This is a genomic window from Pseudomonas sp. 1D4, from assembly GCF_001728925.1.
In the GTDB taxonomy this organism is placed as follows: domain Bacteria; phylum Pseudomonadota; class Gammaproteobacteria; order Pseudomonadales; family Pseudomonadaceae; genus Metapseudomonas; species Metapseudomonas otitidis.
The window spans coordinates 1-42889 of record NZ_LXJQ01000052.1; the positions used below are offsets into that span (position 1 = coordinate 1).

The 42889-nt window shown below is 67.0% G+C and carries 48 protein-coding genes, 3 tRNA genes and 1 pseudogene; 27 read left to right on the plus strand and 25 right to left on the minus strand.

What is annotated here, in order from left to right:
* The coding region (locus tag A7D27_RS21835; RefSeq protein ID WP_139134159.1) for an STAS domain-containing protein at window positions 1-460 on the plus strand (460 nt) is incomplete at its 5' end.
* A 1-nt stretch (window position 461) separates the two neighbouring features.
* Here A7D27_RS21835 and A7D27_RS21840 read toward each other — a convergent pair.
* Entirely contained in the window at window positions 462-932 is a 471-nt protein-coding gene (locus A7D27_RS21840) for a WbuC family cupin fold metalloprotein (protein WP_069566072.1), read from the minus strand.
* Window positions 933-936: 4 nt separating this feature from the next.
* The gene (locus A7D27_RS21845; RefSeq protein WP_069562246.1) at window positions 937-1494 is read right to left on the minus strand and encodes a hypoxanthine-guanine phosphoribosyltransferase; all 558 of its coding nucleotides are present in this window, start codon (window positions 1492-1494) and stop codon (window positions 937-939) included.
* A 256-nt stretch (window positions 1495-1750) separates the two neighbouring features.
* Here A7D27_RS21845 and upp point away from each other — a divergent pair, with 256 nt between their 5' ends.
* Together upp and A7D27_RS21855 are read left to right on the plus strand one after the other, a co-directional pair.
* Window positions 1751-2389: a uracil phosphoribosyltransferase gene (upp, locus tag A7D27_RS21850; protein ID WP_044407439.1), complete on the plus strand. Its 639-nt coding sequence runs from the start codon at window positions 1751-1753 to the stop codon at window positions 2387-2389.
* A gap of 3 nt (window positions 2390-2392) precedes the next feature.
* Complete coding sequence (locus A7D27_RS21855) at window positions 2393-3670, plus strand: uracil-xanthine permease family protein (RefSeq protein ID WP_069566073.1); 1278 nt, start codon at window positions 2393-2395, stop codon at window positions 3668-3670.
* 115 nt (window positions 3671-3785) lie between these two features.
* Here A7D27_RS21855 and A7D27_RS21860 read toward each other — a convergent pair whose 3' ends face one another.
* The 3 genes from A7D27_RS21860 to A7D27_RS21870 form a co-directional block, all read right to left on the minus strand.
* The gene (locus tag A7D27_RS21860) at window positions 3786-5144 is read right to left on the minus strand and encodes an MFS transporter (RefSeq protein WP_069566074.1); all 1359 of its coding nucleotides are present in this window, start codon (window positions 5142-5144) and stop codon (window positions 3786-3788) included.
* Between the two features lie 126 nt (window positions 5145-5270).
* The gene (gene hemH / locus A7D27_RS21865; protein ID WP_069562641.1) at window positions 5271-6296 is read right to left on the minus strand and encodes a ferrochelatase; all 1026 of its coding nucleotides are present in this window, start codon (window positions 6294-6296) and stop codon (window positions 5271-5273) included.
* Window positions 6293-7207: a TIGR01777 family oxidoreductase gene (locus tag A7D27_RS21870; protein WP_069562640.1), complete on the minus strand. Its 915-nt coding sequence runs from the start codon at window positions 7205-7207 to the stop codon at window positions 6293-6295. Before A7D27_RS21870 ends, hemH begins: the two co-directional genes overlap by 4 nt.
* 193 nt (window positions 7208-7400) lie before the next feature.
* Between A7D27_RS21870 and A7D27_RS21875 the strand changes: the two genes are divergently transcribed.
* The 10 genes from A7D27_RS21875 to A7D27_RS21920 all read left to right on the plus strand — a co-directional run bounded on the left by A7D27_RS21875 (window position 7401) and on the right by A7D27_RS21920 (window position 16855).
* On the plus strand, window positions 7401-8384 hold the full coding sequence (locus A7D27_RS21875) for an NAD(P)/FAD-dependent oxidoreductase (protein ID WP_069562639.1): 984 nt from the start codon (window positions 7401-7403) through the stop codon (window positions 8382-8384).
* Between the two features lie 142 nt (window positions 8385-8526).
* A complete protein-coding gene (locus A7D27_RS21880; RefSeq protein ID WP_069562638.1) occupies window positions 8527-9489 on the plus strand; it encodes a 2-thiouracil desulfurase family protein in 963 nt (320 codons plus the stop codon).
* A 2-nt stretch (window positions 9490-9491) separates the two neighbouring features.
* Complete coding sequence (locus A7D27_RS21885; RefSeq protein WP_069566075.1) at window positions 9492-10427, plus strand: MerR family transcriptional regulator; 936 nt, start codon at window positions 9492-9494, stop codon at window positions 10425-10427.
* Between the two features lie 7 nt (window positions 10428-10434).
* Window positions 10435-11865: a deoxyribodipyrimidine photo-lyase gene (gene phrB, locus A7D27_RS21890; RefSeq protein WP_069566076.1), complete on the plus strand. Its 1431-nt coding sequence runs from the start codon at window positions 10435-10437 to the stop codon at window positions 11863-11865.
* Window positions 11865-12290 carry a nuclear transport factor 2 family protein gene (locus tag A7D27_RS21895; protein ID WP_069562636.1) on the plus strand — a complete coding sequence of 142 codons (426 nt, stop codon included), beginning with the start codon at window positions 11865-11867 and terminating at the stop codon, window positions 12288-12290. The genes phrB and A7D27_RS21895 overlap by 1 nt, the downstream gene beginning before the upstream one ends.
* Window positions 12287-13048: an SDR family oxidoreductase gene (locus A7D27_RS21900; RefSeq protein WP_069562635.1), complete on the plus strand. Its 762-nt coding sequence runs from the start codon at window positions 12287-12289 to the stop codon at window positions 13046-13048. The genes A7D27_RS21895 and A7D27_RS21900 overlap by 4 nt, the downstream gene beginning before the upstream one ends.
* Window positions 13045-14292 (plus strand): NAD(P)/FAD-dependent oxidoreductase, encoded by a 1248-nt coding sequence (locus A7D27_RS21905; RefSeq protein WP_069562634.1) that lies wholly within the window; start codon window positions 13045-13047, stop codon window positions 14290-14292. Before A7D27_RS21900 ends, A7D27_RS21905 begins: the two co-directional genes overlap by 4 nt.
* Complete coding sequence (locus A7D27_RS21910; protein WP_069562633.1) at window positions 14289-15089, plus strand: DUF1365 domain-containing protein; 801 nt, start codon at window positions 14289-14291, stop codon at window positions 15087-15089. Before A7D27_RS21905 ends, A7D27_RS21910 begins: the two co-directional genes overlap by 4 nt.
* A complete protein-coding gene (locus A7D27_RS21915) occupies window positions 15076-16344 on the plus strand; it encodes a cyclopropane-fatty-acyl-phospholipid synthase family protein (protein ID WP_069566077.1) in 1269 nt (422 codons plus the stop codon). Before A7D27_RS21910 ends, A7D27_RS21915 begins: the two co-directional genes overlap by 14 nt.
* Window positions 16337-16855 (plus strand): DUF2878 family protein, encoded by a 519-nt coding sequence (locus A7D27_RS21920; protein ID WP_069566078.1) that lies wholly within the window; start codon window positions 16337-16339, stop codon window positions 16853-16855. The genes A7D27_RS21915 and A7D27_RS21920 overlap by 8 nt, the downstream gene beginning before the upstream one ends.
* A gap of 144 nt (window positions 16856-16999) precedes the next feature.
* Here the strand turns inward: A7D27_RS21920 and A7D27_RS21925 are convergent, their stop codons facing one another.
* From A7D27_RS21925 to hemA, 6 genes are all read right to left on the minus strand, one after another.
* The gene (locus A7D27_RS21925; protein WP_069566079.1) at window positions 17000-17515 is read right to left on the minus strand and encodes an acyloxyacyl hydrolase; all 516 of its coding nucleotides are present in this window, start codon (window positions 17513-17515) and stop codon (window positions 17000-17002) included.
* A 113-nt stretch (window positions 17516-17628) separates the two neighbouring features.
* Window positions 17629-18426 (minus strand): glutamate racemase, encoded by a 798-nt coding sequence (gene murI / locus A7D27_RS21930; RefSeq protein ID WP_069566080.1) that lies wholly within the window; start codon window positions 18424-18426, stop codon window positions 17629-17631.
* Entirely contained in the window at window positions 18419-19174 is a 756-nt protein-coding gene (locus tag A7D27_RS21935; protein ID WP_069566081.1) for a molybdopterin-synthase adenylyltransferase MoeB, read from the minus strand. The genes murI and A7D27_RS21935 overlap by 8 nt, the downstream gene beginning before the upstream one ends.
* The gene (gene prmC, locus A7D27_RS21940) at window positions 19168-19998 is read right to left on the minus strand and encodes a peptide chain release factor N(5)-glutamine methyltransferase (RefSeq protein ID WP_069566082.1); all 831 of its coding nucleotides are present in this window, start codon (window positions 19996-19998) and stop codon (window positions 19168-19170) included. Before prmC ends, A7D27_RS21935 begins: the two co-directional genes overlap by 7 nt.
* A gap of 2 nt (window positions 19999-20000) precedes the next feature.
* Entirely contained in the window at window positions 20001-21083 is a 1083-nt protein-coding gene (gene prfA, locus A7D27_RS21945; RefSeq protein ID WP_044404472.1) for a peptide chain release factor 1, read from the minus strand.
* Window positions 21080-22354, minus strand: coding sequence for a glutamyl-tRNA reductase (gene hemA / locus A7D27_RS21950; protein WP_069562627.1), 1275 nt, complete (start codon window positions 22352-22354; stop codon window positions 21080-21082). Before hemA ends, prfA begins: the two co-directional genes overlap by 4 nt.
* Before the next feature lie 186 nt (window positions 22355-22540).
* Between hemA and A7D27_RS21955 the strand changes: the two genes are divergently transcribed.
* From A7D27_RS21955 to ychF, 9 genes are all read left to right on the plus strand, one after another.
* On the plus strand, window positions 22541-24268 hold the full coding sequence (locus A7D27_RS21955) for a tetratricopeptide repeat protein (RefSeq protein ID WP_069566083.1): 1728 nt from the start codon (window positions 22541-22543) through the stop codon (window positions 24266-24268).
* A gap of 3 nt (window positions 24269-24271) precedes the next feature.
* Entirely contained in the window at window positions 24272-24889 is a 618-nt protein-coding gene (gene lolB, locus A7D27_RS21960) for a lipoprotein insertase outer membrane protein LolB (protein ID WP_069566084.1), read from the plus strand.
* Between the two features lie 8 nt (window positions 24890-24897).
* Window positions 24898-25749, plus strand: a complete 852-nt coding sequence (gene ispE, locus A7D27_RS21965) for a 4-(cytidine 5'-diphospho)-2-C-methyl-D-erythritol kinase (RefSeq protein ID WP_069566085.1) — start codon at window positions 24898-24900, stop codon at window positions 25747-25749.
* Window positions 25750-25783: 34 nt separating this feature from the next.
* Window positions 25784-25858, plus strand: a tRNA-Gln gene (locus A7D27_RS21970).
* Window positions 25859-25914: 56 nt separating this feature from the next.
* Window positions 25915-25989 (plus strand) — tRNA-Gln (locus A7D27_RS21975).
* Between the two features lie 85 nt (window positions 25990-26074).
* Window positions 26075-27016, plus strand: coding sequence for a ribose-phosphate pyrophosphokinase (locus A7D27_RS21980; RefSeq protein WP_044404458.1), 942 nt, complete (start codon window positions 26075-26077; stop codon window positions 27014-27016).
* A gap of 108 nt (window positions 27017-27124) precedes the next feature.
* On the plus strand, window positions 27125-27727 hold the full coding sequence (locus A7D27_RS21985) for a 50S ribosomal protein L25/general stress protein Ctc (RefSeq protein WP_069562623.1): 603 nt from the start codon (window positions 27125-27127) through the stop codon (window positions 27725-27727).
* Between the two features lie 30 nt (window positions 27728-27757).
* Complete coding sequence (gene pth, locus A7D27_RS21990) at window positions 27758-28342, plus strand: aminoacyl-tRNA hydrolase (RefSeq protein WP_069566086.1); 585 nt, start codon at window positions 27758-27760, stop codon at window positions 28340-28342.
* Window positions 28343-28383: 41 nt separating this feature from the next.
* Window positions 28384-29484, plus strand: coding sequence for a redox-regulated ATPase YchF (ychF, locus tag A7D27_RS21995; RefSeq protein WP_069562622.1), 1101 nt, complete (start codon window positions 28384-28386; stop codon window positions 29482-29484).
* A 151-nt stretch (window positions 29485-29635) separates the two neighbouring features.
* On the opposite strand, the gene A7D27_RS22000 is transcribed toward ychF, so the two are convergent.
* From A7D27_RS22000 to A7D27_RS22025, 6 genes are read right to left on the minus strand one after another with little or no spacing between them, the layout of a single operon-like run.
* On the minus strand, window positions 29636-30976 hold the full coding sequence (locus A7D27_RS22000; RefSeq protein WP_069566087.1) for a dihydroorotase: 1341 nt from the start codon (window positions 30974-30976) through the stop codon (window positions 29636-29638).
* 2 nt (window positions 30977-30978) lie between these two features.
* The gene (locus A7D27_RS22005; protein WP_069566088.1) at window positions 30979-31539 is read right to left on the minus strand and encodes a carbonate dehydratase; all 561 of its coding nucleotides are present in this window, start codon (window positions 31537-31539) and stop codon (window positions 30979-30981) included.
* Window positions 31536-31967, minus strand: a complete 432-nt coding sequence (gene hisI / locus A7D27_RS22010) for a phosphoribosyl-AMP cyclohydrolase (RefSeq protein WP_069562620.1) — start codon at window positions 31965-31967, stop codon at window positions 31536-31538. The genes A7D27_RS22005 and hisI overlap by 4 nt, the downstream gene beginning before the upstream one ends.
* Entirely contained in the window at window positions 31964-32839 is an 876-nt protein-coding gene (locus A7D27_RS22015) for a metal ABC transporter solute-binding protein, Zn/Mn family (RefSeq protein WP_069562645.1), read from the minus strand. Before A7D27_RS22015 ends, hisI begins: the two co-directional genes overlap by 4 nt.
* A 17-nt stretch (window positions 32840-32856) precedes the next feature.
* Complete coding sequence (locus A7D27_RS22020) at window positions 32857-33717, minus strand: metal ABC transporter permease (protein ID WP_069566089.1); 861 nt, start codon at window positions 33715-33717, stop codon at window positions 32857-32859.
* Complete coding sequence (locus A7D27_RS22025; RefSeq protein ID WP_069566090.1) at window positions 33717-34385, minus strand: metal ABC transporter ATP-binding protein; 669 nt, start codon at window positions 34383-34385, stop codon at window positions 33717-33719. Before A7D27_RS22025 ends, A7D27_RS22020 begins: the two co-directional genes overlap by 1 nt.
* A 219-nt stretch (window positions 34386-34604) precedes the next feature.
* Here A7D27_RS22025 and A7D27_RS22030 point away from each other — a divergent pair.
* Window positions 34605-34681 (plus strand) — tRNA-Met (locus tag A7D27_RS22030).
* Between the two features lie 123 nt (window positions 34682-34804).
* Here A7D27_RS22030 and A7D27_RS22035 read toward each other — a convergent pair.
* Complete coding sequence (locus tag A7D27_RS22035; protein WP_069566091.1) at window positions 34805-35173, minus strand: hypothetical protein; 369 nt, start codon at window positions 35171-35173, stop codon at window positions 34805-34807.
* Between the two features lie 239 nt (window positions 35174-35412).
* Here A7D27_RS22035 and A7D27_RS22040 point away from each other — a divergent pair, with 239 nt between their 5' ends.
* Window positions 35413-35592 carry a hypothetical protein gene (locus A7D27_RS22040; protein WP_256557197.1) on the plus strand — a complete coding sequence of 60 codons (180 nt, stop codon included), beginning with the start codon at window positions 35413-35415 and terminating at the stop codon, window positions 35590-35592.
* Window positions 35593-35617: 25 nt separating this feature from the next.
* Window positions 35618-35737 (plus strand): annotated as a pseudogene (locus tag A7D27_RS28815) (IS3 family transposase); the annotation flags it as partial.
* Window positions 35738-35777: 40 nt separating this feature from the next.
* Here A7D27_RS28815 and A7D27_RS22045 read toward each other — a convergent pair.
* From A7D27_RS22045 to A7D27_RS22065, 5 genes are all read right to left on the minus strand, one after another.
* Window positions 35778-36818 (minus strand): DUF4034 domain-containing protein, encoded by a 1041-nt coding sequence (locus A7D27_RS22045; protein ID WP_069566093.1) that lies wholly within the window; start codon window positions 36816-36818, stop codon window positions 35778-35780.
* Window positions 36819-36997: 179 nt separating this feature from the next.
* On the minus strand, window positions 36998-37594 hold the full coding sequence (locus A7D27_RS22050) for a putative adenosine monophosphate-protein transferase Fic (RefSeq protein ID WP_069566094.1): 597 nt from the start codon (window positions 37592-37594) through the stop codon (window positions 36998-37000).
* Window positions 37594-37764, minus strand: a complete 171-nt coding sequence (locus A7D27_RS28105) for a YhfG family protein (RefSeq protein ID WP_139131194.1) — start codon at window positions 37762-37764, stop codon at window positions 37594-37596. Before A7D27_RS28105 ends, A7D27_RS22050 begins: the two co-directional genes overlap by 1 nt.
* A 363-nt stretch (window positions 37765-38127) precedes the next feature.
* The gene (locus A7D27_RS22060; RefSeq protein ID WP_069562615.1) at window positions 38128-38343 is read right to left on the minus strand and encodes a hypothetical protein; all 216 of its coding nucleotides are present in this window, start codon (window positions 38341-38343) and stop codon (window positions 38128-38130) included.
* The gene (locus tag A7D27_RS22065) at window positions 38340-38609 is read right to left on the minus strand and encodes a hypothetical protein (protein WP_044403789.1); all 270 of its coding nucleotides are present in this window, start codon (window positions 38607-38609) and stop codon (window positions 38340-38342) included. Before A7D27_RS22065 ends, A7D27_RS22060 begins: the two co-directional genes overlap by 4 nt.
* Window positions 38610-38775: 166 nt before the next feature.
* On the opposite strand from A7D27_RS22065, the gene A7D27_RS22070 reads away from it, so the two are divergent.
* Window positions 38776-38961, plus strand: coding sequence for a DNA-binding protein (locus tag A7D27_RS22070; protein WP_240915819.1), 186 nt, complete (start codon window positions 38776-38778; stop codon window positions 38959-38961).
* A 160-nt stretch (window positions 38962-39121) separates the two neighbouring features.
* Here the strand turns inward: A7D27_RS22070 and A7D27_RS22075 are convergent, their stop codons facing one another.
* A complete protein-coding gene (locus A7D27_RS22075) occupies window positions 39122-39583 on the minus strand; it encodes a hypothetical protein (protein ID WP_069566096.1) in 462 nt (153 codons plus the stop codon).
* Between the two features lie 200 nt (window positions 39584-39783).
* Between A7D27_RS22075 and A7D27_RS22080 the strand changes: the two genes are divergently transcribed.
* A complete protein-coding gene (locus A7D27_RS22080; protein ID WP_069566097.1) occupies window positions 39784-41562 on the plus strand; it encodes an acyl-CoA dehydrogenase C-terminal domain-containing protein in 1779 nt (592 codons plus the stop codon).
* A gap of 747 nt (window positions 41563-42309) precedes the next feature.
* Here A7D27_RS22080 and A7D27_RS22085 read toward each other — a convergent pair.
* A complete protein-coding gene (locus A7D27_RS22085; RefSeq protein ID WP_083265736.1) occupies window positions 42310-42666 on the minus strand; it encodes a hypothetical protein in 357 nt (118 codons plus the stop codon).
* Window positions 42667-42889 lie beyond the last annotated feature (223 nt).

Consider the following 42889-nt stretch of genomic DNA (forward strand, 5'->3'; position numbering starts at 1 on the left):
GCTGGCGGTGGGTGTCGGCCTGCTGCTGGCGGCGGGCCTGTTCATCAAGCGCATGAGCGAGCTGACCGACACCCAGCCCATGCCCGGCCATGCCCAGCGCGCGCTGGGGGAACTGCCGGCCAGCGTGGTGCCCTACGTGATCAGCGGTCCGCTGTTCTTCGGCGCGGCCGACAAGGCGCTGAGCGTGCTGCGCATGCTCAACCCGCAGGTGCGTGTGGTGGTGGTGGAGATCAGCGCGGTGCCGCTACTGGACATGACGGCCCTGGCGGCCCTCGAAAGCCTGCTAGAGGACTACCGCCGGCAGGGCATCGGCCTGGTGCTGGTGGGCACCACGCCGCGTGTGCGCCTCAAGCTGCGCCGCGCCGGCATCCGCCGCGAGGACGGCCGCCTGGCCTATGTGCAGACCCTGGAACAGGCGCGGGCCAAGGCGCTGCGCTGGCTCGGCGAGCCAGCGGGGTGAATCAGGCGAACTGCGCGCGCATCCAGGCCAGGTAGTCCGCGACACCCGGCTCCCCTTCCCGGGGCGCCCAGGGGGCGAACTCGCCTTCCGCCAGCGCGCGGTAGGGGCCGGCCTTGCATTCGAACAGCAGGCTGTCCGGCTCCAGCACCACCAGCGCGTGGAACTGCCCGGGCGGCAGGTCGACACCGACGCATTCACCACCGGCCTCCAGCAGGCGGGTCTCCTGCAGCGCGCCGTCGTCGGCGAACAGCATCAGCCCCAGGCGACCGCGCAGCACGAGCAAGGTCTCGGCCTTGTCGGCACAGAGGTGGCGATGGGGGGCGATGTAGGTGCCGGGCTGGAGGCCCACCGCCAGGCGGTGGCAAGGCTCCTCCATGGCGTGCAGGTTGTGGTGCTGGCGCAGGCGCGGGCTGGCCGCGGCGCCTGCGGCCAGGCCATCGAACAGCGCCTGGTCGAGGAAGCGCGCGGCCATGGGCTCACAGGCCCTTGACGGCGAAGATGCCGGCGGCGTTGCGCCAGTAGCCCTTGTAGTCCATGCCGTAGCCGAAGATGTAGCGGTCTTCGCAGTCCAGGCCCTTGTAATCGGCCTTCAGATCCGGGCGGGCCTTGCGGTCGTGGGTCTTGTCCATCAGCACGGCGGTGTGTACGCGCGCAGCACCGGCGTGTTTGCAGAAGTCGATGATGGCGGCGAGGGTGTGCCCCTCGTCGAGGATGTCGTCGATGATCAGCACGTCGCGGTCGATGAAGGAGATCTCCGGCTTGGCCTTCCAGAACAGTTCGCCGCCGCTGGTTTCGTTGCGGTAGCGGGAGGCGTGCAGGTAGGACAGCTCCAGGGGGAAGGCGAGCTTGGGCAGCAGCTTGCCGGCGAAGATCAGGCCGCCGTTCATCACGCAGAACACCACCGGGTTGCGTTCGGCCAGGTCGACGTTGATCGCGGCGGCGACCTGGTCGATGGCGGCCTCGACTTGGGCATCGGTGAACAGGCAATCGGCTTCGGCCATTACCTGGCGGATGTGGGCGAGATCGACGGGCATGGCGAGGGTTCCTCAGGTCGGCTGGTCGGGCCCCGCTTCCGACGGAAGCTGTCCGGGGCGTCAATAAAAAAAGGGCGCAACGTTACTCATCCGCCCTCCTCCCGGCAAGCCCTGCCGGACGAGTGAGCGATGTTGCGCCAAGCGCGCCCACAGGGGAAGCCCGCGGCCCTGTGACCCATGAGTCATCTCACGACATGGCACGGGCAATGCTTTAATCTATCGCGATTTTTTTGCCAGCCCGCCGGAGTGATTCCACATGCCCATTCGAGAGATCCGCCACCCGCTGATCCGCCACAAGATCGGCCTCATGCGCCGCGCCGACATCAGCACCAAGAACTTCCGCGAACTGGCCCAGGAAATCGGCGCCCTGCTCACCTACGAAGCCACCAACGACCTGCCGCTGGAGAACTACGAGATCCAGGGCTGGGCCGGCCCGGTGCAGGTGGAGAAGATCGCCGGCAAGAAGATCACCGTGGTGCCCATCCTGCGCGCCGGCATCGGCATGCTGGACGGCGTGCTCAGCCTGGTACCGGGGGCCAAGGTCAGCGCCGTGGGCGTGGCGCGCAACGAGGAAACCCTCGAAGCCCACACCTACCTGGAGAAGCTGGCGCCGGAGATCAACGAACGCCTGGCACTGATCATCGACCCGATGCTGGCCACCGGCGGCTCCATGGTCGCCACCATCGACCTGCTCAAGCGTGCCGGCTGCAAGGAAATCCGCGCGATGGTGCTGGTGGCCGCACCGGAAGGCATCAAGGTGGTCAACGATGCCCACCCGGACGTGATGATCTACACCGCCTCCATCGACCAGAAGCTCAACGAGCACGGCTACATCATCCCGGGCCTGGGCGATGCCGGTGACAAGATCTTCGGCACCAAGCAGAAGGACACCTGATCCATGAGCGATGAGTACAACGATCCGCTCTGGCGCCAGGTGCTGTCCGGTGCGCAGATGCTCTTCGTGGCCTTCGGCGCCCTGGTGCTGATGCCGCTGATCACCGGCCTGGACCCGAACGTCGCGCTGTTCACCGCCGGCATGGGCACCCTGCTGTTCCAACTGGTGACCGGGCGCCAGGTGCCGGTGTTCCTGGCATCGAGCTTCGCCTTCATCACCCCCATCATCCTCGCCAAGGGCCAGTTCGGCCTGGCCGCGACCATGGGCGGCGTGGTGGCGGCGGGCTTCGTCTACACCTTCCTCGGCCTGGCGGTGAAGATCAAAGGCACCGGCTTCATCGACCGCCTGCTGCCGCCAGTGGTGATCGGTCCGGTGATCATCTCCATCGGCCTGGCCATGGCCCCCATCGCCGCCAACATGGCCATGGGCAAGGCCGGTGACGGCACCGAACTGATCCCCTACGCGACCGCCATGTGGATCTCCATGCCGGCCCTGCTCACCACCCTGATCGTCGCGGTCTTCGGCAAGGGCATCTTCCGCCTGGTGCCGATCATCGCCGGCGTGCTGGTGGGCTTCGTTCTGTCCTTCTGGTTCGGCGTGGTGGACACCGCCAAGATCGCCGCGGCGCCCTGGCTGGAGCTGCCCAACTTCGTCGCCCCCGAGTTCAACTGGCAGGCCATCCTGTTCATCGTCCCGGTGGCCCTGGCCCCGGCGATCGAGCACATCGGCGGCGTCATCGCCGTGGGCAGCGTGACCGGCAAGAACTACCTGAAGACCCCGGGCCTGCACCGCACCCTGCTGGGCGACGGCCTGGCCACCTCGGCTGCCGGCCTGTTCGGCGGCCCACCGAACACCACCTACGCGGAAGTGACCGGCGCGGTGATGCTGACCAAGAACTACAACCCGAAGATCATGACCTGGGCGGCGGTGTTCGCCATCGGCCTGGCCTTCATCGGCAAGTTCGGCGCCATCCTGCAGAGCATCCCGGTGCCGGTCATGGGCGGCATCCTCTGCCTGCTGTTCGGCTCCATCGCCGCCGTGGGCCTGAACACCATGATCCGCCACCAGGTGGACCTGGCCGAGGCGCGCAACCTGGTGATCGTCTCCGTCACCCTGGTGTTCGGCATCGGCGGCATGCTGGTGGGCACCGGTACCGGCCAGGACGACTTCGGCCTCAAGGGCATCGCCCTGTGCGCCATCGTCGCCATCGCCCTGAACCTGATCCTGCCCGGTCACCAGACCTGGAAGCACAAGGCCGCAGACGACGCGCCGGACATCTAGTCCCGCCCCAATAAAGAGCCCCGCGATCGCGGGGCTCTTTATTGGTGGCTCGTGCAACGCCACACGGGTCAACCGACACCGCGTAGGGTGGGCTTCAGCCCACCATTCCCCCGGATCAGGCATCCGCCAGCTTCGCCGCCGGCACCACGCTCGGCGCCACCCACTGCTTCAGGCGCTCGACGCTCTCGCGATACGGCTTGAGGCCCATCCACAACAGCACCACCGAGCTTGCCACCGCCAGCGAAGTGACGATCAGCAGCGAATAGCGCAAGGCTTGGTCGTCGGCAAAGACGAAGTCCGTGACCAGCGCCACTGCCGTGGGGCCAAGGCCCAGGCCGATCAGGGTGATGACGAACAGGTAGATGGCCGAGGCCTGGCCGCGCATGGCGTTGGGCATGATCTCCTGGATCGCTGCCGGCGCCACGCCGAAGGGCATGCTGAGGAAGAACACGGTCGGCGCCATCAGCGCGGTCACCCAGTTGGCGTTGTCCAGCAGCGGGAACAGCAGCACCAGCGGCAGCGCGCCGAGCGCGGCGAAAAGCCCCACGCGCATGTTGGCATCGCAGCAACCGCGCCTGGCCATGCGGTCCGCCAGGCGGCCGCCGAAGACGATGCCCAGGCAGCCGAACACCGCGACGATGCTGCCGTAGACCACCCCTACGTGGCCGGCATCCCAGCCGTAGGTGCGGATGAAGAAGGTGGGAATCCAGGCCGCACTGCCATAGCCGGCGAACGCCAGGCCGGCGAAGCCGAAGTTGTGGCAGAGCACGGTGCGGCGGTTGGCACGGATGTAGCGCCCCACTTCCGCGAAGGGCACCGCGACACCGGCCCCCACGCCACGCCGGGCCGGCTCGCACACCGCCAGCATCAGCAGGGTGAAGAGCACGCCGGCACCGCCGAGGATGAGAAAGATCAGTTGCCAGGGGCGCACGTCACCGAGCAGCGGCAGGTGCATGTCGCCCTGCGCCGAGGCGAACTTGATCACCAGCCCGCCAAGCAGGAAGGCCAGGCCGGAACCCAGGTAGACCCCCATGGAATAGACGCTGATGGCAGTGGCGCGGCGCTCCTGGGGGAAGCTGTCGGCGATCAGCGAATAGGCCGCTGGCGACAGGGCTGCCTCGCCGACACCCACGCCAATGCGGCAGACCAGGAACTGCCAGTAGAGCCTGGCCAGCCCGCAGGCGGCGGTGGCGACGCTCCAGAACAGCACGCCGATGGCGATCAGCCCGCGGCGGCTGCGGGTATCGGCCAGGCGCCCGAGGGGGATGCCGCAGACGGTGTAGAACAGCGCGAAGGACAGCCCCATCAGCAGGCTCATCTGCGTGTCGCTGATGACCAGATCGCGGCGGATGGGGCCCACCAGCAGGTTGAGGATCTGCCGGTCGATGAACGACAGCACGTACGCCACCATCAGGATGGCGACGGTGCTCCAGGCTCGCAGGCCCGAGGGATAGCCGTTGTTGTTGTTCTGCATGGGCTCTCCTCGGCGCCGCCGGTGCGGCGCACGACGGGTTGAAGGAGCGCCCAGCTTAGGTGCAGGCGGGGTGGGGCAGCGGCCTTATAGGCCAGGCGAATGCCCGGGCTGCCCCCGGGCTGATGCTCAGAGCAGGCGCTGGGCCTTGTCGGAAAGGCTGGCCAGGGCCTGTGCCCATTGCGGGTGGTCGTTCATGCAGGGCACCAGCACCAGGTCTTCGCCGCCGGCGGCGATGAACTGCTCGCGCCCGCGGTCGCCGATCTCTTCCAGGGTCTCGATGCAGTCGGCGACGAAGGCCGGGCACATCACCAGCAATTTCTTCACCCCCTGGGCCGCCAGTTCGTCGAGGCGGCTTTCGGTGTAGGGCTCGATCCACTTGGCGCGCCCCAGGCGCGACTGGAAGGACACCGACCACTGCCCCGGCTGCAGCCCCATGCGTGCGGCGAAGCCTTCGCTGGTGCGGTAGCACTGGGCGCGGTAGCAGCGGGCGAGTACCTGGCCCTCGGCGCGCTGGCAGCAGTCCGCGCCCTTCAGGCAGTGGCTGCCGCTGGTATCGGCCTTGTGCAGGTGACGCTCGGGCAGCCCGTGGTAGCTCATCAGCAGGTGGTCGAAGCCCTGCTCCAGGTGCGGGCGGGCGCTGGCCACCAGGGCGTCGAGGTACTCGGGCTGATCGTAGAAGGGGTCGAGCACCTGCACCTGGAGCTTGAGCCCGTAGGCCGCGATGACCCGGCGCGTCTCCTGTTCGACGGTGGTGGTGGTGCTGTCGGCGAACTGCGGGTACAGCGGCGCCAGCGTCACGCGCTTGACACCCTGGCGCACCAGTTCCTGCAGGGTGTTCTCGATGGAGGGCTCGCCGTAGCGCATCGCCAGGGCCACCGGCCCGTGGGGCCAGAACGGCCGGGTGGCCTCTTGCAGACGGCGGCTGAGGGTCACCAGCGGCGAGCCCTCGGGCCACCAGATGGAGGCGTAGGCATGGGCCGACTGCGCCGGCCGCTTGATCAGGATCAGCGACACCAGCAGGCGGCGCAGCGGCCAGGGCAGGTCGATGACGTAGGGGTCCATGAGGAACTGGTTGAGGTAGCGGCGCACGTCCTCCACCGAGGTGGAGGACGGCGAACCCAGGTTCACCAGCAGCAGCGCGTGATCGGTCATGGAACATCCTTCTTGGTCCCGACCAGGTCAGCCAGCGCCTGGTCGAGGTCGTTGAAACGAAAGGTGAAGCCGGCCTCCAGCAGTCGGCTGGGCAGGGCCCGCTGGCCGCCGATCATCAGGATCGACATCTCCCCCAGCAGAAGCCGCAGCACCGCGGCCGGCGTCGGCAGCCAGACCGGCCGCCCGAGGGCACGGCCCAGGCTGCGGGCGAAGTCGGCGTTGCGGGCCGGCTGCGGCGCGCACGCATTATAGGGACCGCTCGCGCCGTCCAGCCGCAAAAGAAAATCCATCGCGGCGATTTGATCTTCCAAATGAATCCACGGCCACCACTGGCGTCCGCTGCCCATGGTGCCGCCGAGGCCGAAGCGGAATTGCGGCAGCAGGCGCGACAAAAAGCCGCCACGGGGCGACATCACCAGGCCGATGCGCAGCAGCACCACGCGGATGCCCAGAGCCTCGGCGTCACGGGCGGCATCTTCCCAGGCCTGGCACAGCTCGCTGGCGAAATCGCCTTGTCCGGGTGGCGCGTCCTCACGCAGCTCGCGCTCGCCGCCGTCGCCGTACCAGCCCACCGCCGAGCCGTTGAGCAGCAGCGCCGGGCGCTGGCTGCGGGTACCCAGCCAGGCCACCAGGCGCTCGGTCAGCGCCACGCGGCTGGCCAGCAGGCTGGCCTTGCGGGCACGGGTCCAGGGGCGGTCGGCAACGGGTTGGCCGGCGAGGTTCACCACCGCGTCCAGCGGGCCGTCTCCATAGTCTTCCAGCCGGGCGATACCACGCACCGAAGCGGTGCACAGGCGCGGTACATCCTGGGGCCGGCGGCTCAGCACCGTCAGTTGGTGGCCTTCGGCAACCCAGCGCCGGCACAGGGCGCTTCCGATCAACCCAGTACCGCCGGTCAGCAATATGTGCATGGCATCCTCCTCGCATGGCACCAACTGGAAATATCGCCCTAGTCTGAATCATGACGGGGCACAGGTTGGCTCCATCACGGTCACACCCCTTGAAGGCATCGCGATTGGAACCGATCATCCCTGTACAATTCAAGCAATCTGTACAGGTTTGTCAGCCCGACCTGCAGTCACGCATAAGGTATCGAGGTAGACCATGAACACACCCATCGCAATCATCGGGACCGGCCTCGCAGGCCTCTCCGCCGCCCAGGCGCTGAGCGCCGCCGGGCATGCCGTACAGCTCTTCGACAAGAGCCGCGGCAGTGGCGGACGCATGGCCAGCAAGCGCAGCGACGCCGGCTCCCTGGACCTGGGCGCGCAGTACTTCACCGCCCGCGACCGCCGCTTCAACGAAGTCGTCCAGCAATGGCGCGAACGCGGCTGGGTCGCCGAGTGGACGCCCACCCTCTACAACTTCCGCAACGGCACCCTCTCGCCCTCCCCGGACGAGCAGGTGCGCTGGGTCGGCACCCCGCGCATGAGCGCCATCACCCGGGCCCTGATGGGCGCGCTGCCGGTGAACTTCAGTTGCCGCATCACCGAGGTGTTCCGCGGCGAGCAGCACTGGAGCCTGCTGGATGCCGAGGGCCAGAGCCACGGCCCCTTCAGCCACGTCATCATCGCCACCCCCGCGCCCCAGGCCACTACCCTGCTGGCCGCCGCCCCCAAGCTCGCCGGGGTCGCCGCCAGCGTGGCCATGGAGCCCACCTGGGCCGTGGCCCTGGCCTTCGAAAAGCCCCTGGAGACGCCCGTCGAAGGCTGCTTCGTGCAAGGCAGCGGGCTCGACTGGGTGGCGCGCAACCGCACCAAGCCCGGCCGCGACAACAGCCAGGACACCTGGGTGCTGCATGCCACCAGCGCCTGGAGCCGCCAGCACCTGGACCTGCCCAAGGAAGCGGTGATCGAGCAGCTCTACGGCGCCTTCGCCGAGCTGATCGGCTGTGCCGTGCCGCCGCCAGCCTTCACCCTGGCCCACCGCTGGCTCTACGCACGCCCGACCCAGGCCCACGAATGGGGCGCCCTGGCCGATGCCGACCTGGGGCTCTACGCCTGCGGCGACTGGTGCAGCTCCGGCCGCGTGGAAGGTGCCTGGCTGAGCGGACAGGACGCCGCCCGCCGCCTGCTCGAACACCTCTGACGGTCGCGCACCGTCCCACCGGCGACCCCGGACAGGTCGCCGGAAAAGTTGTACAAGGCTATTGATTTGTACAACGGCACGCCTATGATGAACACAGGTTGTACAAACCCTAGAACCTGTACAAGTTCATCCGAGGCACCGCATGTCCAGCGCCCCCACTGCCCAGCCCCCCAAGATCGGCATCAGCGCCTGCCTGATGGGCGAGGAAGTCCGCTTCAATGGCGGGCACAAGGAATCCCGCCTGTGCAGCCAGTTCCTCGCCCGCCACCTGGAATTCGTCCGCGTCTGCCCGGAGGTCGGCATCGGCCTCGGCACGCCGCGCCCGACCCTGCGCCTGGTGGGCGACCCCGCCGCCCCGCGCGCCGTCGGCAGCCGCGACGAGCGTGACGTCAGCGACGCCCTGCGCGACTACGGCCGGCAGACCGCCGAGCGCCTGGACGACCTGGACGGCTTCATCTTCATGCAGAAGTCGCCCTCCTGCGGCCTCTACCGGGTCAAGGTCTACCAGGACAACGGCTACCCCGCCGAAGGCGGCGGGCGCGGCCTGTTCGCCGAGACCTTCTGCGCCGCCCGCCCCGACCTGCCGGTGGAGGAAGAAGGCCGCCTGTGCGACCCGGTGCTGCGGGAAAACTTCCTCACCCGCGTCTACGCCCACGCCGAATGGCGCGCTCTGCAGGCCGAGGGGCTGACCCGGCGCGGCATCCTCGCATTCCACGCCCGCTACAAATACCAGTTGATGGCCAGCGACCCCGCGCGCTACCGCGCCCTGGGGCGGATGCTCGGCGGCATCGGCGAACACCACCCCGAGGAACTGGCGCCGCGCTACTTCAGCGAGCTGATGAAGGGCCTCAGCCGCTGCGCCACCCGAGGCACCCACAGCAACGTCCTGCAGCACCTGTCGGGTTACCTGAAGGACGCCCTGTCCCGCGAGGAGAAGGCCGAAATGCAGGCCCTGATCGACAAGTACCGCGCCGGCATCGTGCCGCTGGTGGTGCCCATGACCCTGCTCAAGCACCACTTCGCCCGCCACCCGCACCCCTACATCGCGCAGCAGGCCTACCTGCAACCGCATCCCGAAGACCTCAGCCTGCGCAACGCCATCTGACCATGGACGAACAGGACGACCTCCCCCTCGACGCCGAGTGCCAGGCAGCCCTGGAACGCGGCCTGCTGCCGATTCGCGACGTATCGCGGCTCACCGGCGTCAACGCCGTGACCCTGCGCGCCTGGGAGCGGCGCTACGGCCTGGTGCTGCCCCACCGCACCGCCAAGGGCCACCGCCTCTACGACGCCGGGCACCTGGCGCGCATCCGCGCCGTGCTCGCCTGGCTGGACCGCGGCGTGCCGGTCAGCCAGGTCAAGGCCCTGCTGCGCGGCGGCCAGAGCCCGGACATCGACATCACCTCCCAGTGGGACGAACAGCGCGCCAAGCTGCTGGAAGCCATCGACGCCCTCGCCGACCGGCGCCTGGACGAGCGCTTCAACGCGGCCCTGTCGCTCTACCCGCCCCACACCCTGTGCCAGCAACTGCTGCTACCGCTGCTCACCCAACTGGAAAGCCGCTGGCGCGACCAGTACGGCGCGCGGCTGGAGCGGGTCTTCTTCAATGCCTGGCTGCGCAGCAAGCTGGGCACCCGCATCCACCACAACAACCGCCAGAACAGCGGCGCGCCGCTGCTGCTGATCAACCCCTGCGAGCAGCCGATGAACCCCGGCCTCTGGCTCACCGCCTGGCTGGCGAGCAACACCGGCTGCCCGGTGGAGGTGCTGGAGTGGCCGGTGCCGGTGGCCGAGCTGCCGCTGGCCCTGGCCCGCATGGAGCCCCGCGCCCTGGCCTTCCACGCCGACCACGCATTGAACGGGCAGTTGCCGCGACTGCTGATGGGCCACGCCTGCCCGGTGCTGCTCAGCGGCGCCGCCGTGCGCATCCACCGCGAAGCGCTGGCACCGCTGGAGCACGACCACCCCGACATCCACCTGGCCGACGACCCGGTCGCGGCCCTGAACACCCTGTACGGGCTCGGCCTGCTGGTCGGCTCCTGAGGTTCCCATGCAGCAACTGATCTGGTTCCGGTGCGACCTGCGGGTCCACGACAACACCGCCCTGACCGCCGCCCTCCAGGCCGGCCCGACCCTCGCCCTGTTCCTGGTCAGCCCCGGCCAGTGGCAGGCCCACGATGACGCACCGGCCAAGGTCGACTTCTGGCTGCGCAACCTCGTCGAACTGCGACGCGAGCTGCAGGCCCTGAACGTGCCGCTGCTGGTGCGCCACATCGGCCATTGGGACGAAGCGCCCGAGGTCATCGCCCAACTGTGCCGCGAGCAGGCCGTGGGCAGCGTCCAGGTCAACGAGGAATACGGCATCCACGAGCAGCGCCGAGACGAGGCCGTGCGCGCCCGCCTGGCCCGCGACGGCATCATCCTGCACAGCCACCTCGACCAGTTGCTGCTGCGTCCCGGCAGCGTACTGACCCGCACCGGCGGCTACTTCCAGGTCTACAGCCAGTTCCGCAAGGTCTGCTACGAGCGCCTGCACAGCGCCCTGCCTCCGTGCCTGCCGCTGCCCGCCGCCCAGGCGCCGCTGAATGTGACCAGCGACCCGCTGCCGGAAGCCGTGGACGGCTTCCCGACCCCGCCGCAGAGCCTGCGTGACCTGTGGCCCGCTGGTGAACGCGCAGCCCTGGCCCGCCTGGCGGCCTTCACCGAGGATGACCTGCACGGCTACCGTGACCGCCGCGACCTGCCCGCCGAGCCCGGCACCAGCCAGCTCTCGCCCTACCTCGCGGCCGGCGTGGTCTCCCCCCGCCAGTGCCTGCACGCCGCCCTGACGCAGAACCGCGGCGAGTTCGACAGCGGCAGCGAAGGCGCCGTGACCTGGATAAACGAACTGCTCTGGCGCGAGTTCTACAAGCACATCCTGGTGGGCTATCCCCGCGTCAGCCGGCTCCGCGCCTTCCGCCCGGAGACCGAAGCGCTGCCCTGGCGCGACGCCCCCGCCGACCTGGAAGCCTGGCAGCAGGGCCGCACCGGCGTGCCCATCGTCGACGCCGCCATGCGTCAACTGCTCGCCACCGGCTGGATGCACAACCGCCTGCGCATGATCACCGCCATGTACCTGACGAAGAACCTGCTCATCGACTGGCGCGAAGGCGAGCGCTGGTTCATGCGCCATCTGGTCGACGGCGACCTGGCCGCCAACAACGGCGGCTGGCAGTGGAGCGCCTCCACCGGCACCGACTCCGTGCCCTACTTCCGCGTGTTTAACCCGGTCACCCAATCCCGTCGCTTTGATCCCAAGGCGCGCTTCCTGCGCCAGTGGCTGCCGGAGCTGGGCCGCCTGGACGACGACGCCGTGCACGACCCGTCCGCCCTCGGCGGGCTGTTCGGCGTGCAGGGCTACCCGCGCCCGCTGGTGGACCTGGCGGCCAGCCGTGACCGCGCCATCGCCGCCTTCCGCGACCTGCCCAAGGAGCCCCGCTGATGGACGCCTTCCTGCCGCGCTTCGCCGAGGACTTCGCCGCCATCGGCCGCGACAGCCTGGACCGCCTGGGCCAGCTCTACAGCGACGACGTGGTGTTCCAGGACCCGCTGCACCGCATCGAGGGCCTGACCGCACTGCGCCGCTACTTCGCCGAGCTGTACGAGAACGTCGAGGCCCTGGCCTTCCAGTTCCACGGCCACGACAGCGTCGGAGAGGGCGAGGGCTACCTGCGCTGGACCATGCGCTACCGCCACCCACGCCTGGCCGGTGGCCGCGAGATCGCCGTGGAGGGCTGCTCGCACCTGCGCTGGCGCGACGGCCGCGTGTACCACCACCGTGATTATTTCGACGCAGGCGCACTGCTCTACGAACACCTGCCGCTGATGGGGCGGGTCATCCACTGGCTGAAAGGGAGATTGGCATGAACATCCGACGCATCTGGCTCACCGGTGCCAGCAGCGGCATCGGCGCCGCCCTGGCCGAGTGCCTGCTGGAACAGGGCCACCACCTGGCCCTCACCGCGCGCTCGCTGGCCGCGCTGCAAGCCTTCGAGCAGCGCTATCCCGGCCAGGTACTGGCCTTGCCCGGTGACCTCGGCGCCCCCGGCGTGGCCGCTGACATCGGCGAGCACATCAAGGCGCACTGGGGCGCGCTGGACACCGCCATCCTCAACGCCGGCACCTGCGAATACCTCGACGCCCGCCAGTTCGACGCCGACATGGTGGCCCGGGTGGTCAACCTCAACCTGGTGGGCAGCGCCCGCTGCATCGAGGCGGCCCTGCCGCTGCTGCGGGCCGGCCGCGCCCCCCATCTGGTGGGCGTGGCCAGCGCCGTGACCCTGTTCGAACTGCCCCGCGCCGAAGCCTATGGCGCCTCCAAGGCGGGCCTGCGCTACCTGCTGCAATCGCTGCGGGTGGACCTGGCCAGCGAAGGCATCGACGTCACCGTGGTCAGCCCCGGCTTCGTCGACACCCCGCTGACCCAGCGCAACGACTTCCCCATGCCCATGCGCTGGCCGGTGGAGCGGGCCGCCCGCTACATCGCCGACCGCCTGGAACGCCGCCCGCTGGACATCGCTTTCCCGCGCCCCTTCATCCTCACCCTCGGCCTGCTCGGGAGCTTGCCCGCGCGGCTGCGACTGGCCATCGGCAAACGCCTGTCGCGCAACGGAGCCCCTTCATGAAGATCGCCATCATCGGCAGCGGCATCGCCGGCCTCACCACGGCCTACCTGCTGAACCGCCGCCACGACATCCAGGTGTTCGAAGCCAGCGACTGGATCGGCGGCCACACCCACACCGTGGACGTCACCCTGCACGGGCGCAGCTACGCAGTGGACACCGGGTTCATCGTGTTCAACGACTGGACCTACCCGAACTTCATCCGCCTCATGGAGCAGCTCGGCGTGGCCCACCAGCCCACCGAGATGAGCTTCTCCGTGTGCGACCCGGTCAGCGGCCTGGAATACAACGGCAACAACCTCAACAGCCTGTTCGCCCAGCGCAGCAACCTGCTCTCCCCGGGGTTCCTGGGCATGCTGCGGGACATCCTGCGCTTCAACCGCGAATCCCTGGCCGACCTCGACAGCGGCCGCGTGCCCGCCACCGCCACCCTCGGTGACTACCTGCGCGAGCGCGGCTACGGCCAGCGCTTCCGCGACCATTACCTGGTGCCCATGGGCGCGGCCATCTGGTCCACCTCACTGGAAGACATGCTGGCCTTCCCCCTGGCCTTCTTCGTGCGCTTCTTCAAGAACCACGGGCTGCTCTCGGTCAACGACCGCCCGCAGTGGCGGGTCATCAGCGGCGGCTCGCGCAGCTACGTGGCGCCCCTGACAGAGAGCTTTGCCGAACGCATCCGCCTGGCCTGCCCGGTCAGCCGCGTGGAGCGCGATGGCGACGGGGTGACCGTGCACAGCGCCGCCGGCGCCGAACGCTTCGACCAGGTGGTGTTCGCCTGCCACAGCGACCAGGCCCTGAGCCTGCTGGCCGAGCCGAGCCAGGCCGAGCGCGAGATCCTCGGCGCCCTGCCCTACGCCGACAACGAGGTGGTGCTGCACACCGACGCCCGCCTGCTGCCTCGCCGCAAGCTGGCCTGGGCGAGCTGGAACTACCGCCTCGGCGGCCCGGCCCACCAGCCGGCAGCCGTGACCTACGACATGAACCGCCTGCAAGGCATCGAGGCACCGGAAACCTTCTGCGTCAGCCTCAACCAGACCGACGCCATCGACCCGGCACGCATCCTCGCGCGCTTCACCTACGCTCATCCCCAGTACAGCCTGGCCGGCATGCAGGCTCAGGCTCGCTGGGCGGAAATCAGTGGCCAGCAGCACAGCCATTTCTGTGGCGCCTACTGGGCCAACGGTTTCCATGAGGACGGCGTGGTCAGCGCCCTGCGCGTGGCCCGTGCATTCGGGGAAAACCTGTGAACAGCGCCCTTTACAGCGGCTGGGTGCAGCACCGCCGGCACAGCCCGCGGGCCCACGCCTTCCGCTACCGCATCGGTCTGCTGTACCTGGACCTGGACGAACGCGAGGCGGTGCTCGGCCTGTCACCCCTGGCCGGCAGCGGGCGCTTCGCGCCGTTCTCCTTCCGCGAGCGGGACTACCTGTGCGCCTACACCGCCAACGGCCAGCCCCTGGCCGAGGCGGCCCGCCAATTGGTGGCCGAAGCCCTCGGCGAGCGGCCGGAGGGCCCGGTGTGCCTGCTGACCCAGGTGCGCAGCTGGGGCCTGGCCTTCAACCCGGCCAGCTTCTACTACTGCCACCACGCCGACGGCCGCCTGGCGGCCATCCTCTGCGAGGTGACCAACACCCCCTGGCGCGAGCGCTACCACTACGTGGTGCCGGCCCAGGGCGACGGCGCCCAGCGCATCCAGGTGGACAAGGCGTTCCACGTCTCGCCCTTCATGCCCCGCGACATGACCTACCGGATGGCCTTCACCCCGGTGAGCCAGCGCCTGGGGGTGCATATCGAAAACTGGCGCGAGGGCCAACGCGCCTTCGACGCCACCCTCGACCTGACCCGCGAACCACTGGACCGGGGCAGCCTGCATGGCTACCTCGCACGCTTCCCCTGGATGACCGCCAAGACCGGCCTGGCCATCTACTGGCAGGCCCTGCGCCTGCTGATCAAACGCACACCCATCTTCAACCATCAGGTGGCGGCGGACGCCTACCGCGTTGCCGTCCCGCTTTCCCAGGAGCATGACCATGAAAAACCCTAGCCTCGCCCGGACCGGTCTGTTCGGCGGCAACGGCCTGGCCAGCGGCCTGCTGAGGCGGCTGGTGACCTCGCGCCTGGCGCAACTGCGCCACGGCCAGCTCACCGTGCTGGAAGACGGCGAGGAGCACGTCTACGGCGACCCGCGCGCCACCCTGCGGGCGCGCATCGAGGTCCTTGATCCGGCAGCCTGGGCGCTGGTGGCCAGCAACGGCTCCATCGGCTCCGGCGAAGCCTACGTTCACGGCTACTGGACCACCCCGGACCTGACGGCGGTGATCCGCGTGTTCGTCGCCAACCTCGACGTGCTGGACGACATGGAGGGCGGCCTGGCGCTGCTCGGCCGTCCGCTGCTGCACGGCCTGCACTGGCTCAACCGCAACACCCGCGCCGGCTCCCAGCGCAACATCTCCGCCCACTACGACCTGGGCAACGACCTGTTCGAACGCATGCTGGACCCGACGATGATGTACTCGGCGGCCCAGTACGAGCACCCGGAGCAGTCCCTGGAGGCCGCGCAGCTGAACAAGCTGGAGCGCATCTGCCAGAAACTGCGCCTGACCCCCGACGACCACCTGCTGGAGATCGGCAGCGGCTGGGGCGGCATGGCCATCCACGCCGCCACCCGCTTCGGCTGCAAGGTCACCAGCGTGACCCTCTCCCACGAGCAGCACGCCCACTGCCAGAAGCGCATCGCCGAACTGGGCCTGCAGGACCGCGTGGAGGTGTTGCTGAAGGACTACCGCGACCTGGAGGGCCGCTTCGACAAGCTGGTCTCCATCGAGATGATCGAGGCCGTGGGCCACCGCTTCCTGCCCACCTACTTCGCCCAGTGCGCGCGCCTGCTGAAGGACGACGGCCTGATGCTGCTGCAGGCCATCACCATCCGCGACCAGCGCTACGAGCAGGCCAGGCGCAGCGTGGACTTCATCCAGCGCTACATCTTCCCGGGCGGCGCCCTGCCCTCGGTCACCCGCATGCTGCAGGTGGCCACCGAGGCCAGCGACCTGAACCTGGTGCACATGGAAGACTTCGGCACCGACTACGCCCGCACCCTGCGCGCCTGGCACGAAAACCTCGCCCGCGCCCGCAGCGAGCTGGAGGGCCTGGGTTACGACGCCTACTTCTACCGGCTGTGGGAGTTCTACCTGTGTTACTGCGAAGGCGGCTTCCTGGAACGTGCCATCGGCACTGCCCAGTTGCTGCTGGCCAAGCCCGGCGCCCGCCACGCCCCGCTGCTCGGCCAGTTGGATGCGTAAGTTGCCGCCGCTGCTGGCGAACGGGCTGAACGCCCTGGCCTTCCAGGGCGGATGGTTCGCCTGCGTGTTCGCCAGCCAGCACCCGCTCCTGCTGCTGGTACCGCTGGGCGCGCTGGCGCTGCACCTGAGCCTCGTCGCCCACTGGCGCCAGGAGCTGCCGCTGGTGGCGGCCGTCGCCCTGCTGGGTGCGGCGCTGGACAGCCTGCTGCTCAATCTGGGGCTGTTCGATTTCGCCGGGGAGAGCCGCTGGGCGCCGCTCTGGCTGATCCTGCTCTGGGCCCTGCTGGCCACCACCCTGCGCCACTGCCTGGCCTGGAGCGCACGCCCGCTGTGGCTGTCGGCGCTGCTCGGCGCCCTCGGCGGGCCGCTCTCCTACTACGCCGGCGCGCGCCTGGCGGACGTGGGCCTGCCACTGGGTCAGGTGACGAGCCTGGCGCTGCTGGCGGCGATCTGGGCGCTGGTGTTCCCGCTGCTGCACACGCTGGCAGCCCGGCTGGCGCCCGCGCGCTGAGGCGCGACACGGGGTGACCAGTGCTCGTGGGCGCTGGAAATCAATCGAAGAAGAAACAGAACGCCCGCTCCCCATAGGGGAGCGGGGGCTTGACCGTTCATGGCGGCGCGAGCCAGAGGCGCGCAGCCGATGATGGACGGGCTCTTAGAAGGCGACGCGGTAGTGCAGGGTGTAGGCCTCTACGCCATTGTTGGGCTGCTTGATGCCCGCGTTGGAGTAGTGGATGGCGCGCACGCCGACTTCCTGGCCGTTGAAGCGCAGGCCCGCGCCGATGCGGTCCTCGAACTGGAAGGAGGAGCCCAGCTTGTTGTCCTCCAGCTCGGTGCTGGAGAACAGCGCCACGCCGATGCCGGCCTCGACATAGGGTTTCACGCTCTCGCCGGCGAATTCGTAGACGAACACCGGGGCGAAGGAAACGCTGTGGTTGCTGGCGGTGTCGTCGCCGTCCCAGTAGGTGTAGCCAGCATCCCAGTAGCCGGTGAGATGACCGACGCTGCTTTCCAACCAGCGGGTGCCGAAGTCGAACTGCGTACCCAGGCGGTAGACCATGGTGGAGTCACCGGTCTGGCCGATGTCGAGGGAGACGTCGGCGGCCTGGGCGTTCAGGACTGGAGCCACGCACAGGGCTGCGAGGGCAGCCAGGGAAAACAGTTTCTTCATAATGGAAACTTCCTTATTCAGGCTGATCAGGAGGGGGACCACGCTAGGAGTTGAGCGAATTATAGAGTGGCTGGTTCTAAGAGAAAGGCGACGAACGGAGAGTTCAGAGTTTTTTACACCGGCAGCGGCTGCACGTCTTCGCCGCATTCTCCCCACAACACCGGCAATACCGCCTGCAACGCGCTGGCATCCCCGGAACTCCAGAAACGGCAGGGTGCTGCTTCGCCTTCGGCGAGGGCATTGCCGGTCTGCAACAGACGCTGCAACTGGCGCGCCACCGCAGCGCCGGTGTCCACCAGGCTCACCGACTCCGGCACCAGCTCCCGCAGCAGCGGGCGCAGGAAGGGGTAATGGGTGCAACCGAGGATCAGCGTGTCGCAGCCCGCTTCCAGCAGGGGCTGGACGTAGCCCTGCAACAGCGCGCGAGTCGCCGGCCCGCCCAGGTCGCCGGCCTCGATGCGCTCCACCAGCCCCGGGCAGGGCTGGGTCACCACTTTCACATCCCCGGCGAAGCGGTCGAGCAAGGCAGCGAACTTGGCACTCCTGAGGGTGCCGGTGGTGGCCAGCACGCCCACCACGCCGCTGCGGGTTGCACGAGCCGCCGGCTTGACCGCCGGTTCCATGCCAACGATGGGCAGGTACGGGTGGCGCGCGCGCAGGTCGGCCACCGCTGCGGCGGTGGCGGTGTTGCAGGCCAGGACCAGGGCCTTGGCGCCCTGTCCGAGGAGGAAGTCGGCGATGCGCTGGCTGCGCTCGCGGATGAACTCGGGGCTCTTCTCGCCATAGGGCACGTGGCCGCTGTCGGCCACGTAGAGCAGGGATTCGGCCGGCAGCAGCGCGCGAATCTCGCGCAGCACCGAGAGGCCGCCCACGCCGGAGTCGAAGACCCCGATCGGCGTGCGGTCAGGCATGGCGCTCGCCACAGACGCTGCAGGCCGGGTCGCGCTTGACCCGCAGCTCGCGGAAGCGGGTACCCAGGGCATCCACCAGCAGCAGGCGCCCCACCAGCGGCTCGCCGAAACCGGCCAGCAGCTTGAGCGCCTCCAGGGCCTGCAGGCTGCCCACCAGGCCCACCAGCGGGCCGACCACGCCGGCCTCGCTGCAGGTCAGCTCGGCTTCGCTGCCGTGGCCGTAGAGGCAGTGGTAACAGGGGCTGTCGTCGCGGCGCGGGTCGAACACCGAGAGCTGGCCGTCGAGGCGGATGGCGGCGCCGGACACCAGCGGCTTGCCAGCCGCCACGCAGGCAGCGTTGACCGCCTCGCGGGTGCCGAAGTTGTCGGTGCAATCGAGCACCACGTCCACCTGGGCCACGGCAGCCGCCAGGCTGTCCGCGTCGAGCGCGCGGGTGATCGGCACCAGGCGCACGCCGGGGTTGAGTGCGGCCAGGCGGGTCATGGCCGACTCCACCTTGAGCACGCCGACGCTGGCACTGTCGTGGATCACCTGGCGCTGCAGGTTGGTCAGGTCGACGCTGTCGAAGTCGGCCAGGTGCAGCTCGCCGACACCGGCGGCGGCCAGGTAGAGGGCGACAGGGGACCCCAGGCCACCGAGACCGACGATGAGCACGCGACCTTGCTTGAGCCGGAGCTGCCCGTCGACGTCGATCTGTGGCAGGAGGATCTGCCGGCTGTAGCGGAGCAGTTCCTCGTCGCTCAGCATGGCCGGCGGCCCAGGCTGATGCGTTCGTGGCCGCCCAGGTCGCGACGGCTTTCCACGGCGTCTAAGCCTTCGCGGGCGAGCAGTTCGCGCACGGCAGCGGCCTGGTCATAGCCGTGTTCCAGCAGCAGCCAGCCTCCGGCATTCAGGTGCGCGGGCGCCTGGCTGACGATCAGGCGGATGTCGTCCAGCCCGTCGGCACCGGCCACCAGCGCGCTGCTGGGCTCGAAGCGCACGTCGCCCTGGGCCAGGTGCGGGTCCTGGGCGGCGATGTAGGGCGGGTTGCTGACGATCAGGTCATAGCACTCGGCGCCCAGGGCGCTGAACCAGTGGCTCTCGCGGAAGGCGGCATTGCCCAGCCCGAGGCGCTCGCGGTTGCGCTCGGCCAGGGCCACGGCCTCGCTGATGCGGTCGACGCCGGTGACCTGCCAGCCCTGGCGCTCACAGGCCAACGCCAGGGCGATGGCCCCGGTGCCGGTGCCGAGATCGAGCACGCGGGCCTGGGGCAGCGTGACCAGGGCCAGGGCGGTTTCCACCAGCAGCTCGGTGTCGGGGCGGGGAATCAGGGTGTGCGGGGCGACTTCCAGGTCCAGGCTCCAGAAGCCCTGGTGGCCGAGGATATAGGCCACAGGCTCGCCCTGGCGGCGGCGTTCGAGGTAGCGGGCGTAGCGCTCGGCTGCCTCGCCGCTGACCACCCGTTCGGGCCAGGTGTGCAGGAAGCTGCGCGGCTTGCCGAGGGCGGCGGCGAGCAGCAGTTCGGCGTCCAGGCGGGGGCTGGGCGAGTCCGGCAGACGGGGGTCGCTCAACAGGCTGGCGATGATGCTCACGGTCAGTCTCCGAGGGCGGCCAACTGGTCGGCCTGGTATTCCGCCAGCAGCGGCTCGATGACGGCTTCCACGCTGCCGGCGAGCACGTCGTCCAGGGCGTAGAGGGTCAGGTTGATGCGGTGGTCGGTGACCCGGCCCTGGGGGTAGTTGTAGGTGCGGATGCGCTCGGAACGGTCCCCGGAGCCCACCAGCAGCTTGCGGGTCTCGGAGATTTCCTTGTGCGCGGCGGCTTCCTGCTGGTCGTTCAGCTTGGCCGCGAGCCAGGCCATGGCCTTGGCGCGGTTCTTGTGCTGGGAGCGCTCTTCCTGGCACTCGACCACGATCCCGCTGGGGATGTGGGTGATGCGCACGGCGGAGTCGGTCTTGTTGACATGCTGGCCGCCGGCGCCGGAGGAACGGTAGGTGTCGATGCGCAGGTCCGCCGGGTTGATCTCGATAGCGGCCTGCTCGTCCGGTTCGGGGAGCACGGCGACGGTGCAGGCGGAGGTGTGGATGCGGCCCTGGGACTCGGTCTCCGGCACGCGCTGCACACGGTGGGCGCCGGATTCGAACTTGAGCTTGGCGTAGACGTTATCGCCCTCGACACGGGCGATCACCTCTTTATAACCGCCGTGCTCGCCCTCGTTCTCGGAGAGGATCTCCACCCGCCAGCCCTGCCGTTCGGCATAGCGCGAGTACATGCGGAACAGGTCGCCGGAGAAGATCGCCGCCTCGTCGCCGCCGGTGCCGGCGCGGATCTCGAGGAACACGTTGCGGCCGTCGTTGGGGTCCTTGGGCAGCAGCATGCGCTGCAGGCGTGCCTCCAGACCCACCAATTGCTCGCGGGCCTGGGCGACTTCCTCTTCGGCCATTTCACGCAGGTCCGGGTCGCTGTCCTTGAGCAGCGCCTGGGCGCCTTCGAGGTCGTCCTGCACCTTGCGGAACTCGCGGAAGGCGAGGATGACCGGCTCGACCTCGGCGTACTCCTTGGAGTAGGCGCGGAAGCGGGTCTGGTCGCTGATGACCTCGGCATCGCCGAGCAATGCGGTGAGCTCCTCGTAACGATCCTGGAGGATGTCGAGCTTCTTGAGCAGTGACGCTTTCATTGAGGGTGCTTGTCCGGGCCCTCGTCGAGGGCGAAGAGTTCCTGGGCCACGGCCAGCGCATCGAAGCGGCCGTCGGCGGAGAGTTTCTTCAACTGCACGCTGGGGGCGTGCAGCAGCTTGTTGGTGAGGCCACGGGCCAGTTGGGCGAGGACATCTTCCGGGGCGGCGCCGTTGACCAGCATACGCTGGGCCTTGGCCAGCTCCTCGTCGCGCAGCCGCTCGGCCTGCTGGCGGTAGGCGCGCAGCACGTCCACCGCGGCCAGCTCGCGCAGGCGCTGCATGAACTCGTCGACGCCACCGCTGACCAGCTCCTCGGCGGCCTGGGCAGCGCCCTGGCGGCTCTTGAGGTTCTCCTCGACCACGTCATGGAGGTCATCGACGGTATAGAGGTAGACGTCGTCCAGCTCGCCCACTTCGGGCTCGATGTCGCGGGGGACGGCGATGTCGACCATGAAGATCGGCTTGTGCTTGCGCTGCTTCAGCGCGCGCTCCACGGCGCCCTTGCCGAGGATCGGCAACTGGCTGGCGGTGGAACTGATGACGATGTCGCTGTTGACCAGCTCGTCCGGGATGTCGGCCAGCAGCACCGCGTGGGCACCAAACTGTTCGGCCAGCAGGCTGGCGCGCTCCAGGGTGCGGTTGGCGACGACGATGCGCTTGACGCCCTGCTCGTGCAGGTGGCGGGCGACCAGGGTGATGGTCTCGCCGGCGCCGATCAGCAGCGCCTGGCTGCGGCTCAGGCTGGAGAAGATCTGCCGGGCCAGACTGACGGCGGCGAAGGCCACGGAGACCGGGTTCTCGCCGATGGCGGTGTCGGTGCGCACGGTCTTGGCGGTGCTGAAGGTGGCCTGGAACAGGCGCCCCAGCAACGGCCCGACGGTGCCGGCCTCACGCGCCACGGCGTAGGCGGACTTCATCTGCCCGAGGATCTGCGGCTCGCCGAGGACCATGGAGTCCAAGCCAGAGGCCACGCGCATCATGTGGCGCACGGCAGCGGCATCGTGGTGCACATAGGCACAGGCACGCAGTTCTTCGAGGCTGAGGTTGTGGTAGCCGGCCAGCCAGGTCAGCACCTCGTCGGCACAGATTTCGTCCTGCTCCAGGTAGAGCTCGCTGCGGTTGCAGGTGGAGAGGATCGCCGCCTCGCGGCTGGGAGTGAGGCTGCAAAGCTGCTGCAGGGCCTCGACCATCTGCTCGGGAGTAAAAGCCACGCGCTCGCGCACATCCACGGAGGCGGTTTTGTGGTTGATACCGAGGGCTAGAAAGGCCATGCAGGGTCGCTAACGGATACGGAAGGCGCGCAATTGTCCTACTTCGATTCAGTGAGAACAACCACCGCTTGCCATTGTCACAGGCCTGTATACGCGCCATGCAATCTATGGGGTCCGGCCCCATGGGCTTGCCTGGCGGCTTGTGTCATGATGCTCCGACCGCAGGTTAGTCGCCCTTTCCCCCTTATGAACAAATCCCTCGCGTTGCTGACCGCCTTCCTGTTCCTTGGCGGATGCCAGACCCTGGCCCCTTCATCCACGGACGGCACCCCACCGGTGGAAGACAGCGCCCAGGCCCCCGAAGCCAAGCCCCAGGTCTATGCGTCGTTCAGCCGCGACACGCTGTTCGCCCTGCTCACCGCTGAGCTGGCCGGGCAGCGCAACCGCTTCGACATCGCCCTTGGCAACTACGTCCAGCAGGCCAACGCCACCCAGGACCCCGCCGTCGCCGAACGCGCCTTTCGCATTGCCGAGTACCTGGGCGCCGACCAGGCCGCGCTGGACACCGCGCTGATCTGGGCCACCAACGCCCCCGAGAACCTCGACGCCCAGCGCGCCGCCGCCATCCAACTGGCCCGTGGCGGTCGCTACGACGAATCCATGACCTACATGGAGAAGGTGCTGCAGAAGCAGGGCAACACCCATTTCGACTTCCTCGCCCTGTCCGCCGCCGAAACCGACCCGGACACCCGCGCCGGCCTGCTGCAAAGCTTCGACCGCCTGCTGGCCAAGTACCCGGACAACAGCCAACTGGTGTTCGGCAAAGCCGTGCTGATGCAACAGGACGGCCGCACCGAAGACGCCCTGGCCCTGCTGGAAGACCTGCCCTCCAGCGACAAGCAGATCCCGCCGATCCTCCTGCGTGCCCGCCTGCTGCAAAGCCTGGACCGCACCCACAACGCCCTGCCGCTGCTGGAGCGCGCCATCAAGCAACACCCGGACGACAAGCGCCTGCGCCTGACCTATGCCCGCCTGCTGGTGGAGGCCGACCGGCTGGACGAAGCCAAGTCCGAATTCGCCGGACTGGTCCAGCGCTTCCCCGATGACGACGACCTGCGCTTCTCCCTTGCCCTGGTGTGCATGGAGGGTGAAGCCTGGGACGAAGCCCAGGTCTACCTGCAGGAACTGGTGGAACGCGGCAGCCATGTCGACTCCGCCCACTTCAACCTCGGCCAGGTCTACGAGAAGCGCAACGACCTGGAAAGTGCACTGATCGAATACGGCCTGGTGGGCCCCGGCAACGACTACCTGCCCGCCCAACTGCGCTACACCGAGCTGCTGCTGGACGCCAAGCGCGGCGACGAGGCCGCCAGCCACCTGGCCAAGGCACGCGAGGCGCAGCCCGACTACGCCATCCAGCTCTACCTGATCGAAGCGGAGAACTTCGCCGAGCGCCAGCAGATCGACCACGCCTGGGCCACCATCGCCCAGGGGCTGAAGCAGTTCCCGGACGATCTCAACCTGCTCTACACCCGCGCCATGCTGGCCGAGAAGCGCGGCGACCTGGCCCAACTGGAGCGTGACCTGCGCTTCATCATCGAGCGCGAGCCCGAGAACGCCATGGCGCTGAACGCGCTGGGCTACACCCTGGCCGACCGCACCACCCGCTACGAGGAAGCCCGTGCCCTGGTGGAACAGGCGCACCAGCTCAAGCCGGATGATCCGGCCATCCTCGACAGCCTCGGCTGGATCAACTACCGCCAGGGCAAACTGGACGAGGCCGAGCGCCTGCTGCGCCAAGCCCTGGAAGCCTTCCCCGACCACGAAGTAGCCGCCCACCTGGGCGAAGTGCTGTGGGTCAAAGGCAAGCAGGACGAAGCCCGCAAAGTGTGGGCCGAAGCCCTGAAGAACCAGCCCGACAGCCCCATCCTGCGCAGCACCCTGAAGCGCCTGACCGGTTCCGAGACCCTCTGATCCATGCGTCTACGTCATCTACTGGCTGCAGGGGCGCTGCTCCTGCTCACCGGCTGCGCCGGCCTCACCTCCCGTGAATCGGTGGAAGGCAAAGGCGACGCCACCCTCTGGAAAGCCCACAAGCAGCAGGTCGCCTCCCTCGATGGCTGGCAGATCGCCGGCAAGGTCGGCATCCGCGCCCCGAAGGACTCCGGCAGCGGCACGCTGTTCTGGCTGCAACGCCGCGACTACTACGACATCCGCCTGTCCGGCCCGCTGGGCCGTGGCGCCGCCCGCCTCACCGGCCACCCCGGCGCCATCGTGCTGGAAGTGGCCAACCAGGGGCGCTTCGAAGCGGAATCCCCCGAAGCCCTGCTGGAAGAACAGCTCGGCTGGCGCCTGCCCGTCTCCCACCTGCAATGGTGGGTACGCGGCCTGCCCGCCCCCGACAGCCGCAGCCGCCTGACCCTCGACAGCGACAGCCACCTCTCCCGCCTGGAACAGGACGGCTGGGAGGTGAACTACCTCAGCTACGTCGAGCAGAACGGCTTCACCCTGCCCGAGCGCATCAAGCTCAAGGGCGCCGACCTCGACGTCACCCTGGTGATCAAGGACTGGCAACCGCGCCAGCTCGGCCAGTGAGTTCCGCCATGCAAGACGCCCAATTGATCCTGCCGGCGCCGGCCAAGCTCAACCTCATGCTGCACATCCTCGGGCGCCGTCCCGACGGTTACCACGAGCTGCAGACGCTGTTCCAGTTCCTCGACCACGGCGATGAGCTGGGCTTCTCGCTCCGTGAGGATGGCGAGATCCTCCTGCGCACCGAGATGCCCGGCGTCCCCCATGACAGCAACCTGATCGTCCGCGCCGCGCGCAGCCTGCAGCAGGCGTCCGGCACCCGCCTGGGCGCCGACATCTGGCTCGACAAACGCCTGCCCATGGGCGGCGGCATCGGCGGCGGCAGTTCCGATGCCGCCACCACCCTCCTCGGCCTTGACCACCTCTGGCAGACGCACCTCGGCGAAGAGCGTCTGGCCGAGCTGGGACTGGCACTGGGTGCCGACGTGCCGGTGTTCGTGCGCGGTCGCGCCGCCTTCGCCGAAGGCGTCGGCGAGCGCCTGCAACCGGTCACCCTGGAGGAGCCTTGGTTCCTCGTCGGCGTACCGCAAGTCTTTGTCAGCACAGCAGAAGTTTTCACCGATCCCGAGTTGACACGGAATTCTGCGCCCATTACTCTTCGCAGCCTTCTTGAGGGGGGCAGTCGTAACGACTGTCAGCCAGTGGTCGAGAAGCGTTACCCAGAAGTTCGTAACGCACTGATGTGGTTGAACAAATTCACATCTGCCCGACTAACCGGCACCGGAGCTTGTGTGTTTGGGAGCTTCCCAAACCGGGACGATGCTGATAAAGTCGCCCGCCAACTTCCGGCCACTCTGCCAAGTTTCGTCGCCAAGGGCAGCAACATCTCGATGCTGCATCGCCGCCTCGAAAACCTGGCTTGAAAGAAGTGTGCAAGTCCTCCGGTTATACCGACACAGGGGCGTCGCCAAGCGGTAAGGCAGCAGGTTTTGATCCTGCCATGCGTTGGTTCGAATCCAGCCGCCCCTGCCATAACCCTCCCCAGGGTCCTCGGTAGAACAGGTCTTGCAACGGTAGTTAAACGATATAGGGGCGTCGCCAAGCGGTAAGGCAGCAGGTTTTGATCCTGCCATGCGTTGGTTCGAATCCAGCCGCCCCTGCCATACACGAAGAAGCTGTTCAAAGGCCTCGCGCGTTTGAACAGCTTTTTAATTCATCAGGTCCACCCTCAGCCGGCAGGTACTGCGCGTGTCCAAGATGATGGTCTTCACGGGGAACGCCAACCCCGATCTGGCGCGTCGCGTCGTACGTCAACTGCATATCCCCCTCGGTGACGCCTCTGTAGGCAAGTTCTCCGACGGCGAAATCAGCGCGGAAATCAACGAAAATGTCCGCGGTAAGGACGTCTTCCTGATCCAGCCCACGTGCGCGCCCACCAACGACAACCTGATGGAGCTGGTGGTGATGGCTGACGCCTTCCGCCGCTCCTCGGCGTCCCGTATCACCGCTGTGATCCCCTACTTCGGCTATGCCCGCCAGGACCGCCGCCCGCGTTCCGCTCGCGTGGCGATCAGCGCCAAGGTCGTGGCCGACATGCTCACCGTGGTCGGTATCGACCGCGTGCTGACCGTCGACCTGCATGCCGACCAGATCCAGGGTTTCTTCGATATCCCCGTGGACAACATCTACGGCTCCCCCGTTCTGGTGGATGACATCGAAGACCAGCGTTTCGACAACCTCATGATCGTCTCCCCGGACATCGGTGGCGTGGTACGTGCCCGTGCCGTCGCCAAGTCCCTGGGCGTCGATCTGGCGATCATCGACAAGCGTCGTCCCAAGGCCAACCAGTCCGAAGTCATGCACATCATCGGTGATGTGGACGGCCGGACCTGCGTTCTGGTCGACGACATGGTCGACACTGCCGGCACCCTCGGCCACGCCGCCAAGGCCCTGAAGGACCACGGCGCTGCCAAGGTCTACGCCTACTGCACCCACCCGGTGCTGTCCGGTCGTGCCATCGAGAACATTGAAAACTCCGTGCTGGACGAGCTGGTGGTGACCAACACCATCCCCCTGTCCGCCGCGGCACAGGCCTGCTCCCGTATCCGTCAACTGGATATCGCGCCGGTCGTGGCTGAAGCGGTCCGCCGCATCAGCAATGAGGAATCGATCAGCGCGATGTTCCGCTAAGGAACGCGCCTGACGAAAACGCCCCGCTCCGGTGGGGCTTTTTTGCCTAACCGCCCAAGATGCTGGTCGCAAGCACTCGGGGCGGTTTGGCTATTTTGGAGAACTGTAATGACTGAATTCGCCCTGAACGCTTCCGTACGTTCCGACCTGGGGAAAGGTGCGAGCCGCCGCCTGCGTCGTAACGAAGCCCAAGTACCCGCCGTTGTCTACGGTGGCGACAAGGCTCCGCAATCCGTCAGCCTGCTGGCCAAAGAACTGGCCAAGCTGCTGGAAAACGAGGCTGCCTTCAGCCACGTGATCGCCCTGAACGTCGCCGGTGCCACCGAGACCGTTCTGATCAAGGCCCTGCAGCGCCACCCGTCCAAAGGCTTCGTCGTACACGCTGACTTCCAGCGCGTCGTTGCCGGCCACAAACTGACTGCCCACGTACCGGTTCGTTACCTGAACGAAGAAAGCTGCGTTGGCGTCAAGCAAGGCGGCGGCGAAGTCTACCGCGTGACCCCCGAGCTGGAAGTTTCCTGCCTGCCGCAAGACCTGCCCGAGCACATCGATGTCGACGTGGCAAATCTTGAAGTTGGCCAGAACATCCACCTGTCCGACCTCAAGCTGCCGAAAGGCATCGAGCTGGTTGCACTGGCCCACGGCAACGACCTCGTGGTCGCCAACGTGAAAGCCTCCCGCGTGAAGGATGAAGAAGGCTCCGCCGAGTAATTCGCGCAGCCTGAAGGAAGGGCCCCTGTCGTGACCGCCGTACAACTGATCGTCGGCCTGGGAAATCCAGGCCCCGAATACGACCAGACCCGGCATAACGCAGGGGCCCTTTTCGTTGAGCGCGTGGCAGACAGCCAGCGCGTCAACCTGTCTCTCGACAAGAAGTATTTCGGCCTCGTTGGCAAATTCAGCCACCAGGGCCGCGACGTTCGTCTGCTCATCCCCACCACCTACATGAACCGCAGCGGCCAGTCCGTGGCGGCGCTCGCCGGTTTCTTCCGCATCCCGGTCGACGCGATCCTGGTGGCCCACGACGAACTCGACATGCCCCCCGGCGTCGCCAAGCTCAAGCAGGGCGGTGGCCATGGCGGGCACAACGGGTTGCGCGACATCATCGCCCAGCTCGGCAACCAGAACGGCTTCCATCGCCTGCGCCTCGGCATCGGCCATCCCGGGCACGCCAGCCTGGTATCCGGCTACGTCCTCGGCCGCGCCTCGCGCAGCGAGCAGGAACTGCTCGACACCAGCATCGACTTCGCCCTCGGCGTGCTGCCCGACATCCTCGCGGGGGACTTCACCCGCGCGATGCAGAAACTGCACAGCCAGAAGGCCTGATCCACACCTCTTAATCGCCCCATTGGCGCGAGGGACATAGCATGGGATTCAATTGCGGCATCGTCGGCCTGCCCAACGTCGGCAAGTCCACCCTGTTCAACGCCCTGACCAAATCCGGCATCGCGGCGGAAAACTTCCCCTTCTGCACCATCGAGCCGAACAGCGGCATCGTTCCCATGCCCGACGCACGCCTGGAAGCCCTGGCCGAGATCGTCAAGCCGGAGCGGGTCCTGCCCACCACCATGGAGTTCGTCGACATCGCCGGCCTGGTCGCCGGAGCCTCCAAGGGTGAGGGCCTGGGCAACAAGTTCCTCGCCAACATCCGCGAGACCGACGCCATCGCCCACGTCGTGCGCTGCTTCGAGGACGACAACGTCATCCACGTCTCCAACAGCGTCGACCCCAAGCGCGACATCGAGATCATCGACCTCGAACTGATCTTTGCCGACCTCGACAGCTGCGAGAAGCAACTGCAGAAAGTGGTCCGCAACGCCAAAGGCGGCGACAAGGACGCCATCGCCCAGAAGGCCCTGCTGGAACAACTGATCGCCCACTTCACCGAAGGCAAGCCCGCGCGCAGCCTGATGAAGAACATGGACGACGAGCAGAAGCGCGTGATCCGCGGCTTCCACCTGCTCACCAGCAAGCCGGTGATGTACATCGCCAACGTCGCCGAGGACGGCTTCGAGAACAACCCGCACCTGGACGTGGTCAAGGCCATCGCCGCCGAAGAAGGCGCCATCGTGGTACCGGTCTGCAACAAGATCGAAGCCGAGATCGCCGAACTGGACGACGACGAAGAGAAACTGATGTTCCTCGAGTCCATGGGCATGGAAGAGCCGGGCCTGAACCGCGTGATCCGCGCCGGCTACAACCTGCTCAACCTGCAGACCTACTTCACCGCTGGCGTGAAGGAAGTCCGCGCCTGGACCGTGCGCATCGGCGCCACCGCCCCCCAGGCGGCAGCCGTCATCCACACCGACTTCGAGAAAGGCTTCATCCGCGCCGAAGTGGTCGCCTATGACGACTTCATCCAGTACAAGGGCGAAGCCGGCGCCAAGGAAGCCGGCAAATGGCGCCTGGAAGGCAAGGAATACATCGTCAAGGACGGCGACGTGATGCACTTCCGCTTCAACGTCTGAGCCCTCCCCGCTTCACCCGAAGCCCCCTGCGGATTCACGCCGCCGGGGGCTTCGTGCTTCAGGCCGCCTCCCCCCGCTGCTCGAACACCTCCCGCGCCAGCGCCAGGCCGTTCAGCGCAGTGGCGCAGGCCGCCCCCAATCAACACAGCCCTCAACGCCGTCGAAAACGCAGGGGCAGCCCCTGGCAATCCTCCCCGAAGCGCCCCTGGTGCCAGCCCAGTTGGCCGGACACCAGCGTGGTGCGCACCGCGTGGCGGAAGGTCCGGCCCTGGAACGGCGTCCAGCCGCATTGCGCGTGGATCGGGTCCGCCTCCACCGGCCGTGGCTCGGCCAGGCGCTCCACCAGCACCAGGTCCGCCCAGTAGCCCTCGCGCAGGTAGCCGCGCCGCTCGATGGCGAAGCGCTCCGCCACCGCGTGGCTGGTCTTGTGCACCAGCAGCGTCAGCGGCAGCAGCCCGTCGGCCACCAGCTCCAGCAGCGCCGGCAGGCTGTGCTGCACCAGCGGCAAGCCGGCGGGCGCCTGGGCGTAGGGCCGGGCCTTCTCCTCCCGGGTATGGGGCGCGTGGTCACTGCCGATCACGTCCAGCCGCCCGTCCAGCAAGGCCCGGCGCAGGGCATCACGGTCGGAGGGCGCCTTGATCGCCGGGTTGCACTTGATCAGGTGGCCCAGGCGCGGGTAGTCGCGGTCATCGAACAGCAGGTGGTGCACGCATACCTCAGCGGTGATGCGCTTGCCCGGCAGCGGCCCAGGGATGAACAGCTCCAGCTCCCGCGCGGTGGTGATGTGCAGCACATGCAGGTCGGTGCCGAAGCGACGGGCCAGCGCCACCGCCCGGCTGGAGGAGCGGTAGCAAGCCTCCGCATCGCGGATCAGCGGGTGCGCCTCGGGTGGGATGGCCTCGCCGTAGTCGGCCGCCCATTGCGCCTCGCGCTCGCGGATGCGCGGCGTGTCTTCGCAGTGGGCCAGCAGCAGCGTCGGACAATCGCGGAACAGCCGCTCCAGGGAGACCTCGTCGTCCACCAGCAGGTTGCCGGTGGAGGCCCCCATGAACACCTTCACCCCCGCCACACGCTCCGGGTCGAGCCGGGCCACGGTGTCGAGGTTGTCCCGGCTCACACCGAAGTGAAAACCGTAGTTCACCGAGGAACAAGCCGCCGCGCGGCGCTCCTTCGCCGCCAGCGCCTCCAGGTCCAGGGTCGGCGGCTGGGTGTTGGGCATGTCCATCACACTGGTCACACCCCCGGCCAGCGCCGCGCGGGACTCGCTGAGGAAAGTGCCCTTGTGGGGCGCGCCCGGGTCACGGAAGTGCACCTGGTCATCGATCATCCCCGGCAGCAGGTACTGGCCGCGGGCGTCGATCACCCGCACATCCGGGCGGGCGCTGATGCAGCGGTCGATGCGCTCGATACGGCCGTTGTGCACCAGCAGGTCGGCCTCCCACTCGCAGCCTTCGTTGACCAGGCGGGCATTGCGGATCAGCAGGTTATGCATGGCTAGAACTCGTTCTGCAGGGCCTTGTAACCGCGCACCAGATCGATGTTGGTACGGGCCACGTCTTCGGAGAATTCGGCGGCGGAAACGCTCACCCGGGGCAGGCTGTCCAGATCGGTCTTCGGCCCGATGCGCTGGGTCGAGGTCACGTGGAAGCCCGGAGGCAGGTCGCAGCCGTCCACCACCGCGTTGTGCCGCACCACGCAGCCATCGCCCACGGTGCAGTTGAACAGCACGCTGTTGAAGCCGATGAACACCCGGTCCCCCACCTGGCAGGGGCCGTGGATGATCGAGCGGTGGGCGATGGAGCTGTGGCTGCCGATGGTGACCGCCGCCCCCGACTTGGAGTGGATCACCACCCCGTCCTGGATGTTGGAGTTGGCACCGATGACGATCGGCTGCATGTCACCGCTCGCATCCACCTCATCCGCGCGGATCACCGCATAGGGCCCGATGAACACGTTGTCCTGCACGATCACCTTGCCGCAGAGGATCGCGGTCTTGTCCACATAGGCGGACTCGGCGATCACCGGCAGGTGGCCGGAAGGGTTCTTGCGGATCATGGACGGCCTCCCGCAGATGGCACCGGCACCGAGCTCACCACCCGCAGCCCCGCGCCGGAGAGCTGGTTGTAGAAGCACGAACGACGCCGGGTGTGGCAGGCCGGGCCGGCCTGGTCCACCTGCAGCAGCAGCGCATCGCCGTCGCAATCCAGGTGGGCGCTGACCAGGTGCTGCACATGCCCGGAGGTGTCGCCCTTGCGCCACAGGCAGCGGCGCGAGCGCGACCAGTAGCACGCCCGCCCCTCCTCCAGCGTGGCCCGCAGAGACTCGGCGTTCATCCACGCCAGCATCAGCACCTCGCCGCTGTCGTACTGCTGCGCCACGGCGGCGATCAGCCCATCGGCATTCCAGGGGATGGCCGCCATCACCGCCTCCAGATCCCGCCCGGTGCCGGCCGGGCTCCGCTCCAGTTGCAGCCAGAACTTCATGGCGCCAGCGCCTGCAGCAGCCGCTCCACGTTCTGCCGGTACATGCCGAGGTAGGTGCTGGCTGCGCCCTCGGCCGCCAGCGCATCGGAATACAGCGTGCCGCCCACCCGCGCGCCGGCCTCCTCGGCGATCTGCTTCACCAGCCGCGCATCGCGGATGTTCTCCACGAAGATGGCGCGCACCCCCTCCGCCCGCAGTTGGCGGATCAGTGCCGCCACCTCGGCGGCGGAGGGCTCGGCGGCATCGCTCACGCCCTGGGCCGCGAGGAACTGCAAGCGCCACTCCTGGGCGAAGTAACCGAAGGCATCGTGGCTGGTCAGCACCCGGCGCCGCTCCGGCGGCAACGCCATCAGGCGCGGGGCGATGCTCTGGCGCAGCGCCCCCAGCCGCCCCAGCCAGGAATCCCGCCGCGCCTCGAAGGCCGCCGCCCGGGCCGGCACCAACTGCGCCAACGCCTGGGTGATGTTGCGCGCGTAGATCTCCGCATTGCCCAGGCTCTGCCAGGCGTGGGGGTCCACCAGGCGCTGGTCGTGCTCCAGCACCGTGATCGGCACCACGCCCTTGCTCGCATCGATGCGCGTGCCCCGCGCCTCACCGTTGGCCAGCAGGCGCTCCAACCAGGGCTCGAAGCCCAGCCCGTTGGCGATCACCAGGTCCGCCTCCAGCACCGCCCGCACCTGGGCCGGAGCGGGCTCGAAGACGTGGGCATCGGCATCCGCCCCCACCAGGTTGGTGAGCTGGATATCGTCCCCGCCGATCTCGCGGGTGATGTCCGCCAGGATGCTGAAGGTGGTCACCACCCTCGCCTTCTCTGCAGCGGACAGTGAAACGGGCAGGCACAGCAGCAACAGCAGCACAACGCACAGGCGCATGAACATGCGGAGACTCCTCAACAGGGAACGGGAAGGGGCGCGCGTCGCAGCAAGCCGTGGACCGGCCCGACGAACACCGAAATCAGGTAAGCCAGCCCCGCCAGCAACACGATGCAGGGGCCGCTGGGCAGGTTGGCGTGGAACGACAGCAACAACCCCAGCCACACGCAGCTCGCACCGATGCCCGCCGCCGTCAGCAGCAGCACCGGCAGGCGCCGGCTCCAGAAGCGCGCCGCAGCCGCCGGCAGCATCATCAGCCCCACCACCATCAGCGCGCCGATGGCGTGGAAGCCGGTCACCAGGTTGAGCACCACCAGCGCCAGGAACAGCCCATAGGCCGGCGCCCCGAAGCGGCTCACCCCACGCAGGAACACCGGGTCGAAGCTGTCCCACAGCAGCGGGCGGTAGATCAGCGCCAACAGCGCCAGGCTCGTGCCGGCCACCGTCAGCATGCTGCGCAGCGTCTCGCCGTCCACCGCCAGGGCCGAGCCGAACAGCAGGTGTAGCAGGTCGATCCGGCGCCCCGCCAGCCCCAGCAACAGCACGCCGCCCGCCAGGGAAATGGGGTAGATGGCCGCCAGGCTCGCATCCTCCCGCAGGCCGGTGCGGCGGGTGATCCACGCCGCCAGCCCGGCCATCCCCAGCCCCGCCACCAGGCCGCCGAAGGTCAGCGCCGGCAGGCTCAGGCCGAAGAACCAGAACGCCAGCGCCGCACCGGGCAGCACCCCGTGGGAAATGGCATCACCGATCAGGCTCATGCGCCGCAGCATCAGAAACACCCCGAGCGGCCCCGCGCTGCACGCCAGCGCCACCCCGCCCAGCAGCGCCCGCTGCAAAAAGGCGAACTCCGCAAAAGGTTGCCAGAGCGCCGCGAGCATCAGGCCACCCGCTGGCTGGCCGAGGCCGGCAGCAGCACGCGGCTGGCGCCATGACGGCAGCCGTCGGCGCGGATCAGCAGGCAGCGCGGCAGGCGCTCGCGCACCGCCTCCAGGTCATGGCAGACCACCAGTTGCGTGCGCCCCTCCCGCTGCCAGCGGGCGATGCGCTGCCAGAGAATCGCCTGGCCCTCCGCGTCCAGCGCCGCGTCGGGCTCGTCCAGCAACAGCAGCGGCGCGTCCATCAGCTCCAGCCGCACCAACAAGGCCCGCTGCAACTCCCCGCCGGAAAGCGCCAGCAGCGGCTGGTCGGCCAGCGCCTCCAACTGCCAATCCACCAGGGCCGCCGCGCAGCGCCGACGCCGCTCCGCCCGGCTCAAGCGGCTGCGCCACAACCCCGCCATCGCCAGCTCCCCCAGGCTGAGGGGGAACTGCCGGTCCAGCGCCTGTTGCTGCTGCAAAAAGCCCACCGCCCCCAGGCCCGCCGCCCCGACGCTCACCCGCCCCGCCAAGGGGCGCTGCAAACCGGCGATCACCCGCAGCAGGCTGCTCTTGCCGCACCCGTTGCGCCCCACCACCGCCGTGAGGCTGCCGGCCGGCAACGCCAGGGAAAGCGGCGGCGCCAACGGCCGCGCAGGCGGCCCCCATTGCAAGGCATCGAACTGAAGCATCGTCAGGTCCAGGGCGAGGGAGAAAGGACTGTAGGAAAACGCAAATGTTATAAAGTAACATTTCACGCTTCACAACCCATTTCCCCGCGCACACCCCCTCCCCTTTTCCAACCCGAACGCCAACCGGCACCCACCGCTAAGCGGTTGATCGCCCTTCGAAAAATTCTGAAAAGTGGGGTTGACAGAGGCAGGAAGCGAGAGAATAATGCGCGCCACGTTGGCTACGTAGCTCAGCTGGTTAGAGCATAGCATTCATAATGCTGGGGTCCGGGGTTCAAGTCCCTGCGTAGCCACCATACAAAACAAAGGGTTAGCTTCGGCTAACCCTTTGTGCTTTCTGGGGTGTTCATTTCTTGACGCTCCCCTGCCCGCCTCCCTGCATCACGCCCTCCCCCTGATTGATTTCACCGCAGCGTCCCTCATGCTGCGCCGCCCTTCCCTGGCTCCCCGCTCTGGCACGCGCCTCCGTCAACAGCACCGCCTGTTGGGTCCCGTGACCACAGGGCCCGAATCGTGCGGATGGTGGAAAGGAAGACCTCGCTGGGAAAGCGCTCACGGCAATGACCATCGATGGTCATGAAGAACGCTTCCTCATACACGCCCGCCATGGGCAGGACCACGCCGACGATGTGCTTGCAGCACCAGATCGGCGCCTCGCTGTCGTCCCACACCAGCTCGACGAGCACCGTCTTGCCGATGTAGCCGATAGCCGTGTCCGCATCGAATTCCAACGCGCCACGCTTGCCAGTCGTAGCCGCTCCGAAGGGTGAATCCAGGTGCCGTCTCATTGCCTATCCCTGCCTCTGAAATGCCCATAAACTGTGACTCAATCACGCTCAAGAGTGACGTAATATTCGTCATTCGAGCCCCGCTATACATGACGAAATATTCGACACAACGAAATATTCGTCGATTCTATAGATGGTTTTTGAATATGGAAGATCGGCTCAGGGAGGTTGTAAGGCATATAGGCCCTTCAACCTTGGCGAAAAATACGACCATCAGTGATCGACGCCGCTGGCAAACCGTGGCGACTGACTTCAGAACGAAAACCCGGGTCGAAGACCTGGCAGCGCTGCTGGCCATCTACCCCGAGTACGAGCTCTACATCATCCACGGTGAGACCGACCTGGCCCGGGGGCAGATCAGCCCGGGCGTTACCGAAGCAGATGTGAAGTTGGCGGGGGATGGAGCGGGGAGTAGGTAAGGGCTGGAATGGTGTGGCGGTGTAGCGGCGCAAGCCCAAGCAGGAGGTGATGATCGACTCCGACCTGGGCAATCAGTTCAGCAGCTTGGACTGGCTGAGCGCTTTCAGGGCTAACAACCTGATCAGCGGCGTGAGCCGCCGCGGCAAACGCTCTCAGCCAGCACTCTTGTTGCGCGCCTTCTGCGTTATCGTCCCAATTCAACGCAGAGCGCTGGGTCGCCCAACGGCACCCAATACGAACTATCGACGCCGTCTTCTCCAAGCTTCTTGGAAATCTGTTTGTAGTAGTCCGCATCGCCGTAAAGACACGCCATGCTCACCGCCAGATTGAGATTTTCCTTGCCGGGGTAGCGCTCTACGAGGTCGTCCAGACTCCGCTTCATACGGGTCCAGTCGAGCAGGGACTCGTCCGGGTCTTCATGCTTCATAAGCAGGCTGGCATAAAGCCTGGCGTACATCGCGTCGCCTTCGATGTCCCTACGTTTATCAGTCCAATAGCCGACGAAACGGTCCACAGCCTGCCAGGTCCCCCCCCACCTCGGCACAAGCCGGCTCAACAGCACCTCGTAGAAATCGTAGTAGTTAGGCCACTTGGCAACACCTTCGCGGAACACATCCATTGGCTTGCTGGTACCACCACCATCCGTGGCGACTGCCAGCAACAGGTTCTGGGCCAACGGTGTATCTCGCACCTCGGCCGGAGCCGCCAGGATGGCCTTCTCACACTCGCCCAGTTTCTGCATGAAAAGCTTCATGGCCTCATCCGGCGTTTGTGACGCGTACGCACCACCGCGTGCGCGCCACGCATCGGCATAAATGAAACGCAGCTCGGCAAACTTCGCGAAGGCAGAATCAGGTCGTTGAGCCTTCCACTTGGCGATGCGCGCAGGCTCCGTAGCATCAGCGCCAGGCCCGGGCATTTGCTTGCGATAGAACCAATACGCCGCGCTGGCTCCAGGCCGACCTGAGGAGAAAGACACCTCGGGCTGCATCAGGCAACCCAGTGCGTCATCCAATTCCTGGTATCGCTCCAACGAGTAAAGCGAAAGCAGCCCAGCAACCGTGTTGTTCATGCTGGCCAAATCGAATGCCGCGCTGGTCGGGCATTCGGGGCTGAGTGTTGCAGTCCTGGCGCCATGAGTAGTGGGTGCATGGGACGCTGCCACATCGAGCGCAACTAGGGAAAACAGACTGCAAAGGCTGGCGGCATAGAGGACCGAACGCATGTGAACTCCATTTCAGTAGAAAGCTCCGAAAGTGCTGCAGCTTAGTCATCAATCAGCGTGCAGACCATGGCAGGGTGGGCAGTCTCGGGTTGGGCCTACTTACTCCAAGATATTTCAACCGCCCAGTGGCACACGAACTGAAGGCAGACAAAAGTGGCGCCTAGCTTCAGTGAAAGAATTCAGCCAATAAGCGACCCAATGCAGCGATCAAAGATATGGGTAAGAGCGCCATAGTCGCAGACGACAGCATCGATGTTGGCCTGAATCCACTCATGCTCATCAACCGCCCACCAACTCAGTTCAAAACCAGCGTTGATGATGATGAACTCAAACAGGATGCGCTGAGCTCGACCATTTCCGTCGCGGAAGGGATGAATCATATTCAAATCGCCAAAGGCTTCAGCCACAGCGGGAACCAGGTGGTTGCGATCAAAGCCTTCGAACCAGTTTGCCTGCGCCAAACCGTGAAAGATTTTTTCAGCCTCGGGTTCAATACGACTGACATTGCAGAAGTGCGTGTTTCCCTTGGAGATATCCACGGTACGCAACTCACCGGCCCAGTCGTATACGTCCCGGAAGAGCTGCTGGTGAATGCGCTTCAGGGCAACCACGTCATAGGGCGATGCAATGAACTCGATGTTGCTGGCAGCGATTGAAGAAAGGGTGCGCTCAGCTTCGCTAAGTGCGTCGCCATCGGTAAGGCCCAGGCGGTTTCGAAGAACCGACGTGCCGGGGTAGCAATAAGGGTCCTGACCAACTCCGTATTTGTCGACCATCAGCCTTTCTTGTTGCGGTAGGCGCTCATGGCGGCTTCGCGGGTAGGCAGCTCGCGCTTCGCATCGGCCGGGGTTACATCAAACCCCTCCAGGCGAAGGCTGGCGACATAGTTGGATTGGCGAACTTTGGCGAAATAGGCCTTTTTGGCCGCTAGGGACGGGGCAGGCATGGTGTGCGTCTCTCGCTGGGAACCGCTCCATTATAGCGGATCGTCAGCTTCCCCTTGAGGGAATGCCGTCCCGATCCCTACCCATCAGAGCCCTTCCCTGGAGCTCAGTGAATCGACTGGCAGCGGACTATTTTGGGCCGGGAGAGCACCGGAGCGGCCGGCCAACCCACCTCCTTATCCACACCTCCCGCATATACAGCTCCTCCGGCAGCACATAGCCCCAGCGCCCCCGGATATCGGTGCGGGGCGCGCGGGGGCGGTGGGTGGCGGCTGGGACGGGGCGCCATTGGCCGTAGGGCGTGGGGGTGAGGATGCAGAGCAGGCGCAGCACGGGGCGCGCCTGCTGGGGGTGAACGGCCTTGTTCATATGAGCTCCCGGTTATGGCGGTTGGTGCGCTGGTTGTAGGCGTTGAAGGCGAGGCGGTCGAGGCGCTTGATTTCGGCGGTGTCGAAGGTGTTTGTGTCCTGCAGGGCGTCGAGGTAGCCGCCCATGCGGATGTAGTAGGCGAGCGAGCGCTCCGAGTCGGCGTAGCGGATGGCCTTGAGGAGCAGGCGCAGTTGAACGTTGATGGCTTTCATTGGGCGTAGTCCCCCGCGCTGAACACTGTTTTGCCGCTCTCCAGGTCGAGGCGGATGCGGTGCAGGTTGATGACGCGGCGCCGGCCGATCTTCACGGTGGGGATGGTGTTGCTCTCTACCCAGCCGCGCACCACGTCTTCGGTGATCTCCGCGATGCCGCACATTTCCGCCAGCACCAGTTGCGTGCAAAACGGCGCACAGCGGAAATCGTTCATTCGCTCAGGCTTTGCGCCCGTGCTGAACCTCACTACTCCAGATTGTTCCATACAGACACCCTATAATCGGCCAATCTAAGCCACCATGAGTAATAAATACTCAAAGCAATCTAGGGCACTGTTGCTTTTGAGTAAAGGTTACTCAAGCCGAGAAAACTCAATGGACGCCGTAAGAAACAGAGCACTTCAACTGATTCGGGCTGTAGGACCGAAGCACTTGAGCGAGCTCGGGGGCAAGAACTACGAACGCTGGCGGAACATCAGCGGCGGCAAGATCCGGATCAGCACCGACGAAGTGGGCATCCTTGCCGAGGCTTATCCACAGTTCGCGCTCTGGCTGATATCCGGGCGCACGGAGCCGGAGAACGGGCACATCAGCCCGGATGACGTGCCTTCTGCGTGATGACAGAGGGTTGAAGCCAGGCCAGGGGCAGAGCAGCCCCGAACACGACGGCCTGATCGCCCCGCCCTACCAGGACTAGCTTCTCCTTCCACCTTCCCCCGCTCGGTGCCCACGTCATGAGGCGCCGGGCCCTTTCCTCTTCGATCCCCCGGCTTCACGCCTACCCTCCCCTGCTGCGTGCGGCCAACTGCTCATGCAGGGACCACGCGACGGCGTAGGGCTGTTCGCGCTGGCTGAAGGCGGCCCCGGCCTGGTGCCAGTGCGCTTCCTCCAGCCCGCTGCGAGCGATTTCGTGGGCGAGTGCATCGATCTGCCGTTCGAGCGTGCTGCCCAGGCCGGCGGTGACGGTGAGGGGCAGGCCGAACAGCGGCCGCCCGATGAAGGCGGGGTAGCGCTCCGTCGGTACGTCGAGACCGGTGGCCTGGATGCCCAGCAGGACGACACGGCCCTCGGCATCCACCACCTCCAGCCCGTAAGAACCGCCATCGCTCAGGGCCCAGCCGTCGAGGCGCTGGAGGGGGTAGGCCAGGCGGGGCACCTGGGTGAGGTAGAGGTAGCCGGCGGCTGCGGCACTGGCGGCGAGGGCCAGGGTGAGTGAGGTGATCCCTAACGCGCGTTTCATCGAGGCCTCCTTGCGGGTGGGCGAAGCCTACAGGGCGCGGGGCCTGGCGGGCCATGGCGGCGTGCCGGGGCGCTGAAAGCGGAACTGGCCGGTCATCCCCCCGGTGGGAAAAAGTTGTACAAGCCTCTTGCGTAAACTTATACGCAGCAGTAGAAAAGCTATACAAATTTACCGAATGTACAGCTTTAGAGGACTCGATCATGCCGGCCTACCGCGCGCCGCTCCGCGACATGCGCTTTGTGTTCGATGAAGTACTCGATGCCTATTCGCACCTGCAGGCGCTGCCGTCCCAAGGGGAATTCGGCGCGGACCTGGGCAGCGCGATTCTCGAAGAGGCGGCGCGCCTGGCTGAGGGCGTGCTGGCCCCGCTGAACAGTTCGGGCGACAAGGAAGGCTGTCATTACGACCCGGCGACCCGCGCGGTGAAGACGCCCGCCGGGTTCCGCGAGGGCTACCGCCAGTTTGCCGAAGGCGGCTGGACAGCGCTGGCCTGCCCCACCGAGTTCGGCGGCCAGGGCCTGCCCCATGTGCTGAACATGATGGTGGAGGAGATGGTGTGCTCGGCGAACCTGTCGCTGGGCATGTACCCGGGCCTGACCCACGGCGCCATCAATGCGCTCTCCGCCCACGGCACCCGCGAGCAGCAGGAGGCTTACCTGCCGAAGCTGATCAGCGGTGAGTGGACGGGCACCATGTGCCTGACCGAGCCGCAGTGCGGCACGGACCTGGGGCTGATCCGCACCCGCGCCGAACCCCAGGCGGACGGCAGCTACGCGCTGAGCGGTACGAAGATCTGGATCACCGGCGGTGAGCACGATCTGGTGGAGAACATCGTCCACCTGGTGCTGGCCCGCCTGCCCGACGCGCCGGCCGGGGTGAAGGGGATTTCGCTGTTCCTGGTGCCCAAGTTCCTCGCCGATGGCAGCCGCAACCCGGCGTTCTGCGGCGGGCTGGAGCACAAGATGGGCATCAAGGGTTCGGCCACCTGCGTGATGAATTTCGAGGGTGCCAAGGGCTGGCTGATCGGCGAGCCCCACAAGGGTCTGCGCTGCATGTTCACGATGATGAACTCGGCACGCCTGATGGTGGGCATGCAGGGCCTGGGCATTGCGGAGAACGCCTACCAGATCAGCCTGGGCTTCGCCCGCGAGCGCTTGCAGAGCCGCTCGCTGAGCGGGCCGAAGGCGCAGGACAAGCCGGCGGACCCGATCCTGGTACACCCGGATGTGCGGCGCATGCTGCTGCGCCAGAAGGTGATGATCGAGGGCAGCCGCGCGCTGGCCTACTTCACCGGCCTGCATCAGGACATCGCCCACGACCACCCGGACGCCGAGGTGCGCCAGCAGGCGGACGACCTGGTGCAACTGCTGACGCCGGTGGTGAAGGCCTTCCTCACCGACGAGGGCTTCGCCTGCGCCAACGAGGGCCTGCAGGTGATGGGCGGCTCGGGCTTCACCGAGGACTGGGGCATCGAGCAATTGGTGCGGGACTGCCGCATCACCCGTATCTACGAAGGCACCAACGGCATCCAGGCGCTGGACCTGGTGGGCCGCAAGCTGGCCCTGGGCGGCGGCCGTGCGGTGCGTGGCTTCTTCCAGTTGGTGGATAAGTGGCTCAAGGCCAACCCCGAGGCGGCCCACGTGGCCAAGGTGGACAAGGCGTTGCGCCAGTTGCAGCAGGCGACGATGTGGCTGGCCACCGAAGGCATGAAGGACCCGGAACAGGCCGGCGCTGCAGCCACGCCCTACCTGCGGCTGTTCGCGCTGACCGCGCTGGCCTGGCTGTGGACCCGCATGGCTCAGGTGGCCCAGGCCAAGCTGGACGCGGGCAGTGAGGAGAAGACTTTCTACGGCGCCAAGCTGAAGTCCGCCGACTTCTACATGACCCGAACCCTGACCGAGACCGACGGCCTGCTGGCCGAGGTGATGGCAGGCAAAGCATCCCTGATGGCGTTCAACGAGGACGAGTTCGCCGCATAGCCAACCCTCCCCCTCCGTATGCGCACGCCGGCAATCCCTCCCTTTTTTGATTGCCGGTTTTTTTTGCCCGGAATTTGGTCGGCCCGTGGGCTGACGGGGCCGTCGTAGGGCGGATTTCAGCCCACCGGCCGACACCGACCGGGACCGATGCGGTTCGCCGAGCTCACCGCATCCTACGGGCAGGCGATGCGCCGGTTTGTGGGGGCGGGTTCGTTCGCGATGGGTCGGGAATGGTCAGCGCCGTTCCCGGGCTGAAGCCCGGGCTACGAGTGACAACGTGCCGACCCACTGCCATTCGTACAGGCACACCCCGTAGGGTGGATCGCGCTTTATCGATCCACCGGCGATGTCGCGTCAGATGCCAGTGGTGGAGAAAAGCATCGCGAATGAATTCGCTCCCAGGGAGTGCGTCATGGGGCCGTGTCGAACGCCATCGGTGGATGGAAAGAGCGCCATCCACCCTACGCCCCGAGAGGCGATGTGCCGGTTTATGGGGGCGAAATTATTTGCGATTGGTCGGGGAGTGATCGGGCCGCGCCCATGGGTGAAGGCACACCCCGTAGGGTGGATCGCGCTTTATCGATCCACCGACGGAGCCACGCCGGATGCCGGTGGTGGGCAGGAAAAGCATCGCGAATGAATTCGCTCCCACGGGGTGCGTCATGGGGCCGAGGGGTGGGCCGAACGCCATTGGTGGATGGAAAGTGCGCCACCCCGGGAGGCGATGTGCCGGGCGTGGGAGCGAATTCATTCGCGATTGGTGAGATGGCCGAGGTGGCGCACCAACGTGTCGATCAAGAGCCAACCGGAAAGCGGCAGGCCGATGAACATCATCGGTACGCTCAGGAACAGCGCTCGTCCAACCCAGGCGGTCATGTCCTGCCCGTTCGACAGGCAGTCATGCAGCCCCTTGGTGTTGCCTTGGCAGTCGAAGTGTTCGAAGGCCCAGATGCCCCATTGCCATCCCAGCCAGGTAACGCCCATCGGGAGCAGGGCCAGCACGTAGCGGCTCAACCAGCCCAGCCGCTCGGCACGCCTCCAGAGCAACCAGGGCGGCGCGAACAAGAAGGTGGCGAGCAGTGGCCAGAACAGCAGGTCGATCATGGGGTACGTCCTGTACTGAAAGCGTCCAAGCAAGGCGCACGATTTTAGCGTCGTCGGCACCGGAGGGAGAGCCTCGCGAATGAATTCGCACGGGGTACGGCACGGAGCCGTAGGGTGGGCTTCAGCCCACGCTGTCTGCCGTTGGTGGACTGAAGCGGAACGCCGCCCGGCCCACCCTACAGGGCATACGCAGAACGCCATTGGTGGATGGAAAGAGCGCCAT

What these genes read in the sequence shown, in the direction of transcription:
- A7D27_RS21870 (WP_069562640.1), bottom strand. Translation starts at nt 7,207, where the DNA reads ATGCACATATTGCTGACCGGCGGTACTGGGTTGATCGGAAGCGCCCTG.
- A7D27_RS21925 (WP_069566079.1), bottom strand. Translation starts at nt 17,515, where the DNA reads ATGAAGAAACTGTTTTCCCTGGCTGCCCTCGCAGCCCTGTGCGTGGCT.
- A7D27_RS22015 (WP_069562645.1), bottom strand. Translation starts at nt 32,839, where the DNA reads ATGCGCCTGTGCGTTGTGCTGCTGTTGCTGCTGTGCCTGCCCGTTTCA.
- prfA (WP_044404472.1), bottom strand. Translation starts at nt 21,083, where the DNA reads ATGAAAGCGTCACTGCTCAAGAAGCTCGACATCCTCCAGGATCGTTAC.
- ychF (WP_069562622.1), top strand. Translation starts at nt 28,384, where the DNA reads ATGGGATTCAATTGCGGCATCGTCGGCCTGCCCAACGTCGGCAAGTCC.
- phrB (WP_069566076.1), top strand. Translation starts at nt 10,435, where the DNA reads ATGCAGCAACTGATCTGGTTCCGGTGCGACCTGCGGGTCCACGACAAC.
- A7D27_RS21860 (WP_069566074.1), bottom strand. Translation starts at nt 5,144, where the DNA reads ATGCAGAACAACAACAACGGCTATCCCTCGGGCCTGCGAGCCTGGAGC.
- A7D27_RS21955 (WP_069566083.1), top strand. Translation starts at nt 22,541, where the DNA reads ATGAACAAATCCCTCGCGTTGCTGACCGCCTTCCTGTTCCTTGGCGGA.
- ispE (WP_069566085.1), top strand. Translation starts at nt 24,898, where the DNA reads ATGCAAGACGCCCAATTGATCCTGCCGGCGCCGGCCAAGCTCAACCTC.
- A7D27_RS22000 (WP_069566087.1), bottom strand. Translation starts at nt 30,976, where the DNA reads ATGCATAACCTGCTGATCCGCAATGCCCGCCTGGTCAACGAAGGCTGC.
- A7D27_RS22075 (WP_069566096.1), bottom strand. Translation starts at nt 39,583, where the DNA reads ATGAAACGCGCGTTAGGGATCACCTCACTCACCCTGGCCCTCGCCGCC.
- A7D27_RS21905 (WP_069562634.1), top strand. Translation starts at nt 13,045, where the DNA reads ATGAAGATCGCCATCATCGGCAGCGGCATCGCCGGCCTCACCACGGCC.
- A7D27_RS21985 (WP_069562623.1), top strand. Translation starts at nt 27,125, where the DNA reads ATGACTGAATTCGCCCTGAACGCTTCCGTACGTTCCGACCTGGGGAAA.
- A7D27_RS28105 (WP_139131194.1), bottom strand. Translation starts at nt 37,764, where the DNA reads ATGCCTGCCCCGTCCCTAGCGGCCAAAAAGGCCTATTTCGCCAAAGTT.
- A7D27_RS21840 (WP_069566072.1), bottom strand. Translation starts at nt 932, where the DNA reads ATGGCCGCGCGCTTCCTCGACCAGGCGCTGTTCGATGGCCTGGCCGCA.
- A7D27_RS21935 (WP_069566081.1), bottom strand. Translation starts at nt 19,174, where the DNA reads ATGCTGAGCGACGAGGAACTGCTCCGCTACAGCCGGCAGATCCTCCTG.
- A7D27_RS22020 (WP_069566089.1), bottom strand. Translation starts at nt 33,717, where the DNA reads ATGCTCGCGGCGCTCTGGCAACCTTTTGCGGAGTTCGCCTTTTTGCAG.
- A7D27_RS21875 (WP_069562639.1), top strand. Translation starts at nt 7,401, where the DNA reads ATGAACACACCCATCGCAATCATCGGGACCGGCCTCGCAGGCCTCTCC.
- A7D27_RS21880 (WP_069562638.1), top strand. Translation starts at nt 8,527, where the DNA reads ATGTCCAGCGCCCCCACTGCCCAGCCCCCCAAGATCGGCATCAGCGCC.
- A7D27_RS22005 (WP_069566088.1), bottom strand. Translation starts at nt 31,539, where the DNA reads ATGATCCGCAAGAACCCTTCCGGCCACCTGCCGGTGATCGCCGAGTCC.
- hisI (WP_069562620.1), bottom strand. Translation starts at nt 31,967, where the DNA reads ATGAAGTTCTGGCTGCAACTGGAGCGGAGCCCGGCCGGCACCGGGCGG.
- hemA (WP_069562627.1), bottom strand. Translation starts at nt 22,354, where the DNA reads ATGGCCTTTCTAGCCCTCGGTATCAACCACAAAACCGCCTCCGTGGAT.
- murI (WP_069566080.1), bottom strand. Translation starts at nt 18,426, where the DNA reads ATGCCTGACCGCACGCCGATCGGGGTCTTCGACTCCGGCGTGGGCGGC.
- upp (WP_044407439.1), top strand. Translation starts at nt 1,751, where the DNA reads ATGCCCATTCGAGAGATCCGCCACCCGCTGATCCGCCACAAGATCGGC.
- A7D27_RS22050 (WP_069566094.1), bottom strand. Translation starts at nt 37,594, where the DNA reads ATGGTCGACAAATACGGAGTTGGTCAGGACCCTTATTGCTACCCCGGC.
- A7D27_RS22060 (WP_069562615.1), bottom strand. Translation starts at nt 38,343, where the DNA reads ATGAAAGCCATCAACGTTCAACTGCGCCTGCTCCTCAAGGCCATCCGC.
- A7D27_RS22065 (WP_044403789.1), bottom strand. Translation starts at nt 38,609, where the DNA reads ATGGAACAATCTGGAGTAGTGAGGTTCAGCACGGGCGCAAAGCCTGAG.
- A7D27_RS22035 (WP_069566091.1), bottom strand. Translation starts at nt 35,173, where the DNA reads ATGAGACGGCACCTGGATTCACCCTTCGGAGCGGCTACGACTGGCAAG.
- A7D27_RS22045 (WP_069566093.1), bottom strand. Translation starts at nt 36,818, where the DNA reads ATGCGTTCGGTCCTCTATGCCGCCAGCCTTTGCAGTCTGTTTTCCCTA.
- A7D27_RS22085 (WP_083265736.1), bottom strand. Translation starts at nt 42,666, where the DNA reads ATGATCGACCTGCTGTTCTGGCCACTGCTCGCCACCTTCTTGTTCGCG.
- A7D27_RS21885 (WP_069566075.1), top strand. Translation starts at nt 9,492, where the DNA reads ATGGACGAACAGGACGACCTCCCCCTCGACGCCGAGTGCCAGGCAGCC.
- lolB (WP_069566084.1), top strand. Translation starts at nt 24,272, where the DNA reads ATGCGTCTACGTCATCTACTGGCTGCAGGGGCGCTGCTCCTGCTCACC.
- A7D27_RS21915 (WP_069566077.1), top strand. Translation starts at nt 15,076, where the DNA reads ATGAAAAACCCTAGCCTCGCCCGGACCGGTCTGTTCGGCGGCAACGGC.
- A7D27_RS21855 (WP_069566073.1), top strand. Translation starts at nt 2,393, where the DNA reads ATGAGCGATGAGTACAACGATCCGCTCTGGCGCCAGGTGCTGTCCGGT.
- A7D27_RS21895 (WP_069562636.1), top strand. Translation starts at nt 11,865, where the DNA reads ATGGACGCCTTCCTGCCGCGCTTCGCCGAGGACTTCGCCGCCATCGGC.
- A7D27_RS21845 (WP_069562246.1), bottom strand. Translation starts at nt 1,494, where the DNA reads ATGCCCGTCGATCTCGCCCACATCCGCCAGGTAATGGCCGAAGCCGAT.
- A7D27_RS22080 (WP_069566097.1), top strand. Translation starts at nt 39,784, where the DNA reads ATGCCGGCCTACCGCGCGCCGCTCCGCGACATGCGCTTTGTGTTCGAT.
- hemH (WP_069562641.1), bottom strand. Translation starts at nt 6,296, where the DNA reads ATGACCGATCACGCGCTGCTGCTGGTGAACCTGGGTTCGCCGTCCTCC.
- A7D27_RS22025 (WP_069566090.1), bottom strand. Translation starts at nt 34,385, where the DNA reads ATGCTTCAGTTCGATGCCTTGCAATGGGGGCCGCCTGCGCGGCCGTTG.
- A7D27_RS21920 (WP_069566078.1), top strand. Translation starts at nt 16,337, where the DNA reads ATGCGTAAGTTGCCGCCGCTGCTGGCGAACGGGCTGAACGCCCTGGCC.
- A7D27_RS21900 (WP_069562635.1), top strand. Translation starts at nt 12,287, where the DNA reads ATGAACATCCGACGCATCTGGCTCACCGGTGCCAGCAGCGGCATCGGC.